Annotated in this window: 53 protein-coding genes and 2 riboswitches (1 of these 55 only partly in view); of the genes, 45 read left to right on the forward strand and 8 right to left on the reverse strand. The window is 35.0% G+C overall.

Annotated features, from left to right (window positions below; translation table 11 throughout):
* Positions 1–274: 274 nt before the first annotated feature.
* The 7 genes from HNQ00_RS14750 to HNQ00_RS14780 all read left to right on the forward strand — a co-directional run bounded on the left by HNQ00_RS14750 (position 275) and on the right by HNQ00_RS14780 (position 8,077).
* Positions 275–469: a hypothetical protein gene (locus tag HNQ00_RS14750; protein ID WP_173839273.1), complete on the forward strand. Its 195-nt coding sequence runs from the start codon at positions 275–277 to the stop codon at positions 467–469.
* A 180-nt stretch (positions 470–649) separates the two neighbouring features.
* Positions 650–758: riboswitch (SAM riboswitch) on the forward strand.
* Positions 759–838: 80 nt separating this feature from the next.
* A complete protein-coding gene (thrA, locus tag HNQ00_RS14755) occupies positions 839–4,225 on the forward strand; it encodes a bifunctional aspartate kinase/homoserine dehydrogenase I (RefSeq protein ID WP_173839274.1) in 3,387 nt (1,128 codons plus the stop codon).
* A 168-nt stretch (positions 4,226–4,393) separates the two neighbouring features.
* Entirely contained in the window at positions 4,394–4,840 is a 447-nt protein-coding gene (locus HNQ00_RS14760) for an OsmC family protein (protein WP_173839275.1), read from the forward strand.
* Positions 4,841–4,940: 100 nt separating this feature from the next.
* A complete protein-coding gene (locus HNQ00_RS14765) occupies positions 4,941–6,113 on the forward strand; it encodes a trans-sulfuration enzyme family protein (RefSeq protein ID WP_173839276.1) in 1,173 nt (390 codons plus the stop codon).
* A 126-nt stretch (positions 6,114–6,239) separates the two neighbouring features.
* A complete protein-coding gene (locus tag HNQ00_RS14770) occupies positions 6,240–7,088 on the forward strand; it encodes a GIY-YIG nuclease family protein (protein WP_173839277.1) in 849 nt (282 codons plus the stop codon).
* 20 nt (positions 7,089–7,108) lie between these two features.
* A complete protein-coding gene (locus tag HNQ00_RS14775) occupies positions 7,109–7,636 on the forward strand; it encodes an alpha/beta hydrolase (protein ID WP_173839278.1) in 528 nt (175 codons plus the stop codon).
* Positions 7,637–7,666: 30 nt separating this feature from the next.
* Complete coding sequence (locus HNQ00_RS14780; protein WP_173839279.1) at positions 7,667–8,077, forward strand: RrF2 family transcriptional regulator; 411 nt, start codon at positions 7,667–7,669, stop codon at positions 8,075–8,077.
* An 83-nt stretch (positions 8,078–8,160) separates the two neighbouring features.
* Here HNQ00_RS14780 and HNQ00_RS14785 read toward each other — a convergent pair whose 3' ends face one another.
* Positions 8,161–8,949 (reverse strand): sulfite exporter TauE/SafE family protein, encoded by a 789-nt coding sequence (locus tag HNQ00_RS14785; RefSeq protein WP_173839280.1) that lies wholly within the window; start codon positions 8,947–8,949, stop codon positions 8,161–8,163.
* A gap of 314 nt (positions 8,950–9,263) precedes the next feature.
* Here HNQ00_RS14785 and HNQ00_RS14790 point away from each other — a divergent pair, with 314 nt between their 5' ends.
* The 14 genes from HNQ00_RS14790 to HNQ00_RS14855 all read left to right on the forward strand — a co-directional run bounded on the left by HNQ00_RS14790 (position 9,264) and on the right by HNQ00_RS14855 (position 26,189).
* Complete coding sequence (locus HNQ00_RS14790) at positions 9,264–9,965, forward strand: phosphoadenylyl-sulfate reductase (protein ID WP_173839281.1); 702 nt, start codon at positions 9,264–9,266, stop codon at positions 9,963–9,965.
* Between the two features lie 106 nt (positions 9,966–10,071).
* Positions 10,072–10,971 (forward strand): sulfate adenylyltransferase subunit CysD, encoded by a 900-nt coding sequence (gene cysD, locus HNQ00_RS14795; RefSeq protein WP_173839282.1) that lies wholly within the window; start codon positions 10,072–10,074, stop codon positions 10,969–10,971.
* A 1-nt stretch (position 10,972) separates the two neighbouring features.
* A complete protein-coding gene (locus HNQ00_RS14800) occupies positions 10,973–11,704 on the forward strand; it encodes a DUF2490 domain-containing protein (RefSeq protein WP_173839283.1) in 732 nt (243 codons plus the stop codon).
* Positions 11,705–11,823: 119 nt separating this feature from the next.
* Positions 11,824–13,068 carry a sulfate adenylyltransferase subunit 1 gene (locus tag HNQ00_RS14805; protein ID WP_173839284.1) on the forward strand — a complete coding sequence of 415 codons (1,245 nt, stop codon included), beginning with the start codon at positions 11,824–11,826 and terminating at the stop codon, positions 13,066–13,068.
* A 139-nt stretch (positions 13,069–13,207) separates the two neighbouring features.
* Entirely contained in the window at positions 13,208–15,298 is a 2,091-nt protein-coding gene (locus tag HNQ00_RS14810) for a HEPN domain-containing protein (RefSeq protein WP_173839327.1), read from the forward strand.
* A complete protein-coding gene (gene cobA / locus HNQ00_RS14815; protein WP_173839285.1) occupies positions 15,291–16,085 on the forward strand; it encodes a uroporphyrinogen-III C-methyltransferase in 795 nt (264 codons plus the stop codon). The genes HNQ00_RS14810 and cobA overlap by 8 nt, the downstream gene beginning before the upstream one ends.
* Positions 16,072–16,650 (forward strand): precorrin-2 dehydrogenase/sirohydrochlorin ferrochelatase family protein, encoded by a 579-nt coding sequence (locus HNQ00_RS14820; RefSeq protein ID WP_173839286.1) that lies wholly within the window; start codon positions 16,072–16,074, stop codon positions 16,648–16,650. Before cobA ends, HNQ00_RS14820 begins: the two co-directional genes overlap by 14 nt.
* A 204-nt stretch (positions 16,651–16,854) precedes the next feature.
* Complete coding sequence (locus tag HNQ00_RS14825; protein ID WP_173839287.1) at positions 16,855–17,907, forward strand: NAD(P)/FAD-dependent oxidoreductase; 1,053 nt, start codon at positions 16,855–16,857, stop codon at positions 17,905–17,907.
* Between the two features lie 92 nt (positions 17,908–17,999).
* Positions 18,000–18,115: riboswitch (SAM riboswitch) on the forward strand.
* Positions 18,116–18,361: 246 nt separating this feature from the next.
* A complete protein-coding gene (locus tag HNQ00_RS14830) occupies positions 18,362–19,363 on the forward strand; it encodes a homocysteine S-methyltransferase family protein (RefSeq protein ID WP_173839288.1) in 1,002 nt (333 codons plus the stop codon).
* Positions 19,364–19,367: 4 nt separating this feature from the next.
* Positions 19,368–20,033 carry a hypothetical protein gene (locus HNQ00_RS14835; protein ID WP_173839289.1) on the forward strand — a complete coding sequence of 222 codons (666 nt, stop codon included), beginning with the start codon at positions 19,368–19,370 and terminating at the stop codon, positions 20,031–20,033.
* Between the two features lie 12 nt (positions 20,034–20,045).
* Entirely contained in the window at positions 20,046–20,825 is a 780-nt protein-coding gene (locus HNQ00_RS14840) for a hypothetical protein (protein ID WP_173839290.1), read from the forward strand.
* A 326-nt stretch (positions 20,826–21,151) separates the two neighbouring features.
* Positions 21,152–24,259 carry a vitamin B12 dependent-methionine synthase activation domain-containing protein gene (locus tag HNQ00_RS14845; protein WP_173839291.1) on the forward strand — a complete coding sequence of 1,036 codons (3,108 nt, stop codon included), beginning with the start codon at positions 21,152–21,154 and terminating at the stop codon, positions 24,257–24,259.
* A gap of 81 nt (positions 24,260–24,340) precedes the next feature.
* Positions 24,341–25,297 carry a methylenetetrahydrofolate reductase [NAD(P)H] gene (metF, locus tag HNQ00_RS14850; protein WP_173839292.1) on the forward strand — a complete coding sequence of 319 codons (957 nt, stop codon included), beginning with the start codon at positions 24,341–24,343 and terminating at the stop codon, positions 25,295–25,297.
* Between the two features lie 88 nt (positions 25,298–25,385).
* Positions 25,386–26,189, forward strand: coding sequence for a hypothetical protein (locus HNQ00_RS14855; protein WP_173839293.1), 804 nt, complete (start codon positions 25,386–25,388; stop codon positions 26,187–26,189).
* An 87-nt stretch (positions 26,190–26,276) separates the two neighbouring features.
* Here HNQ00_RS14855 and gldA read toward each other — a convergent pair whose 3' ends face one another.
* Positions 26,277–27,173, reverse strand: coding sequence for a gliding motility-associated ABC transporter ATP-binding subunit GldA (gene gldA, locus HNQ00_RS14860; protein WP_173839294.1), 897 nt, complete (start codon positions 27,171–27,173; stop codon positions 26,277–26,279).
* A gap of 150 nt (positions 27,174–27,323) precedes the next feature.
* Between gldA and HNQ00_RS14865 the strand changes: the two genes are divergently transcribed.
* The 12 genes from HNQ00_RS14865 to kynU all read left to right on the forward strand — a co-directional run bounded on the left by HNQ00_RS14865 (position 27,324) and on the right by kynU (position 39,682).
* Positions 27,324–28,586, forward strand: a complete 1,263-nt coding sequence (locus tag HNQ00_RS14865; RefSeq protein ID WP_173839295.1) for a dicarboxylate/amino acid:cation symporter — start codon at positions 27,324–27,326, stop codon at positions 28,584–28,586.
* Between the two features lie 327 nt (positions 28,587–28,913).
* Positions 28,914–29,750, forward strand: a complete 837-nt coding sequence (locus HNQ00_RS14870; RefSeq protein ID WP_173839296.1) for a prephenate dehydratase — start codon at positions 28,914–28,916, stop codon at positions 29,748–29,750.
* Positions 29,751–29,783: 33 nt separating this feature from the next.
* The gene (locus HNQ00_RS14875) at positions 29,784–30,932 is read left to right on the forward strand and encodes a pyridoxal phosphate-dependent aminotransferase (RefSeq protein ID WP_173839297.1); all 1,149 of its coding nucleotides are present in this window, start codon (positions 29,784–29,786) and stop codon (positions 30,930–30,932) included.
* Positions 30,933–31,790, forward strand: a complete 858-nt coding sequence (locus HNQ00_RS14880) for a prephenate dehydrogenase (RefSeq protein WP_173839298.1) — start codon at positions 30,933–30,935, stop codon at positions 31,788–31,790. It abuts the gene before it with no gap.
* Between the two features lie 65 nt (positions 31,791–31,855).
* Complete coding sequence (locus HNQ00_RS14885) at positions 31,856–32,938, forward strand: bifunctional 3-deoxy-7-phosphoheptulonate synthase/chorismate mutase type II (protein WP_173839299.1); 1,083 nt, start codon at positions 31,856–31,858, stop codon at positions 32,936–32,938.
* A gap of 106 nt (positions 32,939–33,044) precedes the next feature.
* Positions 33,045–33,677, forward strand: a complete 633-nt coding sequence (locus HNQ00_RS14890) for a hypothetical protein (RefSeq protein ID WP_173839300.1) — start codon at positions 33,045–33,047, stop codon at positions 33,675–33,677.
* 104 nt (positions 33,678–33,781) lie between these two features.
* A complete protein-coding gene (gene rsgA / locus HNQ00_RS14895) occupies positions 33,782–34,762 on the forward strand; it encodes a ribosome small subunit-dependent GTPase A (protein WP_173839301.1) in 981 nt (326 codons plus the stop codon).
* Entirely contained in the window at positions 34,759–35,211 is a 453-nt protein-coding gene (gene dtd / locus HNQ00_RS14900; RefSeq protein WP_173839302.1) for a D-aminoacyl-tRNA deacylase, read from the forward strand. The genes rsgA and dtd overlap by 4 nt, the downstream gene beginning before the upstream one ends.
* 2 nt (positions 35,212–35,213) lie before the next feature.
* Positions 35,214–35,540, forward strand: a complete 327-nt coding sequence (locus HNQ00_RS14905; RefSeq protein ID WP_173839303.1) for a nucleotide pyrophosphohydrolase — start codon at positions 35,214–35,216, stop codon at positions 35,538–35,540.
* Between the two features lie 80 nt (positions 35,541–35,620).
* The gene (locus tag HNQ00_RS14910) at positions 35,621–36,844 is read left to right on the forward strand and encodes a 3-phosphoshikimate 1-carboxyvinyltransferase (RefSeq protein ID WP_173839304.1); all 1,224 of its coding nucleotides are present in this window, start codon (positions 35,621–35,623) and stop codon (positions 36,842–36,844) included.
* 195 nt (positions 36,845–37,039) lie between these two features.
* The gene (queA, locus tag HNQ00_RS14915) at positions 37,040–38,089 is read left to right on the forward strand and encodes a tRNA preQ1(34) S-adenosylmethionine ribosyltransferase-isomerase QueA (RefSeq protein ID WP_173839305.1); all 1,050 of its coding nucleotides are present in this window, start codon (positions 37,040–37,042) and stop codon (positions 38,087–38,089) included.
* Positions 38,090–38,410: 321 nt separating this feature from the next.
* A complete protein-coding gene (gene kynU / locus HNQ00_RS14920) occupies positions 38,411–39,682 on the forward strand; it encodes a kynureninase (protein ID WP_173839306.1) in 1,272 nt (423 codons plus the stop codon).
* 44 nt (positions 39,683–39,726) lie between these two features.
* Here the strand turns inward: kynU and HNQ00_RS14925 are convergent, their stop codons facing one another.
* The gene (locus HNQ00_RS14925) at positions 39,727–41,289 is read right to left on the reverse strand and encodes a hypothetical protein (RefSeq protein ID WP_173839307.1); all 1,563 of its coding nucleotides are present in this window, start codon (positions 41,287–41,289) and stop codon (positions 39,727–39,729) included.
* A gap of 194 nt (positions 41,290–41,483) precedes the next feature.
* On the opposite strand from HNQ00_RS14925, the gene HNQ00_RS14930 reads away from it, so the two are divergent.
* A complete protein-coding gene (locus tag HNQ00_RS14930; RefSeq protein ID WP_173839308.1) occupies positions 41,484–41,918 on the forward strand; it encodes a YMGG-like glycine zipper-containing protein in 435 nt (144 codons plus the stop codon).
* A gap of 71 nt (positions 41,919–41,989) precedes the next feature.
* On the opposite strand, the gene HNQ00_RS14935 is transcribed toward HNQ00_RS14930, so the two are convergent.
* Positions 41,990–42,634: a flavin reductase family protein gene (locus HNQ00_RS14935; protein ID WP_173839309.1), complete on the reverse strand. Its 645-nt coding sequence runs from the start codon at positions 42,632–42,634 to the stop codon at positions 41,990–41,992.
* A 146-nt stretch (positions 42,635–42,780) separates the two neighbouring features.
* Between HNQ00_RS14935 and HNQ00_RS14940 the strand changes: the two genes are divergently transcribed.
* Both HNQ00_RS14940 and HNQ00_RS14945 read left to right on the forward strand, forming a co-directional pair.
* On the forward strand, positions 42,781–45,168 hold the full coding sequence (locus HNQ00_RS14940) for a penicillin acylase family protein (RefSeq protein ID WP_173839310.1): 2,388 nt from the start codon (positions 42,781–42,783) through the stop codon (positions 45,166–45,168).
* Positions 45,169–45,413: 245 nt separating this feature from the next.
* Positions 45,414–46,751 carry an FAD-dependent oxidoreductase gene (locus HNQ00_RS14945; RefSeq protein ID WP_173839311.1) on the forward strand — a complete coding sequence of 446 codons (1,338 nt, stop codon included), beginning with the start codon at positions 45,414–45,416 and terminating at the stop codon, positions 46,749–46,751.
* A 79-nt stretch (positions 46,752–46,830) separates the two neighbouring features.
* On the opposite strand, the gene HNQ00_RS14950 is transcribed toward HNQ00_RS14945, so the two are convergent.
* A complete protein-coding gene (locus HNQ00_RS14950) occupies positions 46,831–47,190 on the reverse strand; it encodes a cupin domain-containing protein (RefSeq protein ID WP_173839312.1) in 360 nt (119 codons plus the stop codon).
* A gap of 28 nt (positions 47,191–47,218) precedes the next feature.
* Entirely contained in the window at positions 47,219–48,763 is a 1,545-nt protein-coding gene (locus tag HNQ00_RS14955; protein ID WP_173839313.1) for a helicase HerA-like domain-containing protein, read from the reverse strand.
* Positions 48,764–49,136: 373 nt separating this feature from the next.
* Between HNQ00_RS14955 and HNQ00_RS14960 the strand changes: the two genes are divergently transcribed.
* The 8 genes from HNQ00_RS14960 (at position 49,137) to HNQ00_RS14995 (ending at position 56,093) form a co-directional block, all read left to right on the forward strand.
* Positions 49,137–49,955, forward strand: a complete 819-nt coding sequence (locus tag HNQ00_RS14960; protein ID WP_173839314.1) for a MotA/TolQ/ExbB proton channel family protein — start codon at positions 49,137–49,139, stop codon at positions 49,953–49,955.
* 41 nt (positions 49,956–49,996) lie between these two features.
* The gene (locus HNQ00_RS14965) at positions 49,997–50,608 is read left to right on the forward strand and encodes an ExbD/TolR family protein (RefSeq protein WP_173839315.1); all 612 of its coding nucleotides are present in this window, start codon (positions 49,997–49,999) and stop codon (positions 50,606–50,608) included.
* Positions 50,609–50,628: 20 nt separating this feature from the next.
* Positions 50,629–51,174: an ExbD/TolR family protein gene (locus tag HNQ00_RS14970; RefSeq protein ID WP_173839316.1), complete on the forward strand. Its 546-nt coding sequence runs from the start codon at positions 50,629–50,631 to the stop codon at positions 51,172–51,174.
* A gap of 40 nt (positions 51,175–51,214) precedes the next feature.
* The gene (locus HNQ00_RS14975; protein ID WP_173839317.1) at positions 51,215–52,015 is read left to right on the forward strand and encodes an energy transducer TonB; all 801 of its coding nucleotides are present in this window, start codon (positions 51,215–51,217) and stop codon (positions 52,013–52,015) included.
* Positions 52,016–52,248: 233 nt separating this feature from the next.
* Positions 52,249–53,178: a PstS family phosphate ABC transporter substrate-binding protein gene (locus tag HNQ00_RS14980; protein WP_173839318.1), complete on the forward strand. Its 930-nt coding sequence runs from the start codon at positions 52,249–52,251 to the stop codon at positions 53,176–53,178.
* Positions 53,179–53,200: 22 nt separating this feature from the next.
* Entirely contained in the window at positions 53,201–54,871 is a 1,671-nt protein-coding gene (locus tag HNQ00_RS14985) for a tetratricopeptide repeat protein (protein ID WP_173839319.1), read from the forward strand.
* 125 nt (positions 54,872–54,996) lie between these two features.
* Complete coding sequence (locus HNQ00_RS14990; protein ID WP_173839320.1) at positions 54,997–55,629, forward strand: 7-carboxy-7-deazaguanine synthase QueE; 633 nt, start codon at positions 54,997–54,999, stop codon at positions 55,627–55,629.
* A gap of 62 nt (positions 55,630–55,691) precedes the next feature.
* Entirely contained in the window at positions 55,692–56,093 is a 402-nt protein-coding gene (locus tag HNQ00_RS14995) for a DUF2059 domain-containing protein (protein WP_173839321.1), read from the forward strand.
* 148 nt (positions 56,094–56,241) lie between these two features.
* Here HNQ00_RS14995 and HNQ00_RS15000 read toward each other — a convergent pair whose 3' ends face one another.
* Positions 56,242–56,949: a class I SAM-dependent methyltransferase gene (locus tag HNQ00_RS15000; RefSeq protein ID WP_173839322.1), complete on the reverse strand. Its 708-nt coding sequence runs from the start codon at positions 56,947–56,949 to the stop codon at positions 56,242–56,244.
* Positions 56,950–57,033: 84 nt separating this feature from the next.
* Here HNQ00_RS15000 and HNQ00_RS15005 point away from each other — a divergent pair, with 84 nt between their 5' ends.
* Entirely contained in the window at positions 57,034–57,528 is a 495-nt protein-coding gene (locus HNQ00_RS15005) for a YkgJ family cysteine cluster protein (RefSeq protein ID WP_173839323.1), read from the forward strand.
* A 2-nt stretch (positions 57,529–57,530) separates the two neighbouring features.
* On the opposite strand, the gene HNQ00_RS15010 is transcribed toward HNQ00_RS15005, so the two are convergent.
* A protein-coding gene (locus HNQ00_RS15010) for an exo-beta-N-acetylmuramidase NamZ family protein (protein WP_173839324.1) crosses the window boundary here: on the reverse strand, positions 57,531–57,671 show its 3' portion. Its footprint extends 1,116 nt past the window's final position; only the last 141 of its 1,257 coding nucleotides appear in the window; its start codon lies off the right edge, out of view; it ends in the stop codon at positions 57,531–57,533.

A 57,671-nucleotide genomic window follows, 5' to 3' on the forward strand; every position in this document is an offset into this window, starting at 1 on the left:
ATACAGGAAAAAAATTTTCAAATTTGCTTCAAGATAAAAAAACAAGAAACAGTTTAGATTTTTAACCGAATATAGATAGTATGAAAAGACATTTTTTTAAAAATATTTATTCTTCAATGAACATTTTATTTATAAAAGTGGGCTGATCATATTCCAAAAGTAAAAGTTATAATAACTTCAACCCTTTTGGTATTTATCAAAAGGGTTTTTTTATACCAGCAAACAAGCATTTTATTAGTAGCGCAAATAATTAACAAACAAAAAAAGAAACATTATGAAAGCATTAAACACAGTTAGCAAAGCAGTAAACTTTTTAAAGAGTTTAAAAACAAGAAAAAACATAATCAACATAACCGTAGATGATTTGGTTCACCCAAGATTTGGTTTTAATGATAAAGAAATAGGAAAAGCGGCAAATTCGTTGCAATTTTTGATGTATTCTAAAGAAAACGACACTCTTTTTATTTAATTGCTAGTGTCTACTTTTAATAGTGTTTTACACGCAGGTAATCTCTGAATTGTTATGTTCAGCGATGTCTTGCGTTTTTTTGTTACAGATCGTTTCTAGTTTGAAAACTAGGCTAATAATATTTGCTCGTTACATAAAATAATAGTTTATTTGCATCATTAAGTTCACACACGTATTGAAATGTTATAAAGAAAGGACGAGGGATTAGACCCGATGAAGCCTTAGCAACCCTTTGAGAAATCGAAGAAGGTGCTGCATTCTACCACTCCCAAAAGTGGAAAGATAACAACAAGAATTTTTCTAGTATTTACCTAGTTTTTTCTTTTTAATATTTCCAAATACAAATCAAATTCAATAAAAGATTTGACATTGGAAAATAAACCAACACACATAGCCATACAAAATTTCACCACACACAATGGTGCTGTTTATGCTGCCTTAAACTTAAGTTATCAGGTTTTTGGAGCGCCCCTGCATACTGCACCTATTATTGTGATAAATCATGCCTTAACAGGGAATTCTCAAGTGATTGGAGAATCGGGTTGGTGGAATGATATTGTAGGCATAGACAAAACAATTGATACTCGAAAATATACCATCGTCTCCTTTGACGTGCCTGGTAATGGTTTCAACTCAGCTACCATTGAGAACTACAGAGATTTTATTGCTAGAGATATTGCTCGAATATTTATCGAAGGACTTCGCGCTTTAAAGATTGATTCTTTATTTGCCCTTATCGGAGGCTCGGTAGGAGGTGGAATTGCCTGGGAAATTTTGGCCTTAGAGCCTAAACTAGCGCAAAACTTTATTCCCATCGCCACAGATTGGAAAGCGACAGACTGGTTGATCGCTAATTGTTATTTGCAAGAGCAAATCTTGAATAATTCTAAAAAACCAATCGAAGATGCGCGCATACATGCCATGTTGTGTTACCGCACGCCAGAGTCATTCAAGGAAAAATTTAATCGTGACATCAATGTACAGCTAGAGACTTTTCAAGTGGAAAGTTGGCTGAATTATCATGGAGAAAAATTAGAGAAAAGATTTCAACTTGCGGCTTACAAAATGATGAATCAGCTTTTAAAAACGATTGATATTACTCGGAATCACGAGTCATTAGAATCAATCATTTCAAGAGTAGAAGCTAATATTTATATCGTAGGAATCAATTCGGATTTGTTTTTTACAGCAAAGGAGAATAGAGAAACCTACATGGAAATCAAGAAATTTAAAAATAATGTATTCTACAGCGAAATTGACTCTGCACATGGTCATGATGCTTTCTTGATGGAATACGAACAATTAGACAATTTATTAGAAGTTGTTTTCAAAAATAAAAAGCAGATGAAAATAGTAAAATTTGGTGGAAAATCTTTAGCTAATGGTGAAGGTATCGATACAGTTGTAAATATAATCGAGAATAAAATTAAGCAAGATGAAAAAATAGCAATTGTTGTTTCGGCACGAGGGAAAGCAACCGATGAATTAGACGATATCTTGACAATTGCTGCCAAAAACGGAAATTATAAGCCATTGCTCGAAAGTTTTAAAACCTACCAAAAGGATGGTTTTAATGCAGTCGATTTTTCGGCAGAGTTTGATAAACTGGACAAACTATTTGAAGGCGTAAGCTTGATTGGTGATTATAGCGACAAAATAAAAGACCAAGTACTAGCGCAAGGAGAAGTGCTTGCAGCAAAACTAGTGGTGTTTTTGTTAAACCAAAAAAACATTCCTGCAAAGCTAGCTGATACAAGAGAACTAATTATTACCGATTCCAACTTTGGTGATGCGCAACCTTTAGATGCGATTTCGAAAAAGAATATTATCCAAGTTTTTAGAGATAATAAAGATTCGGTTTTAGTGCTTACAGGTTTTATTGGTTCGAATGCAAAACAAGAAACCACGACGCTAGGGAGAAACGGAAGTAATTATACGGCTTCTTTGATCGCAAATTATATCAATGCCGAAGAATTGCAAAACTTCACACACGTAGACGGAATATACACGGCCAATCCTGAGTTGGTTCTTGATGCTAAAAAAATCGAATCCTTATCTTATAACGAGGCGAATGAAATGGCCAATTTTGGGGCGAATATTTTGCACGCCAAAACAATCATTCCGTTGCTAGAAAAAAATATTCCACTGCGTATTTTGAATACGTTCAATCATGAAAATAAAGGAACACTAATTACGTCAAACTCTAACGCAAGCGGAATTAAAACCTTGTCTGTTTTAGAGAATGTGTCTTTGGTTAATCTTGAAGGAAGAGGATTGTTAGGGAAAACTGGTGTTGATGCCCGTATTTTTAAAGTAATGGGTGATAATGACATTAGTGTAAGTATCATTTCGCAAGGTTCGTCAGAACGAGGAATAGGCCTTGTAGTAGCGGCTGACAAAGCCACAAAAGCCATGATCGAATTAGAAAAAGAATTCGAAAATGACTTCTATTCTAAGGATGTGAATAAAATTACGGTAGTTGACAATGTATCGGTGATTTCGATAATTGGTCAAGATTTGAGTACGTTTCATAAGCCTTATACCGCTTTGATCAAAAACAAAATCGTTCCTATCTTATTCAATAATACCGTTACAGGCAAAAATGTAAGTTTGGTGGTGAAAAAATCAGAGCTCAACAAAGCGTTAAACGTAATTCATGGAGAGATTTTTGGTGTAGCCAAGAAAATTAATATTGCCATTTTCGGACATGGATTAGTGGGAGGAACATTGATTAACCAAATTCTGGAATCGGCAAAAGCCATCGAAAAAAGAAAAGATATTAAGCTGAATGTTTTTGCTATCGCCAACTCTAAGAAAGTACTTTTAAATAAAAACGGAGTTGCCGCTGATTGGAAAAACCAAATTGATACTAATGGCGCTTCGTACACTATTGATGATGTTATCGCTTATGCAAACGAACATCATTTAGAGAATTTGATCGCAGTTGACAATACTGCGAGTGCTACTTTTGTAGAAAATTATATCCCGTTAGCAGAGCATAGTTTTGATTTGATTTCGTCTAATAAAGTAGCTAACACTTTGAGTTATGGTTTTTATAAAGAATTGCGAAATGTACTAGCCGAAAATCAAAAGAATTATTTGTACGAAACCAATGTTGGTGCCGGTTTACCGCTTATCGATACTATCAAGTTGCTACACCTTTCGGGTGAAAACATTACAAAAATTAAAGGGGTTTTCTCAGGAACTTTGAGTTATTTGTTCAATCATTTTTCTGCTAAGGATGTTCCGTTCAGCGAAATATTAAAAGAAGCAATTGATAGTGGATTCACAGAGCCCGACCCAAGAGAAGATTTGTGTGGGAATGATGTAGGTCGAAAGTTATTAATTTTAGCTAGAGAGTTGGATTTACAAAACGAGTTTGATGAGGTTGCTATCCAAAATTTAATTCCGGAACACTTACGTGAAGGTAGCGCTGCCGATTTCTTGACTAAATTGAAAGAGTTTGATCCTATTTATGATAAAATAAAGAAAGATCAAAAACCAAATCACGTTTTAAGATACATAGGGGAGTTGTCTGGAGATTTACAACATGACAAAGGAATTTTGGAAGTAAAATTAGTTTCCGTACCTTCGGATACTGCTTTGGGTGGACTTAAAGGTTCTGATTCTTTCTTCGAAATTTACACAGAATCATATGGAGATCGTCCAATCGTAATACAAGGAGCCGGAGCCGGTTCTGCAGTTACTGCGAGGGGTGTTTTTGGAGATATTTTGAGATTGTCGGATAAGGGATAAAATCCCCCTAACCCCCGAAGGGGGAATAAAGGATTGTAGATTAGCGACTTATGATTTCTGAATAAATAGGGTTTAAAATGAATATGAAAACTATATACTAATTTAAATAGGGACTTACCTCCAGTCTTGGCTCCCTTCCCTTCGGGGAGGGTTGGGGAGGGGATAAATATGAAAATTACATTAAATAGAGTAAACGACAATTTCCATTTCGAATTAAAAAACGAAAGAGGACATATAGTAAATGTAGACAGCCGTCCAGAATTTGGTGGCGATGATCAAGGACCAAGCCCAATGGAATTAGTATTGATGGGTGTTGCTGGATGTAGCGCCATTGATATGATTTCGATCTTAAAAAAGCAACGTCAAGAAATTACCTCTTTCAAAGCAGAGGTAGAGGGAGAACGTGTACAAGTGGGTGAAGCAAAACCTTTTAAAGACATTTACTTAGTGTTTCATTTGGAAGGAAAAATAGTAGAAGAAAAAGCTGCGAAAGCGGCACAACTTTCTTTTGATAAATATTGCTCGGTTTCTAAAACTTTAGAACCAACGGCGACGATACATTACAAAGTGGTTTTAAATGGAATCCCCCTAACCCCCGAAGGGGGAACGTTATAGATTATGGTGAAAACCACAATCTGAGAGAATTAATAATATTTAGTAACAATTTAAATCACCCCAGTATCAATTCCCCCTTTGGGGGTGAGGGGGCTATTTTATGGAAAATAATAATTTCGGTTTTGAAACCGAAGCCATCCGCACCCAATTAGAACGCACACAATATTTAGAACATTCGGTTCCTTTGTACTTAACTTCAAGTTTTGTATTTGAAGATGCCGAAGACATGCGTGCCTCCTTTGCCGAAGAAAAAGACCGAAATATCTACAGCCGCTACAGCAATCCAAATACTAACGAGTTTGTAGAAAAGGTATGTAAAATGGAAGGTGCAACTGCTGGTTTTGCTTTTGCTTCAGGAATGGCTGCGGTGTATTCAACCATGGCTGCTTTATTGCAATCTGGTGATCATATTGTCTCGTCAAGCAGTGTTTTTGGAGCGACGCATTCTTTGTTTGTGAACTATTTTCCAAAATGGAACATTCAAACATCCTATTTTGACATCAATAAACCAGAAACTATCGAGAGTTTCATCACCCCAGATACAAAGATTCTTTTTGCAGAATCACCAACAAATCCTGCGGTTGATATTATCGATCTAGAATTGCTGGGGAATATTGCCAAAAAGCACAATCTGATTTTAATAATCGATAATTGTTTTGCGACGCCTTATTTGCAGCAACCTATAAAATGGGGAGCACATTTAGTAGTGCATTCGGCTACGAAATTAATGGACGGGCAAGGTCGTGTTTTGGGCGGAGTAACAGTGGGAGATCCTGAGTTGATTCAGAAGATATACTTATTCAGCCGATTAACAGGCCCATCATTATCACCGTTTAATGCTTGGGTATTGTCCAAAAGTTTGGAGACTTTGGCTATTCGATTAGACAGACATTGCGAAAATGCATTGAAAGTTGCTGAGTTCTTAGAGCAGCATCCCAATGTAAATAAAGTGAAATATCCGTTTTTGAGATCGCATCCACAACATGAAATTGCCAAAAAACAAATGAAAGCTGGTGGTAACATTGTCACTTTCGAAATAAAAGGTGGATTAGAAGCAGGTCGAAATTTTTTAGATAAGATAAAACTGTGTTCGCTTTCGCCAAATTTAGGTGACACAAGAACCATTGTTACACATCCTGCCTCTACAACGCATAGTAAATTATCAGTGGAGGAACGCTTAAAAGTTAGTATTACAGATGGTTTGGTACGTGTGTCTGTAGGATTAGAAACAGTCGCTGATGTCATTGCAGATTTAAATCAGGCTTTAAGTTAGATTTTATAGTAGAATACAATCATTTTAAAACCCATAGTTAACAGCTGTGGGTTTTGTGGTTATATTGTGGATTCTCTAATTCTACTTTTAGATTTAAAGTATTACCTTAGTTTTTTTAAATTAAATATGGCACTAGGTAAGACAATTAAAATATTTTTGATAGACGGAGATTCGAATGGACGTATGAGTTGTGAACTTTCTAACTGGACAGGCAAGGCGTATAAAATTCCGAGAATCAATATAAAAGAATGTTCAGATAGAGATGATTTGAATAATACTGGAATCTATTTACTTTTCGGTAAAGATGATGAAGACAATGATTTGGTTTATATAGGTGAAGCCGAATCTGTTTTTAGTAGGTTAAAACAACATTTAAGCGGAAAGGAATTTTGGAATGAAGCTATTATTTTTATATCTAAAGATGACAATCTCAATAAGGCTCATATTAAATATCTAGAAAATAGACTTCACGATATAGCCGTAACTTCTAAACGGTATAAAGTTGAGAATTCAATAATTCCTACTCAATCATCGATTTCAGAATCGGATAGAGCTGAAATGGAAGAATTTATAGGTTATGTCAAAATATTGGTCAATACATTAGGGCATAAAGTTTTTGATGAAAAAAGAATTGTAAGAGTTCAAGTGAAGCAGGATGTTTTTTATATAAAAGCAGCTCGTGGTGCAGAGGGTCAAGGTGAACCAACTCCGGATGGTTTTCTTATTTTTAAAGGGTCAAAGGCAGCGCATTTAATTACGGCTTCATTAAGTCCTAGTCTTGTAAAAAACAGGCAAAAACTTATAGAGAATGGTTTGCTAGTTGATAAAGGAGATTACTATGAATTTGTTGAGGATTATATATTTAGCAGCCCATCTTACGCAGCAGCTACTTTAATGGGGAGGAGTGCTAATGGACAAACGGAGTGGAAACTTACCGATGGTCGATCTCTAAAAGATTTTGAAACAACAATTTAAATCCGACAGCTTATCTTTTTATGAAATCAAGATTAATTATTTTATCGGATTTGTGGGGAAGAGACAAATCGACTTGGGTTTCGGATTATGTAGAATTATTAAGAGATAATTTTGAAATTCAGTACTATGATTGTTGTGAATTGGGTGGGATTGATAAAACTATTTTTACGGAACAAAATCTCCACGATCAATTTGTGAATAGTGGAATTGAAATTGCAGTCCAAAGTTTATTGAATAAAGAAAAAGGAGAAATCAAAATTCTAGCTTTTAGTGTTGGTGGGACTATTGCTTGGAAAGCAGCTTTAAAAGGATTAAAAGTTAGTGACTTGGTTGCAGTATCTTCAACTAGATTGCGGTATGAAACCCAAGTGCCTAATTGCCAAGTGCAATTGTATTTTGGGGAATGGGATGAATACAAACCTGATGGGAGTTGGTTTCTTAATTGTCAAATTGTTCCTGAAATCAATAAAAATAATGACCATTTGATGTATGTCGAAAAAGATTTTATACATTTGGTTTGTGATGCAATTTTAGAACAAAATTTGTAATTTGTTAATCCGGAATTTAAAATCCATTAAATGCTTTCAAAGAAAACTAAATACGGAATCAAAGCTTTGACTTTTTTGGCTCGCCAAGAAGATCAAACACCGGTTGCCATTGCTGATATTGCAAAAAGTGAAAATATTTCTGTTAAGTTTTTAGAAAGTATATTATTGCTATTACGTCATTCGGGTTTTCTAGGTGCTAAAAAAGGAAAAGGCGGAGGTTATTATTTAATCAAAGAGCCAAAGGATATCAATATGGCCAAAGTATACCGAATCCTTGAAGGACCGATTGCCTTACTGCCATGTGCTAGTCATAATTTTTATGAAAAGTGTGACGACTGTCAAGATGAGGTTTCTTGCGCAGTTCGAAAATTAATGACTGAAGTAAGAGACAATACATTGCAAATATTAGAGAATAATACGCTGGCAGATATCGCCTTTTAAATGTGTGAATCTGTTTGTAATTAAAATATAAAAAGCCCCTTGCTATTGTATAGTAAGGGGCTTTTCACATCTTAAATTTTTATTTAAGCCATGAAAACTAATTTGTAACCTACAAAGAATAACATTCCTGCAATTGCATTTCGTAAAAATAAATCAGGAACTTTACCGCTTAACATGCTTCCTATAAATATTCCTGGTAGCGACCCCATTAGTAATTGCGCTAGTAAACCCAAATCTAAATTTCCCATACTAGCATGACCAAGTCCTGCGACTAAAGTTAAGGGAACGGCATGAGCTATTTCGGTACCCACTAATTTAGGTGTTGCTAATAGTGGGTATAAAAAGAACAATGTCACTGTCCCTAAAGCTCCTGCGCCAATAGAAGTTAAAGTCACCGTAGCTCCTAGCAATACTCCAATCGCCACAGTTAACCAATTTTGAGTACGACTTTCAGTGTGAAATTTGTTTCCAGAATGTTTTTGTGAGATAGCCAATAATTTTTTCTTGAACAATACCGCTATTGAAGTAAATAGAAGTGCCCAACCCAAACTATATTTGATTACCGAATTCAATGAGGAGATATCCGCCTTTATACTATGTAAAATCCATAAGGTAATTAATGCCGCTGGTACACTTCCAAGAGAAAGCCATCCAGTTATTTTCCAATTAATGTTGTTCTTTTTATGGTGCACATAGATACCTCCCATTTTTGTGAAAGCGGCATAAAGTAAATCAGTACCTACGGCAGTTGTGGGTGGGATGCCAAACCACAATAATATAGGAGTCATTAATGAGCCACCACCTACACCTGTGAGTCCCACTATAAAGCCTACCGTTAAACCTGCAATGATCAAACCCAACTGAAAATCCATAACAAAATATTTTGGACAAAATTAACTACTATTTTATTATTATCCTATAGGGGAAGTAGACTAATGAATATTTTTATTCAATTTTGCGAATATGTTATTGAAATAGACGTTGTATTTTGAAATAGTAATTTGGAGAGCAGTATTTTTTAGAAATATTTAATAACTGCTGTAAACCGCTATTGTTTAAGACTTCAGCCAAAATTAGAGAGTAAATAAAATACTTGTTTTTATTTTTTTGTTAGGATTTAAGTGTTACTTTTGTAATCTAATCTACTAATCCGATAGGGTAATAGATTTTTTATTAAATTAGACAAATGAGCGCAATAATAGTACAAGCATTAATAGACAAAACAAAAGACTTTTCAATTGAAGAGACTTTTGCTTTTTTGGCAGAGGAATATAAAGATAAGGTGGTTTTTTCTACATCTTTCGGGCAAGAAGATCAAGTTATTACTGCGTTGATTGCAAATAGCAATACTGCCATCACTATTTTTACTTTAGATACGGGTCGGTTGTTTCAAGAGACCTATGATGTTTTTCATAAAACATTGAAGAAGTATAAAAAACATATCGAAGTTTATTTTCCTGAAGCTACAGCTGTGCAAAACTTATTGAATGCAAAAGGTCCAAATAGTTTCTATGAATCTGTGGAAAACAGAAAAGAGTGTTGTTTTATTCGAAAAGTAGAACCATTGACTAAAGCTTTAAAAGGAAATTCAGTTTGGATTACAGGATTAAGAGCAGAGCAATCAGAAAATAGACATGATTTGCATCTTTTCGAATATGATTCTAAATTCGAAATCATCAAGTTCAATCCATTATTAAAATGGACATTGAAAGATGTGGAAGATTATTTAGAAAAAAACAACGTGCCACAAAACGCCTTGCATAAAAAAGGATTTGTAAGTATAGGTTGTGCGCCATGTACCAGAGCAATTGCCGAAGGTGAAGACATTAGAGCCGGAAGATGGTGGTGGGAATCCAGTCACAAAGAATGTGGTTTGCACGGGAAGTAGTAATTAGTGAGAAGTAAAAAGTAATTAGAAAAATATAAATAGTTAAGGGATTTATTTGGGTTGCAATAACTTGAAACTTTAAACCTGAAACTTTTAAACAAAAGACATGAGTTCAATATTAAAAACAAACGCATTAGAAAGCGAAGCAATATACATCTTTAGAGAAGTGATTTCTCAATTTGATAAGCCAGTATTGCTTTTTTCTGGAGGAAAAGATTCAATCACTTTAGTAAGATTGGCGCAAAAAGCATTTTTCCCTGCTAAAATTCCTTTTCCATTATTACACGTGGATACCGGGCATAATTTTCCGGAGACCATTGAATTTAGAGACCGATTAGTTAAAGAATTAGGGCTAGAGTTGATTGTTCGTAATGTACAAGATGCTATCGACGAAGGGAAAGTAGTTGAAGAAACTGGGAAATATTCTAGTAGAAACAGTTTACAAACAACAACTTTACTTGATGCAATCGAAGAGTTTAAATTTGATGCTTGTATTGGTGGAGCTCGTCGTGATGAAGAAAAAGCGAGAGCTAAAGAGCGTATTTTTTCTGTTCGTGATGACTTTGGTCAATGGGATGAAAAAAACCAACGTCCAGAATTGTTTGATTTATTGAATGGTAAAATCGAAAATGGACAAAACGTACGTGTTTTTCCTATTTCAAACTGGACAGAATTAGATGTTTGGAGTTATATCGAACAAGAGCAAATCGAGATTCCATCAATTTACTTCTCACACAAGCGCAAAGTATTCTTGAGAGACGGAATGATTTGGTCACACTCTCCTTATGTGTACCAAGAAGAAAACGAAGAAATTGAAGAGCGCATTGTTCGTTTTAGAACAGTGGGTGATATGAGCTGTACTGCAGCAGTTGATTCGTATGCAGCAACAATCTCAGAAGTAGTAGGCGAAATTAGAGCTTCGACAATCTCTGAAAGAGGTGCTCGAATTGACGATAAACGTTCGGAGGCAGCGATGGAGAAAAGAAAACAACAAGGATACTTTTAGAATGAAGTCCGTGAAATTTCTTTTGGGTGTATTGCTGTTTAGTATTGGAATACAAGCTCAAACTGAGAAAAATGTCGACAAGCAAAGTTTACTATGGTTTAGATATTATAATCAGCTGGAATTAAATAATAAATGGTCTGTTCATACTGAGATTGATAATCGAATTTTTATAAATCCAGTTACTCAAAACACTTTTGTGAGTAGGGTTCAAGTGAGAGATAAGATAACTGACAAGCTAGAGCTGGGTGCAGGTTTTGCCTACTTCTCAGTTGCGACACAAGATCCTGAGGTTAAAACGGGTTTGCATATTCCTGAATATCGTTTTCAGCAAGATGCAACCGTGAAACAGACTTTAGGAAAAGTAAATTTGACACATCGGTATATGATAGAAGAACGGTTTGTTCATAATGCAAGTAAAATAATGCTTGAAGATGGAACCACGTTTTACTTGAGATTTAGATACCGAATCCAAGGAGATTATACTTTTTGGAAGACAGATAAGAAGTATCTAAAAGGCATTTTATCGGATGAAATAATGATTAATGGCGGAAACAAAATTATCAAAAATACATTCGATCAAAACCGAATTTATGCAGCAGTACAAGTGGGAGTTAGTCCAGTCATTGCTTTAGAATTAGGGTACTTAAATAGTTTTCAAGAAAGATCAAATGGAGTAGATTATTTCAATAGAGATATTATACGATTTAGCTTCATTCATAAGGTTAAAATATAATTCAGAGAAAGTTCTGGATATAAGATGTAAATAAAAACATTCAGATTTAAAGATTTGTACAAGGGCAATCAACGAAACTTGAAACCTTAAACTTTAAACCCTGAAACAAAAAATATAAAATGGAAGTTTTAAAAATAGCAACAGCAGGAAGTGTAGATGACGGGAAAAGTACTTTAATCGGAAGATTATTATACGATACACAATCCCTGACTACAGATAAATTAGAAGCAATTGAAAAAAGCAGCAAGCAAAAGGGATATGATTATCTTGATTTTTCGTTGGCTACTGATGGATTAGTGGCTGAGAGAGAACAAGGAATCACGATTGATGTAGCGCACATTTATTTTTCGACTGCTAAGAAAAGTTACATCATTGCTGATACTCCAGGACATGTTGAGTACACGCGCAACATGGTTACAGGAGCTTCGACTTCGCAAGTTTCGATCATTTTGATTGATGCTCGTAAAGGGGTTATTGAGCAAACGTACCGTCACTTTTTTATCAATAATTTATTGAGAGTAAAAGAGGTGATTGTTGCTATAAATAAAATGGATTTAGTTGATTATTCTGAAGAGGTTTTTAATAAAATTAAAGCCGACTTTGAAGCATTAAACGCCAAAAGTACTTTCAAAGAGCAAAACGTAAGTTACATTCCGTTGAGTGCTTTGACGGGTGATAATGTCGTGGAATCTTTAGGCGGAATGCCTTGGTACGAAGGACAAACAATCCTAGAACACTTAGAGGCTTTAGAGCCTGCAGATGTGTATGAAAAAGGGAAAGCACGTTTCCCAGTGCAAACAGTTATCCGACCAAAAACAGAAGAGTACCACGATTTCAGAGGATACGCTGGTAAATTATACGGAAACAATATTAAAGTGGGAGATGCAGTAACGGTATTGCCATCTTTAACAGAATCGAAAGTAACCAACATTCACTTTTTTGATAAGCAATTTGATGAAGCTTCAGTAGGTTCGTCTGTTACTATCGAATTAGAAAATGATATCAATGTAACTAGAGGAGACATGATTGTAAAATCATCTGAACTGCCTAAAGTGGAGAAAGATATCAATACTACGGTATGCTGGATGGACAGTAAAAAGTTGGTTCCAGGTGCGAAATATTTTGTACAACACAACACCAACAGAGTTTTGGCTAAAATTGACAGCGTGAAAAACGTGATCGCAACTGATTTTTCAGGAACAACAGAAGCGTCTCAATTAGCAATTAACGAAATAGGAGAAGTAAATATTAAGTTAAGTAAAGCAATTTATTTTGATGCTTACAACGATAATAAATCAAATGGTGCTTTTATCTTAATCGATGCAGCAACCAATACAACAGCAGGAGTAGGATTTATTCGATAGTTTAGGCTATCGGCTTTGGGCCGTGTGCCTAGAGCTAATAAATTTGAAGAGATTAACATTGCGTTTTTATCAATAGTTAATAATAAAAAATCACCTAGTAGTCTAAAGCCCAAAGCTCATGGCTCAAAGCTCAAAAAATATGGAAAGTTTTAGAACCGAAATAGAAAATCCGATTGTTCAAAAAGAAATAATCGATTTAGAAAGAAAAATTGCGTTATTCAAAGATGGTAAAATTGACGATGAGCGTTTTCGTAGTCTGCGTTTAGCGCGTGGCGTTTATGGTCAGCGTCAGGAAGGTGTGCAAATGATTCGTATTAAATTGCCTTTTGGTAAGGTAACAAGTGAACAGTTAATGCGTATTACTAAAGTTTCTGATGAGTATTCAACAGGGCGTTTGCATATCACCACACGTCAGGATATCCAAATTCACTATGTGAGTTTAGATAGAACACCAGAACTTTGGGCAAACCTTGCCAAAGACGATATTACACTTCGCGAAGCCTGCGGGAATACCGTGCGTAATATCACAGCGAGTGAATTAGCGGGTGTAGATGTAGATGAACCTTTTGATGTTTCGCCTTACGCGCATGCGATGTTTCAGTTTTTCTTGAGAAATCCTATTTCACAAGAAATGGGGCGTAAATTCAAAATGTCATTCTCTTCTTCAGATAAAGATACTGCCTTGAGTTATTTACATGATTTAGGATTTATTCCAAAGATTGTAAATGGCGAACGCGGATTCAAAGTAATGCTAGGTGGAGGATTGGGTTCGCAACCACATCACGCTGAGTTGTTGTCAGAATTTATTCCTGTAAACCAAATCATCCCAACTACGGAAGGAGTTTTGAGAGTTTTTGACCGTCATGGTGAAAGAGCTAAGCGTTTAAAAGCACGTATGAAATTCTTAATCAAAGACATTGGTCGCGATGAATTTTTACGCTTAGTTGACGAAGAGAAAAAAGCGTTATCATACCAGTCATACGAAATTGACACGACCGCTTTTGATGGTGCAATTCCATCAACTTTATTAGAAGTACCTGCAGTAACTATTGATGATACTGCTGCTTACGAAGCTTGGAAAAAGTCGAATGTGATTGCTCAAAAACAAGCAGGTTACGTTGCGATTGGAATCAAAGTGCTGTTAGGAGATTTTTATACAGACAAAGCAAGAGCTTTAGCCGAATTAATTAAAAATTATGGAGCCAATGAATTGCGTTTTTCACTAAAGCAGAACATTGTACTTCGAAATATAAAAGAAGAGAATTTACCTTTCTTTTACCAAGAATTAGCCAAACTAGATTTTGTTACTTTAGGTTACGATACAATTAATGACATTACCGCTTGTCCAGGAACAGATACCTGTAACCTTGGAATTGCAAGTAGTACCGGAATTGCCGAAGAATTAGAACGAGTTTTAAAATTAGAATTCCCACAATACAAAGAGAACCGCGAAATCACCATTAAAATTAGTGGTTGTATGAATGCTTGTGGACAACACAACATGTCGTCAATAGGTTTTCAAGGAATGTCGATCAACTCTGGTAAATTAGTTGCGCCGGCTTTACAAGTATTGCTTGGTGGTGGAATTCTAGGTGATGGAAAAGGACGTTTTTCTGATAAAGTAATTAAGATTCCAAGTCGTAGAGGACCAGATGCTTTACGTTTTATATTAAACGATTTTGAAGCCAATGCAAACGGGAAATCTTTCTTAGATTATTACGATGCACAAGGAGAAAAGTATTTTTACGAATTCTTAAAACCCTTGGCAGATGTTACTAATCTTACTGACGAAGATTTTATCGATTGGGGAAATGCAGATAATTATGTAAAAGCAGTTGGTGTAGGAGAATGTGCGGGTGTAGTAATTGACTTGGTTGCCACGTTACTTTTAGAAGCCAAAGATAAATTGACGTTTGCTCAAGAAGCTTTCGAAGATAAAAATTGGGCTGATGCTATTTACTTGGCTTATGCTGGTTTTGTAAACGGTGCTAAAGCATTGTTATTGGCTGAAAACCAAAAAACAAATCACCATGCAGGAATCATTAATCTGTTTGATACAGTTTTTGTTGAAACTAACAAAATCACTTTAGATACTAACTTTAAAGATTTAGTATACCAAATTAATCAAAACGAACCTTCTGAGGCTTTCGCCAAAAAATACATCCAACAAGCAATTACTTTTTTCAGCGATTTAGAAACATATAGAAATAACGATTTAGCAAATGCCTAATACCATAAAACCAATAGTAACTTTAGTAGGAGCAGGTCCGGGAGATCCCGATTTGTTAACCGTAAAAGGAGCAAAAGCTTTGGCGAAAGCCAATGTGGTTTTATATGATGCTTTGGCAAATGAGGAATTATTAAGTTATGCGCCTAAAAAAGCATTGCGAATATTTGTTGGAAAAAGGATAGGATGTCATGCCTATACGCAAGACGAAATCAACCAACTAATTGTAGATAATGCCTTGACTTATGGTCATGTCGTTCGTCTTAAAGGTGGTGATCCTTTTATTTTTGGACGAGGAAGTGAAGAAATTGACTATGTAGAAAGTTTTGGAATTCCTACCTTTGTTGTTCCTGGGATTTCATCGGCTATTGCAGTTGCTGCTTATCAAGGTATTCCGTTGACAAAAAGAGGGGTTTCAGAGAGTTTCTGGGTAATAACAGGGACTACTTCGAGCCGTCAATTGTCAGCAGATATTCATCTTGCGGCACAATCATCAGCTACTGTAGTCGTGTTGATGGGAATGAGTAAATTACAAGAAATTGTTGCTATTTTTCAATCGGAATCCAAAGGAGAAACCGCCGTTGCGATTATTCAAAACGGAACAACTCCTGAAGAAAAAATCGGAATAGGAACGATAAATACTATTGAAAAGGTAGTCGCTGAGCAGCAATTAAGTTCGCCAGCAATTATCGTGATTGGAGCGGTAGTTAGCGATAGTCAAACTAGAAAAGGATTTTGTAAAGAGTTGAAATCTAATCACAGCAAACTTTTGATTTATGGAAAGGAATGAATTATACCCCGTTTTTTTAAAGCTGCACAATATGCAAGTATTGATTGTAGGTGGAGGAAATGTAGGTCTAGAAAAACTAAGCTTTTTATTAAAATCAAGTCCGAATGCAAATGTTGAGGTGGTAGCACCTCGGTTTTTACCAGAATTAGTCACATTAGCAAATAATCACAGTTCGGTAACTTTGACTGAGAAGAAATTCAATCGCTGGATGCTGCGCAAACGCCACATGGTTATTGCCTGTACCGACGATTTAAAAGTCAATAAAAGAGTGTACGACTTGTCTAGAAAGCGCTTTCTAATTTGTAATATTGCAGACACACCGCCTTTATGTGATTATTATTTGGGCGGAATTGTTACCAAAGGAAATGTAAAAATTGCCATTTCGACTAATGGTAAATCACCTACCACAGCAAAAAGATTGCGAGAGTTTTTCGAAGAAATTATTCCCGAAGACATCAATAAAATGGTGGAAAACTTGAATGAATACCGCAAAACCTTAAAAGGTGATTTTGAAGAGAAAGTTCAAAAAATGAACGAGATCACCGAAAGTTTGAAGAATAAATAGAATATTGGTTAGATTTAAGAAGCAAGAGGTATCAGCCAAGAGCCAAGATTCAAGAATTAATAGTAAACAAAATCAAGAGCAAAGTATTCGAATGATATTTATCATTTATATGTGAGATGTTCAATCGTTACTTTGTGAATAATATATAAATACAACTTTCCTTTAATTCCCCCTTCGGGGGTTAGGGGGCTAATTAATACGAACATGATTGAAACAGATATCCTAATAATAGGAGCAGGCCCAACCGGTCTTTTTGCAGTTTTTGAAGCAGGATTATTAAAATTAAAATGCCATATTTTAGATGCTTTGCCACAAGCAGGTGGACAGTTATCTGAGTTATATCCTAAAAAACCGATTTATGATATTCCAGGTTTTCCTGATGTATTAGCTGGAGATTTAGTAGATAACTTGATGGAACAAATCAAGCAATTCGAACCAGGTTTTACACTTGGAGAACGCGCTGAGACTATCGATAAACAAGAAGACGGAAGTTTTATTGTGACTTCAAATGAAGGAACTAAATTCCACGCCAAAGTAATTGCTATTGCTGGAGGTTTAGGAAGTTTTGAACCTAGAAAACCATTAATCGACGGAATCAATTTCTACGAAAATAAAGGAATCAAATATTTTATCAAAGACCCAGAAGAGTTCAGAGATAAAAGAGTGGTTATTGCAGGTGGAGGAGATTCAGCATTAGACTGGAGTATTTTCTTGACGGATGTCGCTTCAGAGGTGACTTTGATTCACCGTCGTAATGAATTCCGTGGAGCTTTAGATTCTGTAGAGAAAGTACAAGAATTAAAAGATGCTGGAAAAATTCGCATGATCACACCAGCTGAAGTGGTGGGATTAAACGGAGCAGAGCACATCGAGTCGATTGTTATCGACGAGAATGGAGCAAACCGTACTATTGATACTGATTATTTTATCCCACTTTTTGGTCTTACGCCAAAATTAGGTCCTATTGGAAATTGGGGACTTGAAATCGAGAAAAACGCTATCAAAGTAAACAACGCTTTAGACTACCAAACGAACATTCCAGGAATTTTCGCAATTGGAGATGTCAATACTTACCCGGGTAAATTAAAGTTGATCCTATGTGGTTTCCACGAGGCGACATTAATGTGTCAAGCGGCCTACCAGATCATCAATCCAGGAAAACGTTATGTGTTGAAATACACAACAGTTGCCGGAGTAGACGGATTTGATGGAACTCGTAAAGAAGCGCCAAAAGCTGTTGTTAAAGCAATAGTTTAACAAAATTACCTATACAAGTTAAAAAATTAAGCGCTAATACTTGCGAGTATTAGCGCTTTGTCTTTTCTTTGCAGTGTTCCTATATTTATTGAAAGTTATCACGAAAGGCGGAGGGAAAGACCCGATGAAACCTTAGCAACCCTTTATCTTATAAAGAAGGTGCTACATTCTACTTAATGCTGAACACAGTATCTAAGATAGATAACACAAGAATACGTCTCACGTATTTCTCAACAATTTTCTTGACAACATATCGATATTTTCTTTAGAGCAGATCAACGGTGCATTTTAACCACGATCCTTCCTGCTGTACGCTATATCTATTGCGCCGAACACCGGCACAATAGGATGTCGCTTCCATCAGGGCTAAAGACAAACAATATTGAACTTTAAGAGCTATTAATCAAAAGTATTTATCTCAATTCATATTGTGATTTACAAGAAATAAAAAGTTATGTCAAGCATTCACGAAGCCATTAAAAAAAACATACTCATCCTCGATGGAGCCATGGGAACCATGTTGCAACGTTACAATTTCTCTGAAGAAGATTTTAGAGGAGAACGTTTTAAAGATTTTCCACATTCTCTTAAAGGGAACAACGATTTATTATCACTAACACAGCCACAAGCTATAAAAGCGGTGCATGCTGCGTATTTTGAAGCCGGAGCTGATATTGTTGAAACCAATACGTTCTCAGGAACCACCATCGGAATGGCTGATTATTTCTTGGAAGAATACGTGTACGAATTAAATTATGAGTCGGCTAAACTAGCCCGCGAAGTAGCTGATGAATTCACCGCCAAAAATCCAGATAAACCTCGTTTTGTAGCGGGATCTATAGGGCCAACAAATAGAACAGCGAGTATGTCACCAGATGTAAATGATCCAGGATACAGAGCGGTAACTTTTGATGATTTGCGAATTGCTTACAAGCAACAAGTAGAAGCTTTAATTGACGGTGGAAGTGATATTTTATTAGTCGAAACTATTTTTGACACACTAAATGCCAAAGCCGCACTTTTTGCCATCGAAGAAGTAAAAGACGATCGCAATATCGATATTCCAATCATGGTTTCGGGAACGATTACCGATGCTTCAGGAAGAACACTTTCTGGACAAACGGTGGAAGCTTTCTTGGTTTCTGTTTCGCATATTCCATTGTTGAGTGTTGGTTTCAATTGCGCCCTTGGAGCGGATTTATTGAAACCATACTTACAAACATTGTCACAAAACACCGCCTTCAATGTATCAGCGCATCCTAATGCAGGATTGCCAAACGCTTTTGGAGAATACGACGAAACCCCAGCAGAAATGCAAGCCCAAATAAAAACGTATCTCGACGATAATTTAGTAAATATCATAGGTGGTTGTTGCGGTACAACCCCAGAACACATCAGATTAATTGCTGATATTGCTAAGGATTACAAACCAAGAGTTTCGGTAGCGGTTATGTAAAGTTATGAAAGAAGAAAAATTCGATATTGTAAGTATAGATAGTGAGAGGTTTGTGTATAGTTTTGAGAGTATAGTAGCTTTTAGAACTGCATTTAAATTAAAGTTTAAATACATAGTAGCATTTCACGCAACTAACTTAAGTAATGAAGAATTAATTTGTATTCAAAAAAAAGGACTTAAAATAGCTTCTAAAGAATTGTTGGAGAGTAAAGCTATACATCGGTTCATAGTAAATGAATCTGAATCAAAATCGAAAGAGATTGAGAAGGATATAAAAGAATGGTTTTCTAATGAGAGGCTATATGATAATAAGTTTTATACTAAGAATGAAATAAATTTTGGCTTAGTAAAAGATGATTTGTTTGAGAATTATCATTATTTATTATTTGGATCAGAATCACTGTTACAAGTAGCTGATTATTTAAAGAAAAAGCACCATAAATCATTCAGACAGATATTAGTTAATTCAGGGTTTCACTATATTATTGAAGTCTTAATTCCTGTTGCTAAAATAGATGACGAATGGATTGACAGTATTTATGATTTTTTTAAGGGAGAATATTCGTTTCCGATCTCTTTGGTGTATTATACTGACTTATCTCATGGATTTATTGTGAAAATAGAAAAAGTTACAAGACCAAATGATAAACAAAATTTGATTTTAATTTAGAATTTAAAACTCATGGGAATAAAAAAAAGGTTTCTAGTATCAAGTTATTTGATGATTTTATGTTTGCTTTCCTGTGGTAAAGAAAAAACAGAAGTAGTAGCTCCTCCACAAGTAGTAGTCGGAAATGAAGAACAAGAAATTATTAAAGTTGATTTGCCTGAATATTCGTTATTAAAAAAATCCGACATAAGTATTAAAACATCTATGGATGCTAATGCTCCTTTAAATAAAAGATTTACGTACAAATATTTGGTTTCTAAAGCAGTAAGAAGAGAGCAATTACCTCCCTTACTGACTAAATTAATTGAGGATATTGTTCGAAATGATAAAGATATAGATGATATTACAGTTTGGCTGTATAGTGATAAAAAATATATAGATGGTTCTTATGATGTTGCTATGGCAACTTTTGCACCATCAAATGGTGAAGTAACTAAAGAAATCGCTTTAAGTAATGATAAAACATCCTATGTTGCAAATTTTCAAATTGCCGACAATTTTGAAGAACATTTAAATAATGAATTAGAAAAAGTTGCTATTTCAGGTTTAAGTTTTGATTTAAGGAAGAAGATATATTCAGAATTAGCAGAAACTGAGACTAGAGCAAGAGAAAAGTTAGATAAAATTTATCCTTATACTGAAAATTTTGACACTGAAAATTTTGCTAACAAATTAGATGAATTGACTAAAAAGTATGAAAAAGTTATTTGTATAAAGTATAAGATAGATAATAAAATGATGGAAGATATTTATGCTGAAGGAGATAAAAACGAATGGTATAAATACTGGTAAAATACTGGGTTCAGCTAACGAGAGCGCAACTAAGGTGTCCGTAAAGATTTTTTTTGTGAATACGATGCGTGATTACTTCGTTCCTGGGAACGAAATAGAATTTACAAAATTGCGTGAGGGATAGCAGTGGAGCTCCTTTTTCTTGAATTACCTCGGCTTGAAATCCGAGGTAATTCAAGAAAAAGAGCGGGAACGAATAGCCCGACCCTTTTGGGTCACGCCCAAATAATAATGAAAAAATAGCTTTCTAAAAAAAGCATACAGTATAAACTTAGAGACTAACTCCCGATAGCTATTGGGATAGTAACTCAGGAATTTAAGAAAAAATGGCAGAACAAGAAACTAGAAGAAACCTTGTATTAGCGGGATTAGAGCCTTTGATCATTACGCCTGAAAGCGTATTTGTGAATATTGGGGAGCGTACCAATGTGACAGGTTCTAGAAAATTCCTTCGGTTAATTAAGGAAGAAAAATACGAAGAAGCACTAAGTATTGCTAAGGAGCAAGTGGAAGGTGGTGCGCAAATCATCGATATTAATATGGATGAGGGAATGCTGGATGGTGAATATGCCATGACCAAATTCTTGAATTTAATTGCTGCCGAACCGGATATTTCACGTGTGCCTATTATGATTGATAGTTCGAAATGGCACATTATTGAGGCCGGACTAAAAGTTGTACAAGGAAAAAGTGTGGTAAATTCTATTTCGTTAAAAGAAGGCGAAGAACAGTTTATTCATCATGCTAAATTGATTAAGCGTTACGGTGCTGCGGCGATTATCATGGCTTTTGACGAAACAGGTCAGGCTGATAATTACGATCGTAGAGTAGAAATATGTCAACGTTCGTATGATATTTTGGTTGATAAAGTGGGTTTTCCGCCGCAGGATATAATTTTTGATTTGAATATATTTCCGGTTGCCACAGGAATGGAAGAGCACCGATTGAACGCTTTGGATTTCTTTAGAGGAACCAAATGGGTTCGTGAAAATTTACCACACGCGCATATTAGTGGTGGGGTGAGTAATGTGTCGTTTTCGTTTAGAGGGAATGATACGGTTAGGGAAGCGATGCACTCGGTTTTCTTGTATCACGCGATCAAAAACGGAATGACAATGGGGATTGTAAACCCAGAGATGTTGACGATTTATGATGATATCCCAAAAGATTTATTAGAGCATGTTGAAGACGTGATCTTAAACAGACGCGATGACGCTACGGAGCGTTTACTAGACTTTGCTGAGAATGTAAAAGGCGATGTAAAGAGCAATGAAAAGGCAATTCAGGAATGGCGCTCAGGTACGGTGCAAGAAAGAATTACGCACTCGCTTGTAAAAGGAGTAGATGCTTTTATAGAATTAGACGTTGAAGAAGCGCGACAGGCTGCCACAAAACCTATCGAGGTAATCGAAATCAATTTGATGACGGGAATGAACGTGGTGGGAGATTTATTTGGTTCGGGTAAAATGTTTTTGCCGCAAGTGGTAAAATCGGCGCGTGTAATGAAAAAAGCGGTAGCGTATTTATTACCATACATCGAAGCGAGTAAACAAGCGGGAGACAAACAAGGGAATGGGAAAATATTAATGGCAACTGTAAAAGGAGATGTCCATGATATTGGTAAAAATATTGTTTCGGTGGTGTTGGCTTGTAATAATTATGAGATTGTGGATCTTGGTGTGATGGTGCCTCCTGAAAAAATTATTGCTGCAGCGATCGAACACGAAGTGGATATTATTGGACTGAGTGGTTTGATTACACCTTCGCTTGACGAGATGGTATATCTAGCCAAAGAATTAGACAAACGCGGAATGAAAATCCCCGTGATGATAGGTGGAGCAACAACTTCGCGTGCGCATACCGCCGTAAAAATTGCACCGCAGTATAGAGAAACAGTCATTCATGTTAACGATGCTTCGAGAGCGGTAACTGTAGCTGGAAGCTTGTTGAATAAAGATAAAAAAATATATGCTAGTGATATAAGAGCGGAATATGATGCGTTTAGAGAAACGTTTTTAAACCGTTCTCGTGACAAAAACTTCTTGACAATTGAACAAGCTCGAAAAAATAAATTGCAATTAGATTGGGATAATTTTACTCCTGTGAAACCAAATATTATTGGTGAACAAGTTATCGAAGTAGAATTGGATGTATTGGTTCCTTATATTGACTGGACACCATTTTTTAGAACGTGGGAATTGTTTGGTAAATATCCAGCGATTTTAACGGATGAAGTAGTTGGGGAACAAGCAACTTCGGTTTTTGCGGATGCACAAGAAATGTTGGCTGTGATTTTGAAAGAAAAGAAATTGACAGCCAAAGGAATCTACGGAATCTTTCCTGCGAATCAAATTAATGATGATGATATTGAATTATACCACGCCCCCCCCGCCCCCGAAGGGGGAGCTATTCAGATTGAGGAAAAGCAAACTTGGGAAACATCAAGTCCCGCTTTATACGACGTATTAAAAGAGCGAGCTAAGGAAATGAGAAATAAACCAACGGAAGCTGAAAAAATGCTTTGGAATGTGTTATCGAATAAAGGAATTGAGAACTTAAAATTCAGAAGGCAGCATGTAATTGGGGAGTATATAGTGGATTTTGTGTGTTTAGAACGAAGGCTGGTTATAGAAGTTGATGGTGGTATTCATGATACTGCCGAACAGAAAGAACATGACGAGTATCGAACTGATTGGTTGGAATCAAAAGGTTTTAAGGTTGTAAGATATACCAATACACAAGTTTTAAGTGATATTAATAACACTATTGAAAGTATCAGAAAAGAATTAAATACAAACTTGGAAGTTCCCCCTTCGGGGGTTAGGGGGCTCTTTTTAACTTTAAGGCAACAATCACAAAAAACAAAAGGAGCTCCAAACATTGCTTTGGCAGATTTTATTGCTCCAAAAGATTCGGGTAAAATAGATTACATGGGTGCTTTTTGTGTGACTACCGGTTTTGGAGTTGATGAATGGGCAGCTGAATTCGAAAAAGATTTAGATGATTACAATTCGATTATGGTAAAAGCACTAGCAGACCGTTTTGCAGAAGCCTTCGCCGAATATTTACACGAAAAAGTTCGTAAAGAAGTTTGGGGTTACTCGGCTGATGAAGCATTGAGCACCGAAGATATGATTGCAGAAACCTATAAAGGAATTCGACCTGCACCAGGATATCCTGCATGTCCAGACCATTTAGAAAAACCCACGATTTGGAAATTACTGAATGTCGAAAAAGAAATAGGAGTAACCTTAACTGAGAGTATGGCAATGTGGCCAGCATCATCTGTTTCGGGATATTATTTTGGGAATCCTGAAAGTAAGTATTTCGGACTTGGGAAAATAAAAGAAGACCAAGTAATCGATTACGCCAAACGAAGAAGTATCTCTACAGATATGGCTACTAAATGGTTGAACCCGAATATAGCAGACTAGAAAAGTTGTTTAAAGTTTAAAGTTTCAAGTTGCTCAAGAGAACTTTAAACTTTAAACTTTAAACCTGAAACAAAAAATAAAATGAAAGTAACACAACATATAGAAGAATCAAAAGGGAAAACTTTATTCTCATTTGAAATTATACCGCCTCAAAAAGGAAAAGGGATTCAGGAACTGTACGATAATATTGATCCGTTAATGGATTTTAAACCACCATTTATCGATGTGACTACTTCTCGTGAGGAATTTATTTATGTGGATAAAGGCAACGGATTATTAGATAAAAAACTAACAAGAATGCGCCCTGGAACATTAGGTATTTGTGCGTCTATTAAGCACAAATACAATGTAGATACCGTTCCCCATGTATTGTGTGGTGGTTTTACCAAAGAGGAAACCGAATATTTGTTAGTAGATTGTCATTATTTAGGAATTAATAATGTAATGGCTTTGCGTGGTGATGCGATGAAAGATGAACAATCTTTTGTGCCAAAACCAGGTGGGAATAATTACGCTGTTGACTTAGTGCAGCAAATAAAATTGCTTAATGAAGGGCAATATTTGCATGATGTAATGCATGTAGACAATAAAGCTAATTTTTGTATTGGTGTGGCAGGTTACCCAGAGAAGCATTTAGAGTCTCCTTCTTTGATTTCGGATTTAAAAAGATTGAAAGAAAAAGTAGATGGTGGCGCAGACTATGTGGTTACGCAAATGTTTTTTGACAATGCTAAATATTTCGAATTTGTAGCTAAGGCGAGAGAAATGGGAATTATGGTGCCTATTATTCCGGGTATTAAACCATTGGCCGTACAAAGGCATTTACATGTTTTACCACAAATTTTCAGGATAGATTTGCCAGAAGATTTAATTGATGCAGTAGATAAATGTAAGACAAATGCCGATGTGAAACAAGTGGGAATCGAATGGGCAATTCAGCAGTCATTAGAGCTGAAAGCGGCTGGTGTTCCTGTTTTGCATTATTATTCTATGGGAAAATCAGAGAATATTAGACAAATTGCGAGTGCATTATTTTAAAATAGTTATTGGGTTGCTGCATTTACTAAAGTTGGGTAGAGTGACAATTTAATCTTATATTGCAATCTCTTACTAAATTGATTCAGATATGAAATATTTTTATGGTGCTTGTTTGTTAATTGCTGTAACTGCAACTTCTTGTAAAGACCAAACAACAGCAGCAAACCAAGGAGATCCTAGATTATTAGTTCCTTTTACACAACAAACAGCTTTGCAAAATAATAATGCAGCTGTTCCTAGTGCTTCCTCTGGGGATCATAATTTATTTCATGGCGAGACCACTTCTGGAAGCACTACAGTTTTAAGTGGAATAAATCCTGCACATGGGCAACCTAACCATCGCTGTGATATAGCAGTAGGTGCTCCTTTAAATTCAGTGGCTAACGGTAGCCAAACGTCAGAAACTGTAACAATGAATGGAAGCCAGCAAGTAGTTGCTACTTCTCAAGCTGTTTCACAACCCTCTGTTGTGAAAACAGAAACTGCCAAAGGTATGAATCCGCCGCATGGAGCAAAAAACCATCGCTGTGATATTGCCGTTGGAGCACCATTGAATTCAAAAGCTGCAGCGCCAGTTCAAACCGCTAATTATGTAGTCAACCAAGCAGGTACTGCTACTACTACAACTGCTCAAGGTTTAAATCCTGCGCATGGTGAAAAAAATCACCGATGTGATATTGCGGTAGGAGCTCCTTTGAATTCAAAACCAGCTGAGAAAGTTATTTCGAGTAAAGGAGAAGTTTCTAAACAAGTAAATGTACAAGCACAATTACCTGCGTTACTGTCAACTAATGCTAGTGATGTTGTAACTGCCGATGGTATAAATCCAGCACATGGTAAAGAGGGACACAGATGCGACATAGCAGTTGGAGCAAAGTTGCCAAAAACATAGCTTTTAAACTTATTTATAAAAAAAACACGCTCATTAAAATTAATTTTAATGAGCGTGTTTTCTATTTAGCCAAAAACGTAAAATTATTTATTGGGTAATTTCTCTAAATATCGCTTCTAAGTTTTTATTTTTTTGGTTGAGTTGTAGTGTTTTTAAACCATTTGCAGTAGCAAAATCAAACACAACTGAACGCATGTCTTTTTCCGTTTTGAATGTCAGTTCCCAAATCATGTCATGTGTATTCTTATAACCGATGAGATTTTCCATTTTTGCTATAGCTTGCTCTTCAATTTGGTAATCAAATTCTACTTCAATAACTTGCTTTGCTTCTTCAGAGATGAGGTTGTCTAATTTTTTATCAGCGACGATTTTACCTTTATTAATGATAATAACTCGATCGCAAATTGCTTCTACCTCCTGCATGATATGCGTAGAAAGAAACACGGTTTTGTCTTTACCTACATTTTTTATCACATTCCTAATCTCCATAAGTTGGTTTGGATCTAAACCCGTTGTAGGTTCGTCTAGAATCAAAACATCGGGATTGTGCAATAAAGCATTTGCAAGACCTACGCGCTGACGGTATCCCTTTGATAATTGTCCAATTTTCTTGTGACTTTCGGCTGATAGACCGGTTAAATTAATTACTTCTTCGACTCTGCTCTTTGAAACTTTATGAATTTGAGCGTTGAAAGACAAATATTCTCTCACATACAGTTCAAGATATAGCGGGTTGTGCTCTGGTAAATAACCTATAGATTGTTGTACTGCTTTTTGCTGGGTAGTAATGTCATGATTATTCACTGTAGCAGTACCATCGTCTGCGCTGAGGTAGGTTGTTAAAATCTTCATCAATGTAGATTTTCCAGCACCATTAGGACCTAAAAAGCCTACGATTTCGCCTCTATTTATAGCAAAAGAAATACTATCAAGTGCTTTTTGATTTCCGTAGCTCTTAGAAATATTTGTAACAATTATTGACATGATAAATTATTTGAAGCAAAAGTATGAAGAAAATAATTGAGAAGGTATTTTCGATAAAGATTATGTAAAACTCTTTTATAAAACTGCTTAAATTAGCTGTTGTAGTAATTTCTAGCAATTAGATTTCTATATTTATAAAAAATATATCATATGTCTAAAGAGGTATCAGCATCAAAAAGTTTGTTTAAAACATACAGTAGTATTATTTGGTTGTTATGCGGAATTATTGCCGGGAGCATTTTAGGTCTCGCTTTTGGTGAAGGAGTTTCCATTATCAAACCGTTAGGGGATATCTTTTTGAATTTGTTGTTCACAGCTATTATTCCTTTAATCTTTTTTACGATCGCTTCATCAATTGGGAGCCTAGAAAAATCAGAGAAGTTAGGGAGACTATTTTTTGTTATTGTCGTTGTTTTTTTAGGAACCGTTTTGGTTTCAGCTATTGTTATGATTACAGGAGTTTTTCTATTTCCTATTCATCAAGATATTATCATTTCAAAAATTCCATTAGAAGAAATGCAAACGATGAGTGGGGGTTCACAGATTACTCAGTTGCTAACTGCAGGAGATTTTTATGAATTGCTTTCACGTAAGAGTATGTTAGCGCTAATTATATTTTCGTTTTTAATCGGGTTTGCGAGTTTACGTTCTGGTGAAAAAGGTGAAAGCTTTAGGAATTTTTTAAACTCAGGTAATGAGGTGATGAAGGAGTTGCTTAATATTATTATGAAAACAGCACCCGTAGGTCTAGGAGCATACTTTGCGTACCAAGTTGGAATTTTTGGGCCTCAATTATTTGGTGCTTATGCAAAACCATTAGGATTGTATTATGCATTTTGCAGTTTTTATTTTATTGTATTTTTCAGTATTTACGCTTTTATAGCGGCAGGAAAATTAGGATTTATGACCTTTTGGAAAAACAATATCACGCCAGCATTAACCGCATTAGGTACCTGCAGTAGTATCGCGACGATTCCTGCAAACCTGGCTGCTAGCGAAAAAATGGGTGTGCCTAAGTATATTCGAAATGTGGCTATTCCGTTAGGAGCACCTTTACACAAGGATGGCTCTAGTATGTCCTCGATTATAAAGATTGCAGTAATTTTTGCCATGTTTGGTAAAGATTTCACAGATCCAATGACTTTAGTAACTGCGCTAGGAATTACGGTGATTGTTTCTATTGTTGAAGGTGGTATTCCTAATGGAGGATACATAGGTGAGATTCTAGCAATTACCATTTATGGCTTTCCTATGGAGCAAGCCTTACCAGCAGCAATGATTATAGGAACATTGGTCGATCCTATTGCTACTTTGTTAAATGCAAATGGAGATGTGATATCGTCAATGCTAATTGCAAGAATTTCAGAGGGTAAAAACTGGCTTTCTAACGCCATGCAAGAAAAACTAGCTTAATAATAAGAGTGGCTCTTTTTTTAATACGGTGCATTTAAGCGGTTTTTTTAATTAATATGTAATTTAAAACTAGTTTTTTAGAGAATTCTTTTTTAGTTTGCCAAAATGCATTTTTTTTTTTGGTGCAGGTAAAATAATGTATACATTCGCAATGTAATCAATACACAAAAACAAAGATCATGTTGAACAACCGATTTTATTTTAGCAATACTTATTATTTCTTCTGGAAAGAGGATAGGGATTGTCGTATGGTTATTTAATTACAAAATTAAATTATAATTATAAATATACAATCCCGATGAAAATCGGGATTTTTTTTTGGAATAAATGGAAATAAAAGTCGCAATACAGGGAATTAAAGGTTCGTTTCATCATCAAGTTGCTCAAGAATACTTTGGGGAAAATGTGCAAATCGATCCTTGTTTATCATTTGAAGAATTGGTAGATAGCTTATTATCAGGTAAGACTGATCAGGCTGTTATGGCAATTGAAAATTCTATTGCTGGTCCTATTATTCCAAATTATGCGTTGATTGATAAGAATAATTTACACATTATAGGAGAGCATTACCTGCGCATTCATCAAAATTTAATGGTGCTTCCAGGTCAAAAAATGGAAGATATTGCTGAGGTTCATTCACACCCTATGGCTCTTTTACAATGTATGGATTTCTTGAAAAAATATCCAAATATTAAGAGAGTAGAGGATAAAGATACTGCAGAAACTGCGCGTAGAATCAAGGAGAATTCGATAAAGGGTATTGCTGCAATCGCTAGTAAAACGGCTGCTAAAATGTACGATTTAGATATCATCGCTCCAGAAATTCAAACAATCAATGATAATATGACTCGTTTTGTCATTTTAAAAAAAGAGAATTCATTTGTTCCACAGAGCGATATTAATCGCGCTTCACTTAAGTTTGAATTAGACCATAAACGAGGAAGCCTAGCAGCGGTGCTTAATGTAATGAGTGATTGCAAAATGAATTTGACAAAAATACAGTCACTACCAAAAATTGAAACGCCATGGAAATATTCGTTTTTTGTTGATGTGACATTTGATCATTACAGCGATTACGCTAAGACAAAATCGCTACTAGAGATTATGGCAGAATATTTTAAAGTTTTAGGAGAGTATAAAAATACCAAACCATTGACGGAATAAGAACGGAATTAGGAGTAAAGTAATATAGAGATCATGATTAAATTAGCAAAGCGATTAGATGTTGTAGAAGAATACTATTTCTCTTCTAAATTAAGGGAAGTTAGACAACTTGCTTCAGAGGGAAATTCGATCATCAACATGGGTATAGGTAGCCCTGATATGAATCCATCAAAAGCAGTTATTGAAGCAATTCAAACTGCCGTTACTGATGAGAATGCACATCAATATCAAAGTTATCAAGGCTTGCCAGAGTTACGCCAAGCGATGTCAGATTTTTATAAAAATAACTATAATACTACTGTAAATCCAGCTACTGAGATATTACCTTTAATGGGGTCTAAGGAAGGAATCATGCATATTTCACTTGCTTTTTTAAATGAAGGTGATCATGTGCTAATTCCTAATCCGGGTTATCCTACCTATACATCAGTTACTAATCTAGTGGGAGCAGTGCCAGTTTATTATGATTTAAAAGCTAGTACTAACTGGGAACCAGATTTTGACGCTTTAGAAAAATTAGATTTGTCGAAAGTAAAAATCATGTGGATTGGTTATCCTCATATGCCTACAGGAGCGAGAGGAAGTCTTGCTTTATTTGAGAAGTTAGTGGCTTTTGCCAAAAAGTATCAAATACTGTTAATCAATGACAATCCATATAGTTTTGTTTTGAATGATAAACCAATGAGTTTGTTGCAAGTTGAAGGAGCAAAAGAGGTAGCGCTAGAACTTAATTCATTGAGTAAAACTTTTAACATGGCAGGGTGGAGAGTTGGAATGGTTTTAGGGAATGCAGTAGCTATAGATGCCGTTTTAAAGGTAAAAAGCAACATGGACAGCGGTATGTTTTACGGTGTTCAAAAAGGAGCAATCGCCGCATTGAATTGTGGGAAATCATGGTTTGACGAGCAAAATGCAGTGTATAAAAAGCGAAGAGTGCTAACAGAACAGTTAGCCGAAAAATTAAACTGTGAGGTTTACAAAGAAGGTGTTGGGCTATTTGTTTGGGCAAAGTTGCCAGCAGGAGTAGCATCTGCGGAAGCGTTTATAGATGCCATTTTATATGACAAACATATTTTTATCACACCAGGAACAATTTTTGGTAGTAATGGAGAAGGATATATTCGGTTTTCACTATGTGTCACTGAAGATAAAGTACAAGAAGCAATAGATAGATTTAATTAGATGAAAGTTTACATAATAGGAATAGGTTTAATAGGTGGTTCAATGGGTTTAGATATAAAAGCCTTGTATCCAGAAGCTACAATCTACGGAATCGATACTAATGCAAAACATATCGAGGAAGCAATTGCCTTAAACGTAATAAATTTTGAAGGTGTTATTACAGATTTAGATACTGCTGATTTTGTCATTGTTTCTGTACCGGTGGATACAGCTTTGCAAGTGTTGCCTGCAGTGTTAGACAATATAGGAGAGCATACCATTGTTTTTGAAGTAGGTTCTACTAAGAATCCTATTTGTGAAGCGGTTGCGAATCATTCGAAAAGAAGAAATTTTATTGCCACGCATCCTATCGCAGGAACAGAATTTTCAGGACCTTCAGCAGCGATTACTAATTTGTTTGATGGTAAAACAAATATTATTTGTGAGGTAGAGCGCACTGCTTTTAAATTGCAAGAGAAAGCATTAGATTTATTTAAAAATATGGGAATGCGCATACGATATATGGATCCAAAATCGCATGATAAACACATTGCTTATGTGTCGCATTTATCGCATATAAGTTCGTTTATGTTAGGTAAAACGGTAATTAATAAAGAGAAGGACGAACAAGATATCTTTGATATGGCAGGTTCAGGGTTTGAAAGTACGGTACGATTAGCAAAAAGTTCACCAGCCATGTGGACACCTATTTTTAAACAAAACAAGTTAGAAGTAGTAGAAGCTTTAGAAGGGTATATCGCTAACCTAACGCAGTTCAAGGATTTGTTAATAAATGAGGAATACAATGCCATCTTTGAAGAGATGGAAAGTGTCAATAAAATAAAAGAAATATTAAACGGAATGCAGGTTAAAAAGTAACAGCCAGTAGAAAAGGCTTACTATTATAAAAGAAACAACTCAAAAAAAAATAAATAATTAGAAAGATGGAAAACAAGAAAGAAATGAGAAATTGGTTGAATGAATTTAATTTAAATCATCCATTTGTGATAGCAGGACCTTGTAGTGCTGAAACAGAAGATCAAGTATTAAAAATTGCTCATGAATTAAAAGATTCTGATGTAAGTGTTTTTAGAGCAGGTATCTGGAAACCAAGAACACGTCCAGGAGGATTTGAAGGTGTTGGAGAAATAGGATTAAAATGGTTACAAAAAGCTAAAGCAGAAACAGGTTTATTAATGGGGACAGAAGTTGCGACTGCTGCACATTGTAAATTAGCTTTAGAGCATGATATCGATGTTTTATGGGTTGGTGCTCGTACAACAGCAAATCCATTTGCAGTGCAAGAAATTGCAGATAGCTTGAAAGGAACAGATAAGATTGTATTGATAAAAAACCCAGTAAATCCAGATATGGCTTTATGGTTAGGTGGCGTAGAGCGTTTATATAATGCAGGAATTAAAAATTTAGGAGTTATTCATAGAGGTTTTTCTACTTACGAAAAAACGAAATATAGAAACATACCAGAATGGCAGATTGCTATTGAGTTACAAAATAAATTTCCTGATTTACCTTTAATTATTGATCCATCGCATATCACTGGAAACCGCGATATGATTCTTGAAGTAACTCAGGAAGCATTAGATCTTAATTATGATGGTATGATCATTGAAACTCATACTGATCCAGATAATGCGTGGAGTGATGCTGCACAGCAAGTAACACCAGATACTTTGAAACAAATTTTCAAAGACTTAAGAGTTAGAAAAGTAAGTGGTGATACGGATGAGTACGCTAATAAAATGACAAAATTGAGAGCTACTATTGATGTTCTTGATGCTAATTTATTAGAGTTACTAGGAAAAAGAATGAAAGTTGCTGACGAAATTGGTCAAGTTAAAAAAGAATCAAATGTAGCAGTGTTGCAAAACCAACGTTGGAATGAAATCTTAGGGAATATGATTCTTGAAGGAGAGAAAAAAGGGCTTTCAGAAGAGTTTGTTCTTAGAATGTTTAAGGCAATTCACCAAGAAAGTATTGGTCACCAAGACAAGGTGATTAACGCTTAAGATATTTATTTTTTAGAATAATTAAAAACCTACCTGTGTGTAGGTTTTTTTTGTACTATTGCGTAAGCTAAAACCAAACCATTTTAACCTTAATCTTCAATTTTAGATGAAAAAATTACTAGCTACAATGTTGTTATTGTTTACTTTAATGGGATATTCTCAAGAAAAGCAAATATTCGAAAGTCCTAAGATGGCAGCAATTATTGCGACACACAAAGTAGTTGCTATACTTCCCTTTAAAGCCACAATTGCTTATAAAAAACTACCAAAAGGATATAGCGAAGATTCTAGAATTGCCGAAGAGCATAGTATGAGCACGCAAATGCAAAGCGGACTGTACACGTACCTCTTGAGAAAATTAGATGATTATACTGTGCAAGTGCAAGATGTTGACAAGACAAATACCTTGTTGAAAAAAGCTGGTTTATATGATAAATTAGACGAAACATCGGCAGAAGAAATTTCGAAAATTTTAGGAGTAGATGCCGTGATAAAATGCTCCTATGTTTATGAGAAAACGGGGAGTGAAGGTGCGGCACTAGTGAAAACCTTATTAATTGGTTTTGGAACGGGTAAAGTTGCAACTGGAGGTCTTACAATGCAAGTGAATAATGGAGCAGACGGTGAACTAGTATGGAGGTTTTATAAACAAATGGCTGAGGATGTTTTAAGTTCGCCTTCGGCAATGATGGAAAGAATGATGCGTAAAGTAGGAAGGAACTTTCCTTATGAAAAATAAAGGCTTTTTATAGCATATTTAAAACCCTTCCTCTCGTGTGAGTTGAAGGGTTTTTTTATGCAAATAAAAACTTTAAACTTAAAACAAAATTTTACCTTTGCAGCATGACAGGACTCGTTTATAAATCTACAGGAAGTTGGTACACAGTAAAATCTACAGCAGGTGATTTTATTGAATGCCGTATAAAAGGAAAATTCCGTATTAAGGGAATTAAAAGCACTAATCCAATTGCGGTAGGCGATGTAGTAGATTATGAGGTAGACGAGACATCAGATGTGAGCACTGGAACCGTGTACAACATTCATGAACGAAAAAACTATATCGTACGTAAATCGGTTAATTTATCGCATCAAATGCACATTATCGCTTCTAATATTGATCGTGTATTTTTATTAATTACGGTAAATAACCCTCCAACAACTTTTAATTTTATTGATCGTTTTCTTGTTACTGCTGAGGCATACGGAATCGAAACTGTTCTAGTGTTTAATAAAATTGACACTCTTGACGAGCCCACACTTGATGAACAATTGTATATGCAATATGTGTATGAACAAATTGGATATAAGTGCTTGCGTGTTTCTTCGACAGAAATGAAAGGTATTGAAGCCTTGAAGGAATTAATGATAGGTAAGGTGAGTATGTTTTCAGGACATTCAGGTGTTGGGAAATCAACATTGGTAAACGCTATGGAGCCTTCATTACATTTGAAAACAAAAACAATTTCAGATGCTAGTAAACAAGGACAGCATACTACCACATTTGCTGAGATGTATGATTTGTCTTTTGGTGCAAGCATAATAGATACCCCTGGTATTAAAGGTTTTGGTATGGTTGATATGGAACCGGCCGAAATAAGTGGTTATTTCCCTGAGTTTTTTAAATTAAAAGACCAGTGTAAGTTTAATAACTGCTTGCATAAAGAAGAACCAAAATGTGCTGTGAAAGAAGCACTCGAAAGAGACGAAATTGCGTGGTCCCGTTACAATAGTTATCTTAAAATTCTAGAAGGCGATGAAGAACATTATCGTACTGATATTTATAATGAAGATAGGGCCGAAAGTGATAAGACGAGAGGATTATGAGAGTAGTAATTCAAAGAGTATCATCAGCATCGGTAGTGGTCGATAACGCTACTGTCGCTAATATTGCTGCTGGTTTATTGATTTTAGTAGGAATAGAAACAGCAGATAGTCACGAAGATGTTGACTGGTTAGTATCTAAAATTATCAAGATGCGCATCTTTGAAGATGAGAATCATGTTATGAACAAATCAGTTCAAGATATTGATGGAGATATTATTGTAGTGAGTCAATTTACACTACATGCCGCTACTAAAAAAGGCAATCGTCCATCCTATATAAAAGCAGCGAGACCTGAAATTGCTATTCCGCTTTATGAAACTTTTAATCAAAAATTAGCGTTGGAATTTGGAAAGAAAATCCAAACCGGAATATTTGGTGCTGATATGAAAGTTAGCTTATTAAATGATGGTCCTGTGACCATAATTATTGATAGTAAAAATAGAGAGTAAACATGAACTTAAAAGATTCCCAACTAGACGTAGACAATTGGATTAAAGAACACGGTGTTCGTTATTTTAACGAACTTACAAATATGGCACAACTTACTGAAGAAGTAGGAGAGGTTGCTCGTATTATTGCCCGTCGTTACGGAGAACAGTCTGAGAAAGAAAGTGATAAAAACAAAGATTTAGGCGAAGAATTAGCCGATGTTGTCTTTGTAGTATTGTGTTTAGCTAATCAAACCGGGATTGATTTGCAAGCGGCCTTTGATAAAAAGATGGATTTTAAGTCGGTTCGTGATAAAGACCGTCATAAAAACAACGATAAACTAAAATAATGTTATAAGTAGAGGCAAAGCTTTGGCGACAACTTTATTTAAAATAAATTTGTAGCTATAGATCAATCAATATTTTTACAATGAATTTACTACTAGAAACAGATCACTCCAATTTAAATGCTACTATTGCTGTAACAGGATCAAAAAGCGAAACAAATAGATTGCTACTGTTGCAAGCATTATTCCCATCAATAACATTAGAGAACACATCAAACTCTGATGATAGTGAGGTAATGCAAAAAGCATTGAATGGAAAAGATGCTGTGGTAGATATTCATCATGCCGGTACTGCTATGCGCTTTTTGATTGCATATTTTTCTGCACAAGAGGGGCGCGAAGTTATTTTAACGGGTTCTTCAAGAATGAAGGAACGTCCTGTGCTAGTATTGGTTGACGCTTTACAACAATTAGGTGCAGAGATTACTTATGAAAATGAGATGGGATACCCGCCAATTAAAATTATCGGGAAGAAAATCACCACTTCAAAAGTGCGTATGAATGCCAATGTAAGTAGTCAATATATTTCGGCTTTACTACTTATTGCTCCTACGTTAGAAAACGGATTAGAGCTTACTTTAGAAGGCGAAATCACCTCGGTTCCATATATTAAAATGACGCTGGGATTATTGAATGACTTAGAAATTGAAAATAAATTTGAAGGAAATGTGATTACTGTTTTTCCTAAAAACCAGGTTGCTGCTAAGGTAATGACTGTAGAGTCTGACTGGAGTTCGGCATCTTATTTTTATAGTTTGGTAGCCCTTGCAGATACTGCTTCGATTAGTTTAAGTAGTTATAAACAGAACAGCTTACAAGGAGACTCAGCTCTAGCTACTTTATATAAAAAGCTTGGGGTACATTCTACATTCGAAAACAACACTTTAACCTTAACAAAAATTACTGGTTTTGATCCTGAAATAGTAGAATTTGAACTTAATAATACACCAGATATCGCACAAACTATTGTAGTAACTTGCTTGGGATTAGGAATAGGTTGTCACTTGACTGGTTTGCATACTTTAAAAATAAAAGAAACAGATCGATTAGAAGCGCTGAGAATAGAGTTAACAAAGTTAGGAGCAACTATTACTGTCACTAATGATAGCTTGACACTAGATCCTACTCGAGTAATTAATCATAATGTGAAAATTTCAACCTACAACGATCATAGAATGGCGATGGCTTTTGCACCATTAGCATTAAAAGTACCTGTTATTATCGAAAATGCCGAAGTTGTATCAAAATCTTATCCTGATTTTTGGGATGATATGAAGAAATTAAATTTTAAAGTATCTAATATTTAATTAAAAATAGCTTTATCATAGTGAATTTTGCTATTGTATAGTGATTTTTGAATAATAAAACTAAATTAAATACTAAAATACTTGACAACGCCTATTTCACAGTCGTATATTTGCATTTGCTTAGTTATTTGATTTTCAATTAACTTTTTGCCACCCTGCGCATCGTCAAAGGGTTAACTTTAATAAAATATATAAATGAAATTATCACATTTTCAATTTGATTTACCAAAAGAGCTTCTTGCTGAATTCCCTTCAGAAAACAGAGATGAAGCGCGCCTTATGGTAATTGATCGTAAAGCACAAACTATCGAACATAAAATGTTCAAAGATGTTATTGATTATTTTGATGATGGGGATGTTTTAATCTTAAATAACACTAAAGTTTTTCCTGCTCGTTTGTATGGAAATAAAGAAAAGACTGGTGCTAGAATTGAAGTTTTCTTATTGAGAGAGCTTAATGCTGAGCAACGCCTATGGGATGTTTTAGTAGATCCAGCTCGTAAAATCAGAATTGGAAATAAATTATATTTTGGTGATGACGATTCATTAGTTGCTGAGGTAATTGATAATACAACTTCTCGTGGTAGAACATTGCGTTTTCTTTACGACGGTTCTTATGAAGAATTCAGAAACAAATTAACAGAACTGGGAGAAACTCCTATTCCTAAATATATCTCTAGAGATGTTACTCCTGAGGATGCAGAGCGTTACCAAACGATCTATGCAAAAGAAGAAGGTGCTGTAGCAGCTCCTACTGCGGGTTTACACTTTTCTAAACACTTACTTAAGAAATTAGAAATCAAAGGAATTAAATTTGCTGAGGTAACGCTTCACGTAGGTTTAGGGACTTTTAACCCAGTTGAGGTTGAAGATTTATCTAAACATAAAATGGACTCTGAAGAGTTGAAAATTAATCAAGAAGCTTGTGATATTGTAAACGATGCAAAAGCTAAGAAAAAACGTATTTGTACGGTAGGAACTACTTCAATGCGTGCCGTTGAAAGCTCAGTGTCGTCACATGGAACATTAAATCCATTTGATGGATGGACAAACAAATTTGTTTTTCCTCCTCACGAATTTACAATCCCTACTTGTATGATCACTAATTTTCATACACCAAAATCTACTTTGTTAATGATGGTTTCTGCTTTTTGTGGTCACGATTTAATGAAGAGAGCATATGAGGAAGCAATCAAAGAAGAGTATAAATTCTATTCTTACGGTGATGCCATGCTTATCATCTAATACTCCTTAAAAGGTTAATTCAATAAAAAATCTCACTAACTATTAGTGGGATTTTTTTTTGGCATATTCTAAAAAACGAACCGGGCTATACGCTACAATCTTTTTTAATGTACGCTAGCGCTCCTATTAAAAAAGGATTTTCACTGCTATCCCTTATGCAGTCTCTGCAATAATTTCACGATTGGTTTACTCAAGTGGGTCTTTGCAATCATTGCGGAAACTAACTACTCTACATAAAAAATCAAAGCATTTTGTTAAAGACAAATCAGAGTAGGTTTAGCCCATTTAAAATTCTTATTTTTACAAGACAAATTGACTATTATGACTTTCGAAAACACACTAGACTTTGCAAAAAAACTTGATTCTCAAGATCAATTGCATAAATATAGATCCCAATTTATTTTTCCTAAAGTAGATGGGAAACAAGTAATTTATTTTACGGGTAATTCACTAGGATTGCAACCCACACGTACAAAAGCCTACGTGGACGAAGTAATGGATGATTGGGCAAATTTAGCTGTCGAAGGACATTTTCAAGCCGAAAAACCTTGGTGGGATTATCATGAGCGTTTTGCAACTCCTTTAAGTAAAATTGTAGGTTGTTTGCCATCAGAGGTTTCTGTGATGAATACCTTAACTATAAATTTGCATTTGCTAATGGTGTCTTTCTATAGACCTACTGCCAGCAGATATAAAATTATATGTGAGGAGAAAGCTTTCCCATCAGATCAATATATGTTTCAAAGTCAAGTTGATTTTCATGGATACGCTGTAGAGGATGCTATTGTTGAAATTAAACGTCGCGAAGGCGAACACAATATTAGATTAGAAGATGTTTTAGCAAAAATTGAAGAGGTAGGCGATGAGCTTGCTTTAGTTTTAATAGGTGGCGTTAATTATTATACGGGTCAGGTATTCGATATTAAAACAATCACCGCTGCCGGTCATAAGGGTGGGGCTAATGTTGGTTGGGATTTAGCACATGCTGCGGGTAACATAAAGTTAGAGCTACACGACTGGAATGTTGATTTTGCTGCCTGGTGTAGCTATAAGTACATGAATTCAGGACCAGGAAACGCTTCGGGTATTTTTGTCCATGAGAAACATCATAATGCTAATTTGCCTAGGTTTGCAGGTTGGTGGGGGCATAATAAAGAACGCCGTTTTAAAATGGAGCCTACCTTTGATGCGGTTGAAGGAGCAGATGGATGGCAAATTAGTAACCTTCCTGTGCTTTCATTAGCGCCATATTTAGCATCAGTAGACATGATTGACGAGATAGGGATGGACGCTATAATCCAAAAAAGAAATAAGATTACGTCATATTTAGAATTTATTTTAGTCGAAATAGGTAAGGAGGTTGGTAGTAGTTTTGAAATTATAACTCCTAGTAATCCTGAAGAAAGGGCAAGTCAATTATCTGTGTTTCTACACGGTGAGGGTAGAAGCTTGTTTGACTATTTAATGAAAAATGGTGTCATTACAGATTGGCGCGAACCAAACGTTATTCGATTAGCGCCCGTTCCATTGTATTGTTCATTTGAAGATATGTACCATTTTGGTCAGATTTTAAAAAACGGTATTTTAGCATAAATAAAAAAGTCCCATTTTCTAATTCATTGAAAACGGGACTTTTTTTAAATTAATATGTGCTTTAATATTCCGGCTACGTTTAGCCATAGGAAGTTAAAAAAGGACTTTTCTGGGGTTCGCTCTGTTGCTACTTTAGCATTTTTGATTTCGCCATTAGTGTCGTTTTTTACTACCAGGTTTGCTATGATACTTTTAAACTTGCTTTCCTTTGTACGGTCATTTTTTTGGAATAATTTTACTTTTAAATTATGGTATTTTAGTGCAGCATTTTCTGTAGAACTAAAATCGTTTCCATTGATTGTAAAATCTAGATAATCAAATGTTCCTGTTGTTGTTGCGTTTATATAGGGTTTGGTAAAGCGGGACAAGTCAGCTGTGTTTAAATTAGTGATTTTACCGTGAAATTTGAATCCGTCAGTTTTGTCCATTACATTAAAGGTCCAGTTCACTTTAAAAGGAGAGTTATTCATGAACTTACAACTTATGTCAATATTTACATCTTTTAGCTTAGTTTGTTTGTAGCCACTTTGTAAATGTGTTGCGGTTAAATTAAACGCGTCAAAAGTGAGCATTCCTGGTCCTTTTGCAAAATTTATTTCTTCTTCATAAACTAATTGTGAGTTGGTTATAGCAAGTGTATCCACCTTCATAGGGAATTTTAAATCGCGTAGTAATTTGTTGTACAACGGTTTTTTACTTAAATCATCTGTAGGTAACTTATTGCGATAAATATTCGCCGAGAGTTTATTTAGGGAGATTTTATTGGCTTCAATAAATGGGATACTATCCTTAAAACCCCAATTTAGATTTTGTATTGCGATAGTGTTCGCTTGTAGTGTAAATAAGTCTTTTTCTTTTTTTAACTTAGAAACAAATTCTCTACGCGAGTACTCTGGAATTAATTCAAATTTATCAATTTTTAATGCCTTATCGGTGGTTTCTATATGAGCCATCCCAATATGATAAAAATCGTTGGCGCGGTAGTATATGCTGTCACCACTAAAACTGTATTTGTCATACTGAAAAGGAATTGGTTGAGCTAATGTTTCTTCGTTAATAATTATTCCACTCACTTCTAAGTGCATATTATTCACATTTAGAATTGGCTTCTTTGTTTTTATGTGGACTATTTTGACCGTTCCTTTATTCATTATAATTTTTGAAACTGCAATAATTTGCTGGAATGGAGCAACCACATCCGAACTCAATTTTTTTGAATCCTGGATTCCTTTGTTGTCATCTTTATATAGCACCACTTCTGGATTGTTGATGGTGATGCTATTGGCTTTGATTTTATTGTTAAATAGAATCTCCCATATTTTAAAATCGCGAATTTCTATTGATTTTATATTTGAATAAATTCCTAATTTACCTTCACTTTTTTTTGTATTCTTTTTGGGAATAACAGCTACTCCTTGTGCAGAAATATTCTTGTCTACCATATCGATAGTCAAGGTTTGATAAGTAATTGAGTAATCAGTTTTATTTTTATCGGCAATGATTTTAGGGAGTTGCTTGTTTACAAAGTAATTAATAGCCAAGTTAAATGCTACAACTATTGATAGTACTACTGCGATAGCAATAATGATTTTTTTTGCCTTACTCATGTGATTTGTGTTTGGACCATAAAAGTAGTCATCATCAAGGGCTAAACAGTCATCATATTATAGCTAAGAGTTATAACTTTATGAAATTGAGCATAAAATTATACTGTAATTGTATAATGTTTTGTTGTAACTACATAAGTGTTATGGTTGCAAATAGTGCGTTATTTGTATCTTACTAAATTTAAAACTAAGTTATGAAAGTATTATATATTGTATTGGTAGCTTTGACTATTGCATCATGTAGAAATCAAGGAGCAGAAGCCAATATGGAAGATGCAAGACAGGTAAGTATCGATTCTATGAAAACAAAAATCGAGAAAGACCGTATTATTGATTCAGTACAAACGGCTGTTGCTCAAGAGCAAGAGGCGAAACAAGTTCAGAAAGAAGTGGTTGTAGTAAATCAGCCAGCTGCAACGACAACCGCTGCGACAACAACTACCACTACAACAACTGAGAAAAAAGGATGGAGTAGTACTGCAAAAGGTGCTGTGATTGGTGCTGGTGTAGGTGCTGCGACTGGTGCAATTATCAGTAAGAAGAAAGGCACAGGAGCAATTATTGGTGGTCTAGCGGGAGCAGGTGTAGGTGCAGGTACTGGAGCTATAATTGACGGTAAAAAGAAATAATAAACTATAGAGTTTATATCTAATTAAAACGCTTAGAGCTAACTAGTTCTAAGCGTTTTTTTTATGCTTTTTTATTTTCTTGATTTACTTAAGGTAGTTGGTATTCCTTTTCTAGCATATTCAAACCGCTCTACAAGTTTAGGAACACAATAGCCGTCCAGTCCATTTATGCTTACTACATTAGCTTGGTCTAGTTGTAGCCATCCATCCGCCTGAGCTAAATTTTCGTTATAGAATATTTTTTCGATACTTGCTATGATATGGACTGTACCGTTCTCCTTGATGTGGTATTCGTTCACGTATTTGCAATAAAGCTGCACAGGGCAATTTTTTACAAATGGCGTGATTAGGGAATCTTTAAACTCAAGTTCTAAATTGGTTTTGTCAAATTCTGATTCTTCTGGATTATAGTTAGCCGAAGTATGGTGGGCATCAGCAATGATTGAAGCGGTTACGTGATTTACGGTAAAATAACCAGTTTCTTTAATATTCTTATAGGTGTCGCGAACCACAATTGTAGGACGCATTATAAAGCCCAAAATTGCAGGGTCACTACCTAAGTGTGTAATACTGCTAAAAATAGCGACATTATTTATTCCATCGAGCGATTGCGTAGCGATAAGATTAGCTGATTTATATCCAGTGCAAGAATTAACTAAGTTCAATCGCTCTACTTTTTCCATTTGTAATAAATCTGCGGTAGTGACTTCTTTCATGAGTAATATTTTGTACAAATATAGTTTTGTTTAATTAAAAAATCAAAACTTTAAACAAAAATACTATCGTTAAAGTAAATTGTGATCTAAATCAATTTGGTATAGACTAAAGTAATTTATATTTGTTACTCTTAAACACAATGAATATGAAGGTAGTAAGGAAGTTGGTTTTAATTCTAGTAAGTTTGTTTCTCGTTTTGGGCGTGTTTTGTGCAGCTTACGCCTATTACCAAAAACCCAAATACGAGGGCGAGATAGCACTTGAAAATGTAAAGGAGCAAACAACAGTGTACTTTGATGATTTTGGAATTCCTCATATCTATGCCGCTAATACTAATGACGCTATGATCGCATTAGGTTATGTACATGCACAAGACAGACTGTGGCAAATGGAACTAATGCGCAGAATTGTTCCTGGTAAATTATCAGCTATTTTTGGTCGTGTGGCGCTTGAAAATGATCGCTTTTTTGTGGGATTAGGTATCGAGGAAGCTTCGGAAAAGGCTATTGCAGATTTGGATAAAAACAGCCCAAGTTACAAATTAAGTATGGCATATTTAAATGGCATAAATCAGTACATAACAGAAGGGAAAACGCCGGTTGAGTTCACACTTTTAGGTATTACGCCTGAGAAGTTCACAATTAAAGATATTTATAATGTTTTTGGATACATGGCTTTCAGTTTTGCAATGGCTCAAAAATCAGATCCTTTAATGACTGACATTCGTAATCAGTATGGTAGTGAATATTTAAAAGATCTGGGTCTTGATGGAATTAGTACTACAGTACAAATACAAAATACAAATGCATTCAAAGATAAGTATGCTGCTATTTCTAAGTCAGTTGCAGGAATTCTAGATAAATCAGTTGTGCCTCCTTTTATAGGTTCAAATAGTTGGGTTATAGGTGGAGCAAAAACTAAGAGTGGTAAAGTGATTTTTGCAAATGATCCACATATTGGATTTTCACAGCCGGGAACTTGGTATGAGGCGCACATACAGACTCCAGAATTTGAATTATACGGTTGTTATCTCGCTGGTACACCTTTTCCGCTCCTTGCGCATAATAGGGATTACGCCTATGGATTAACGATGTTTGAAAATGACGATATTGATTTGTATCAAGAAACAAATAATCCAGAAAACGAAAATCAATACAAAACAGCTACAGGCTTTGCAGAATACCAAGTAAGAGAAAAGCGTATCGAGGTAAAAGACAGTTCGACAGTTGTATTAAAGGTAAAAGTTAGTCGCCACGGACCTATTATGAATGATATTCTATCAGGATTAAATAGTAAAAAGCCGGTAGCGATGTCTTGGATTTATACGCAGCAACCCATTCAGATTTTGGATGCTATTTACACAATGTCTCATGCTAAAGATATCGTCGATTTTCAACGTGGCGTGTCTTTGATTGCGGCACCAGGACTTAATATTATGTATGGAGACGCCAATGGAAATATTGCTTGGTGGGCTAGTGGTAAGTTGTACAAGCACAATAAAGGGGTGAATCCTAACTTTATTCTGGATGGAAGCAGTGGCAAGGATGATATTCAAGAATACTTAGATTATTCTAAAAATCCCAGAGCGATCAATCCTGAGTGGAATTATGTGTACTCTGCAAACAATCAGCCTGCAGCGGTAGATGGCTATTTATACCCTGGTTACTACCTGCCTGAAGATCGCGCTAAGAGAATAAAAAGCTTACTAGAAGGCCGTGATTTATGGGATAAGCAGGCGGTTGCAAAAATGATCACTGATAATACTTCGGCAGTAGCTCCCAGTATTGTAGCTAACTTAATTCATAATTTGGATGTAAATACATTGTCTAAAGAGGAAGGTGATGCTTTAGAATTTTTGAAAACTTGGGATGGTAATAGTGAGGTAGATGCCGTAGCACCTACAATTTATAATAAGTGGATTTATTTTTATTTAAAAAATACGTTTGAGGACGAATTAGGCCCCGAAGGCTTTGAGCAATTTTTAAGTACGCACATTATGAAAAAAGTGATTGCAACTCAAATTGAGAATGAAAATTCAGTCTGGTGGGATAATATTAATAGTAAGGGTAAAAAAGAAACATGTAACCAAATTGTTTCTCAGTCGTTTAAACAAGCCATCGCGACCATCGACCAGCAGTTAAGTGGTACTGTGGCATCTTGGAGTTGGGGAAAAGTACATCAAGTTACCTTTGAACATCCTTTAGGGAAAGTGAAATTGCTTAGTAAGCTATTTAATGTTGGTCCTATTGCTGTTGCAGGTTCAAACGAAGTGATTAACAATCAGATGTATCACTATACGAGTGATCAAAATTACAAAATTACTGCAGGTCCATCTACCAGAAGAATTGTTGATTTTGGGGATGTAGAAAACAGTTGGAGTATCTTGCCTACTGGCCAATCTGGAAATCCTTTTAGCAAACATTATGACGACCAAACTACCTTGTACAATCAAGGGAAATTTAGAAAAATGAAAATGAACAAAAAGGAGATAATAGCTACTAGTTCGAAGTTGGTTTTTAATCCAATAAAATGATTTGGCCACTTGGTTCTATAAAGATTCCTACTCGATTATTGCAGATCGCGTGAGGGGTTGTAGTGTAAATCCTTTTTTGAGGAACGATAAAAAGATTGTAACGGAAGACCCGACCGAAGCCTTTTAAGCGGAGGGCACGCCCAAACTCTCATTTATATGCTGCTTCTTGAAAATATTCCTTATTTATAATGGCTTCTTTGTAATATATACTTATTTTTACGGACTTATAATTAGATTTATTTTTGATGCAAACTCCACTTAAAATTGCTGTTGTAGGTTCGGGATTAGTTGGCTCACTGCTGGCAATTTACCTTAGAAAGGCAGGCCACACGGTTCATATTTATGATCGTAGTCCTGATATTCGTAAAATCGTATTCTCTGGCCGTTCCATAAACTTGGCTATGTCTAACCGAGGCTGGAAGGCCCTTGATAAAGTAGGTGTGGGTGATGCTGTTAGAGAAATCGCGATTCCTATGGATAAACGTGCGATACACTTAGTCGATAAGCTTAACTTTCAAACCTACGGACAAGAAGGGGAAGCAATTTATTCTATTTCAAGAGGAATTTTGAATAGAAAGATGATTGATCTAGCTGAAGCTGCAGGAGCCGAATTCTTTTTTGATGAAAAGATTTGGGATGTAACTTTAAAAGAGGCGACTTTACACACTGGGGAAACCGAAAGAGGGGTTTGGGAAGAGAAGCATTACGATATGGTTTTTGGTGCAGATGGTGCTTTTTCTCGAATAAGACACCGCATGCAAAGACAAAGTATGTTTAATTATTCTCAGGAATTTTTGAATATAGGATATAAGGAGCTTAATATTCCAGCTAATGCTGATGGAACGCATAAATTAGATAAAAACTCTTTTCATATTTGGCCACGAGGCGAATACATGTTAATTGCACTCCCTAATCTTGATGGAAGTTTTACTTGTACGTTGTTTATGCCATTTGAGGGTGAAAATTCTTTTGACTCTTTGAAAGATGTAAGTGATGTGACTGCTTTTTTTGAAAAAAACTTCCCTGATTCAATTGATGTAATTCCTATGTTAGCAGAAGATTTTTTTAAGAATCCTACGAGTACACTTGTTACTATGAAATGTTTTCCATGGACTTATGATGATAAAGTTGCTTTAATAGGGGATGCTTGTCACGCAATTGTACCTTTCTATGGACAAGGAATGAATGCTGGTTTTGAAGATATTTCTGTGCTTTATGAGATGATCGAAAAATATGGTGATGACTGGAAAAAGATTTTCTCAGAGTATCAAGATTCTCGCAAACCTAATGCAGATGCTATTGCTGAGTTGTCCTATCGAAATTTTATGGAGATGAGTAGTAAGACAGCTGACGATAAATTCTTGCTACAAAAGAAAATTGAGAAATTATTTTCTGAGAGGCATCCTGAAAAATGGATACCGCTGTATAGTAGAGTAACTTTTAGTGATCGTCCTTATTCTGAAGCACTTGCAATAGGCGACTTGCAAAACGAAATAATGCAGAAGGTGCTTAAAACTGAAAATATTGAAAACATTTGGGACAGTAAAGAAGTCGAAGACAAAATTATCGAACTCTTAGGGTAGCTTTGTCTTACTATAATTAAAATAAAAAAAACCAACATGCTATTTAAGTATGTTGGTTTTTTTATTTTCGAACAAAATATTACTCACGATTTACCTTTGTGAAATCAAAAGCAGGGGTGCAAATGGCAATATATTCGCAACTCTCTTCAAACGGATTTGAATATTGAACTCGAGTATTTTTCTCAATTTTGATTGATTGACCAGCTTTTAAAATAATGGTTTCACCTTCGATTATAAATTGTTTCTTTCCTTTGATGATATAGGTGTATTCATCAAATTCAGGAGTTTGATATGGTTCAGACCAGTTAGGAGGTGCAACCATGTGAGCGATTGATATTTCAGGATTGTTAGTCGAAGCTAAGCCGTGATGTTCTTCAATCAGTTTTCCATCAGTGGTAGGAACAACAAACGGATTGTTTTGAATTAAATATTTTTTCATGTCGCGTCTTTAAATAGTAATTCTAGCGTTATTTCTTAAAAATCTTAGTAAGTACACCAAAAACGCCTCGTATAAATGTAGCACTCGTAAGTACTTTTATAACAGATTTACTAACATCGCTTGAAGCGGTGGTCGTTCTAGAAGTTGTTTTTCGAGTGGTTTTACTAGCTTCTTTTTCATCTGCGGCTTTTTGCTCAGCGATTGCTTCCTCTTTTTCAATAACGGCAATCTTTTTATTAAGCATTTCGTAAGCGCTTTCGCGATCGATTAGTTCGCTGTATTTTTTTACTAATCTTGACTTATTATTAATGTCGTGAATTTCGCTATCAGATAATATGTCCATTCTACTCATAGGCGCTCGCAGCATTGTGGCGACTAATGGCGTTGGGATTCCCTTTTCGTTTAAGGCGGTCACTAGTGCTTCTCCTATACCTAAGCTAGTAAGTACTTCGCTTGTATTATAATAATCAGAAGTAGGGTAGTTGTCAGCAGTTTGTTTAATAGACTTTCTATCATTGGCCGTAAAAGCTCTTAAAGCATGCTGAATTTTTAAACCTAGCTGTGCGAGTACTCCACTAGGAACGTCCATAGGGTTTTGTGTTACAAAATAGATACCAATTCCCTTAGATCTAATTAACTTAACTATAGATTCAATTTGTTCTAATAATGCCTTACTCGCTTCGTTAAAGATCAAGTGGGCTTCATCTATGAAAATTACTAATTCTGGTTTTTCAGAATCACCTTTTTCGGGCATTTGCTGGTAAATCTCTGCAAGGAGACTTAACATAAATGTAGAAAAAAGCTTCGGTTTATCCTGAATGTCTGTTAACCTCATAATGTTGATATACCCCTTTCCATTCTCATCTATTCGCATCAGATCATCGATGTCAAAAGACATTTCTCCAAAAAAGAGATCACCACCTTGTTGTTCAAGTTCGATAATCTTACGCAATATTGTTCCAGTGGTCGATGTTGAAATTTTACCATAATGTTTGGTAATTTCTTCTTTACCTTCTTCGGTAATATAATTGATGACCTTTTTAATATCTTTTAAATCTAGTAAGGGCATTTTGTTATCGTCACAATATTTAAAAATAATGGATATTACTCCTGATTGTGTATCGTTTAAGTCTAAGATTCTAGAAAAAAGCACGGGGCCAAACTCAGAGACAGTTGCGCGAAGGCGTACACCATTTTGCTCGCTTATTGTCAAAAGTTCTACCGGGAATTTACTCGTTTTATAGGGCAATCCTATTTTAGCATGGCGTTCTGTAATAAAAGCTTTTTCCTCGCCTTCGGCAGCGATACCACTAAAGTCACCTTTGATGTCCATCATTAAAACGGGGATACCAAAAGAAGAGAGCTGTTCAGAGAAAACTTGAATCGTTTTAGTTTTACCAGTTCCAGTTGCTCCTGCAATTAAGCCGTGACGGTTTAAAGTCTTCAAGGGAATCTTCACAAAAGTGTCTGAAATTGCTTCTCCATTTAAGATAGGTCCACCTAGTATAAGGCTTTCTCCTTTAGATGAATAGCCTTTATTTATTAGTTCTATAAAATCTTCTTTACTTTGCATAATAAGGGTTGTGTTGTTCAAGTTGCAATATATTATTATTTTTCTAATTGAGATTATTTTAATGTTAAGTGTAAATTAAATCGCTATTTGCTGACAATAATTCAAAATTTTAAAATTAACTTTTATTGAGGAATCTTTAGTTATTCTGTCAATTTATTCCTAAATTATTGCTTTATTTTTTTAAAAAACCCTCTTTTAGCTACTGATATTACTGATAATTCAATTATTAATTTCTGATATTTAATTTTTAACTAAAATTAATTCGAATAAAATTAAAAAAAGTTTTTTTATTTCAACTAAACATATAAATTTGCGGGACTACAAGTTTATTATAACTAAAATAAATTATTTAAAACTATTAAAATTTAAGAAAATGGCAAACGTTAAAAAGGAAAGCACTTCAAACGGTGGAGGAATGGTTTCAGGAATGATTATTGTTGCGTGTATTATTGTTGGTGTATTGATTTGGAAATTCATCATGGGTAATCCATCGAATTTTGAAGGAGGAAATGTTGAGACAGGACACCCATTAAACACTTTAGGTCAAGTTTACCATGGTGGAGCGATTGTACCAATATTATTAGGAATGTTATTAATGGTATTAGTTTTCTCTATCGAAAGATATGCAGTTATTTCTAAAGCTGCAGGAAAAGGAAAATTAGATACTTTTATGACAAAAGTACAAGCAGATATTAAAGGTGGAAACATTGAAGAAGCTATCGCTGCTTGTGACAAACAACAAGGTTCAGTTGCAAATGCAATTAAATCAGCGTTAATTAAATATCAAGACGTTAAGAAAGAAGGATTCAACAGTGAAGAAGCTTCTGAAACAATACACAAAGAGATCGAAGAAGCTACTTCTTTAGAGATGCCAATGTTACAAAAGAACATGACTATTATCTCTTCTCTAGTATCATTAGGGACACTTATTGGTTTATTAGGAACGGTATCAGGTATGATTAAAGCGTTTGGTGCTTTGGCTTCTGCTGGAACTCCTGACCAAGCTGCGCTTGCAAGTGGTATTTCTGAGGCACTTATTAATACTGCAACTGGTATTGGTACTTCTGCTGTAGCGATTATCTCTTACAACTTCTTTACATCTAAAATTGATGATTTAACTTACTCAATTGATGAGGCTGCTGTATCTATTGTAAATACTTACAGAAGATTCAGAGGAAGTTTGAAGCAATAATTATATTGATATTTATTTATATCAATTAAAAAACAAAAAGAATGGCTAAAATAAAAATAAAAAAAAATCCGGGGTCTACGGATATGACAGCGATGTGTGATGTCGCTTTCCTTTTGCTTACCTTCTTTGTAATGACTTCTACAGCTAAATTGCCTGAAGCATTGCCTGTTGATACTCCTGCTTCTACTGTTAAAATTAAATTACCAGAAACTGATTTCGCTACAATGACTGTAGGTAAAGGAATGGTTTTCTTTGACTTAAAAGGTAGAGAAGTTCGTAAAAAAGCTCTTGAGCTTATGGGTGAAAAGTATGGTGTTGAATTTACAGATGATGAAAAAACTAAATTTTCTCTAATGGATGGTTTTGGTGTTCCAATTGCTAACCTAAAGGAAATTATCGCGATGAAATCTTCTGATAGAAACAAAGCTGGTCAAACTGGAATTCCAATGGATTCAACTGACAATCAATTAAAGGAATGGATTTACAATTCTAGAATTGCGAATATTGAAGTTAATGACAAGGAATTGCAAATCGCTATTAAGGGAGATGCAAAAGAGGAGTATGACGAAATTCGTAAAGTGATGGATATCTGTCAAGAGCAAAAAATCAATAGCTTTAGCTTGATTACTGGCTTGAGAGGAGATGAATTTTAATTAAAAAAAAAGACACTAAAATGGCTGAATTAAATACCGGCGACGGTGGAGGCGGAAAAGGTGGAAAAGTAAGGAGTAAAAAACAAAACTCAAAGGTAGATTTAACTGCCATGGTAGATTTGGCCTTCTTATTAATTACATTCTTTATGCTTACCACTACGTTGTCTAAGCCTCAAGCGATGAGTTTGGGTTTGCCAGATAAAGATCCTAAGGAAGATAGTAAAGACATGAAAGTTGATGAGAATCGTACAATGACTTTAATGTTAGGAAAAGATAATAAGCTTGTATATTATATGGGATTATTAGAAACTCCAATCGCTGGTCCTAAAGATATGGAGTATGGTAGAGATGGTATTCGTAAAGAGATACTTAAAAGAAAAGAGTCAGTATTAAGTTATACTGGTGATAAAGAAAAAGGTATGATAGTAATTATCAAACCAAGTAAAAAATCAAGTTATAAAAACATGATTGATATTCTTGATGAGATGGTTATTTCTGATGTACCTACCTATACAATCGTTAACGATTTTACGCCTGAGGAACAAAAATTGTTAGAGGGAAAATAAGAGTAATCTTGTTTTCTTAATAACCTAATAATTAAGAAAAATGAAATTAGATATATTAAAAAACCAATGGCTTGATATAGTTTTTGAGGGGCGTAATAAAAGTTACGGTGCTTATGAACTTAGAAAGACTAACAGAGGTACGACTATCAAGGCGCTTGTGTTGGGAGCTATAATTTTTTCTGTAGCATTAGCTGCACCGCTTATCGCAGATCTTTTACCTGAGTCTAAAACGGATGATGTAGTAAAAGATGTTAAAATTACTGCTATCAAATTGCCGCCTAAGAAAGTTGAGCCGCCAAAGTTAAACACGCCACCACCGCCACCACCGCCACCAAAAGTGGATCAGGTGAAGTTTGTTAAGCCTGTTGTAGCTAAAGCTGCGGAGGTTACTGAAGAGCCACCAAAGATTGTAGAGATCAAAGAGAAAAAAATTGGTGCTGAAACAATTAAAGGGGATCCAGATGCAATTTTAACTGTAGCTCCAGTAGGAAAAGGTCCAGCTCAAGTTGTTGAAGCAGATGATAACCAAATCTACAATACTGCAGGTATTGAGGTTAAACCAGAATTCCCTGGTGGTATGGCTAAATTCTACAAATTTGTAGGAGATAATTACCGCGCACCAGAGGAGGAAGGATTAAAAGGAAAAGTTTATGTAACTTTTGTAGTTGAAAAAGATGGTTCATTAACAGATATCAAGGTATTAAGAGATATAGGTTATGGAACAGGAAAAGAAGCGATTAGAGTTCTAAACAAATGTCCAAGATGGAATCCTGGAGTACAAAATGGAAAGCCGGTAAGGGTTTTATATTCATTACCAATTACTATTCAAACTGCAGATTAATGTTGGATAATATCATAAAAAATATTCAGAAGAAATCGCCTAAAGAGCGATTTCTTCTCGTTATAGGGATTTTGTTTTTTGTCTTTTATTTTATTTTAGGATTATTTATTATCTTTATGAAGAAATTTCCTTTAGATATGCCTAGAATGTATAGGGTCGCTTTTGGAGTTTTATTAATCGTATATTCTTTTATTAGATTTGTACGAATTATTTATGCAAATAAAGATTAATAGATGAAAAATCGCTTTAAAATACCTGCTTTAATAGTAGTCGCTACAGTTGTCACTCTTTCCTTTAATTCATGTAAAGATGACAAAGTAAACAAAGAGACGATACTCAAAGGGACAGCAACGATATTAGTAGATGAATCTTTCAAACCAGTTATAGAGGATGAGATAACCATTTTTGAAAGTAAGTATGATGCTAAGATAAATATGATGGCAAAATCTGAAGGGGAGGTTATTCAAAGCTTTTTGAATGATACTTCAGCGATTGCTATCTTGTCACGTACGCTCACTGAAAACGAAATAAATAATTTTAAGGCAAGAAAAATACTTCCTAAGATTACAAAGATTGGAAAAGATGCAATTGCTTTAATTGCTAACAAATCATCTAATGATACTTTAGTAGCGCTACAAGATGTTATTTCATTTATGAACGGTAAGAAAGTGGAAAATATTAAAGGGTTAGTATTTGATAATCCTAATTCAAGCTCAGTTAGAATGATAAATGAACTGTCTGGTTTAAAGGAGTTACCGCAAGAAAATGTGTTCTCTTTTAAAACTACAGAAGAAGTCGTTAAGTTTGTAGCTGAAAATGATGGAATGATTGGTGTTATAGGTATCAACTGGTTGTATCAGCCAACTGCTGCTGGTAAACAATTTGTTGAAAAAATAAAAGCAATTAGCGTAAAAGGATTGAAAGGAGATGCTTATATTGCACCTACACAAAATAATATCGCCGAAGAAACTTACCCTTTGGCACGTGATTTGTATATTATCAACTGTCAAGGTTTCACAGGACTTGGAATGGGCTTTGCATCATTCGTAGCTGGTGACATAGGACAAAGGATAATTTTGAAGTCAGGTTTGTACCCAGAACGTACACCAGGACGCAAACTTATATTTAAGAACAAATCCCAAAATGATAAAGAAAATGAATAACAGTAAATCAAATAAAGTTAAAATGAACAAATTTAAAATTCTAGGAGTTGCTTTCTTAGCCGGAATGACGGCTAGTTATGCTCAAACTATTGACCAAGCTAAAAAAGAAATCGACGCCGAAAAATACCAAGATGCTAAGGTAACTTTGAAGTCAATTGTAAAATCAGATCCTTCTGAAGGAAAAGCTTTTTTCTTATTAGGAAATGTTTATTTATATCAAAATGTAAGTGACTCTGCAAAGATGAGCTACCAGTCAGGATTGACTGCTAAAAATGATGCGCATTTCAATAATATCGGTTTAGGTCAAATCGACTTAAATTCTGGAAATGTAGCGGCTGCTAAAACTAATTTTAGCGCTGCAATTAAAGAAATGAGAAGAAAAGATTTTGAAGAATATCAATATGTAGCTAGAGCTTATATGAATTCTACAAATCCTGATTTTAAAAGTGCATTAGCTACTTTAGAATTAGCGAAAGAGAAAAACGGTCAGGAGCCTCAAATTCTTTTAGCTTTTGGAGATGCTTACTATGGTGATAAAAACCAAAACCAAGCATACTCTAATTATAGAAATGCTTTTCAAGCAGATAATAGTCTTATTAGAGCAAAAGTTCAATTAGGAGTATTGTTGAAAGGTGCAAAAGCGTATACTGAAGCGGTAGCTGCATACAACGAGGTATTGGCAACAAATCCTAATTATGGTCCACTTTACCGTGAGCTAGCTGAAACATATTACTTATGGGGATTAAATGTTCCTGGTAGACAAGATGAATATTTGAAAAAAGCGCTTGGATACTATGAGAAATACATGACTTTAACAGATTATTCATTGGCTTCTCGTATGCGTCATGCTGATTTCTTGATTCTTGCTAAAGATTACAAAGCTTTAGAAGTTGAGGCTAATAAAATGAAAGAGTTAGATAAAGTTAATCCACGTATCTTACGTTACCTAGGGTATGCTGCATACCAAAATGGTAATGTTGATGTAGCAATTAAATCTTTACAAGATTATACTGCTAATCCGGATAACAAGATTATCAATTTAGATTATATGTATTTAGGTTTAGCTAAAATCAAAAAAGGTACTAACGCTGATGGAAGTGCTATTGATCCAACTGCATTTCAATCAGGTGTTGCTGACATTAAAAAAGCTGCTGATATTGAAATCTCAGTAACAAACGAATTAGGAGAAATAGGTAAGGATCTTTACGAAAAGAAACTTTATAAAGAAGCAGCTGCAATCTTAGAGATCGCTACTTCTAATCCTAAAACAACTACTTTCTTGTATGATAATTATTATTTAGGTAATGCAATTTATTTTGATAACGCTGGTGCAGATGCTGTTAAAGATACAGTAGCATTGAAAAAAGCTGATATTGCTTATGGAAATGTAATTACAGCTTCTCCAGATACGCAAGATGTGTACTTGTCTCGTGCAAGAACAAATAGTTTATTAGGTGATGATAAAGCAATGATCATGTACTACCAACAGTATATTGATATTGTAACTAAAAAAGGTCCAGAAGAATTAGCTAAGCCAGCGGTAAAAGCTAAATTGATCGAATGTTACAATACAATGGCTGCAGGATACGCTAACTTTGATAAACCTAAAGCTAAAGAGTTTTTCCAAAAAACATTAGCGCTTGACCCAACAAACGGTTACGCTACACAATCTTTAGGGATTTTGAACAAATAAAAAATAGTAAATTACTTAAAACCCGATAGCGCTGCTATCGGGTTTTTTGTTTTAACAGTAAGTCTGTTCGGGATTTTTATTCTCTCGATTTTTATTTAGTTATCTTTGCACTTTAAATTGAAAAAATGTTATCAAAAGAAATACAGTTAGAAGTTAATAAAGGGGCAATGTTGCCATTAATGGAAGAATTCTATACCATTCAAGGTGAGGGCTATCATACAGGTACGGCCGCTTACTTTATTAGAATAGGGGGATGCGATGTTGGATGCCATTGGTGTGATGTAAAGGAGAGCTGGAATGCAGAATTACACCCGCCTACAGCATTAGATTTGATAGTTGCTAATGCGAGTAAGTATGCAGAAACGGTTGTTGTAACAGGCGGAGAGCCTTTGATGTGGGACATGACGTTGCTTACCAAAAAATTAAAAGAGAATAATAGAAAGGTTCATATTGAAACTTCTGGAGCATATGCCTTATCAGGAACATGGGACTGGATTTGCCTTTCACCTAAAAAAAATAAACTACCCACAGAGACCGTTTATGCGAGTGCGCACGAACTAAAAGTTATTATTCATAATAAACATGATTTTATTTTTGCTGAGGAGCAAGCTGCTTTAGTAAATTCTAATGCGATATTGTTTCTTCAACCTGAATGGAGTAAAAAAGAAGAGATGACTCCTTTAATTGTGGACTATGTTATGAATAATCCCAAGTGGAGAGTATCTCTACAAACGCATAAATATTTGAATATTCCATAGGTAAAAACTTATAATTATATTGTATATTCGCTTAACTAAATCAAACTATAAATAAACTTATTATGAAAAAAGTATTTTTAATGACCTTTGTGGTTTTTGCAATTAATCTTGGTTTCGCACAATCTGCACCAACAAAAGCTCAGGTTATGAAATTGATTACCTTAAGTGGTAGTGATTTATCTATTAAAGTGGCTCAAGAACAAGTTCTTCAAATGATCCCTACTGCAAAGCAAGCAGATTTTATCAAAGAATTTGATGCTACGTTGCCAGCATTATATGATTCTATGGCTGATGTATACATTAACATGTACACTGAGAAAGATATCAATGATATGATAGCGTTTTATGAAAGTCCTGTAGGAAAAAAAATGAGCGGTAACATGGGAGTATTTACACAAAAAATAATGTCAGTTTCTCAAACTTGGGGAGCTGGATTGCAGACATTAATGTCTAAATATATGTAAAATTAATAGTTACAATATAACTAAAAAAGCCAAGTAGATATTTTCTACTTGGCTTTTTCAATTTACTTACATGTAAACTATTCGGTGCTATTTATAGCTTAGTTTTGATTGATGTCTATTTCATTGATTTGTACATTATAGATAAAACTTAAATAGACAGCTTAGCTAAGTAATCATAATTTTCTCCTTCCGTTACTAGTTCGGATTTTAATCCATTGTCAAAAGCTGCATTTTGTAGTGTATTGTAGTCCAGATAAAGCCAGTCTAACGATTCTTCCGTTTCGCCTTTATATGAGATTTTAAAGCTAAGTTCACCATAGTATTCATTTTTAGAAGGTATCCATTTACCACCGTCTTCATCTTCATCAAACATATATATTAGGTCAGAGCTATCGATAAGGATTTGTCCGTCGGGGTTTAGAAGTGATTTTAATTGCTGTAAGAATTGAGGTAGTTTCTTTAACTGTCCGCATATTCCAGTGCCATTCATCAGTAATAAGATAGTGTCAAATTTCTCATCTTTAATAGTCATGAAATCTTGTACTCGGGCTTTTTGGATGCCTCTTAAGGTGCATGCGGTAATAGCATTTGTCGAAATATCAACTGCGGTAACATCAAGTTTTGCTTCATTTTGTAAGTACAGGCTATGACTTCCTGCTCCACAACCTATATCGAGAACTTTTCCTCGTGCGAGACTAAGTGCTCTTTGCTCTATTTGTGGCATGTCGCTGTACTTTCGAAAAAGATAACTAACATCCATCTCGTCCTCTTCAGATATAGTTGTTTCTGTTAGTAGGTTTTCTGGTTGATTATTGGTTTGGTAATCGAGAATGGCTTTGCCAAAAAGGTCTTTCATAATTAGAGTGTCAAATTCAAAATAGATTATTCGTAGAACATAGTTTTAAATTAAGTAATTTTGCTCAAAACAAAAACACAACATTTGAAACCTTCATTGAACGAACTCGGAAAACTAGCCAAAGATACACATATCGAAAACAAAAAGTATTTTGACAAGCTTAAAAAGAAAACTCCTAAGAATTTAGATTACGTTATGCAAGATATTCATGACGCCGAGTTTAAAAAAACTGATTGTTTAAAGTGTGCCAATTGCTGCAAAACAACAGGTCCACTATTTACACTTGCAGATATTGAGCGTATATCTAAATATTTGCGTCAAAAACCACAGCAGTTTATTGAACAGCATTTACGCATTGATGAGGATAAGGATTATGTGTTGCAATCTGTACCTTGTACTTTTCTAGATCATGAAAATGAATGCATGATTTATGATGTTAGGCCTAAGGCTTGTCGCGAATTTCCACACACAGATAGAAAAAAGTTTCAGCAAATCACAGATCTTACCTTAATAAATGTTGCTATTTGTCCTGCTGCATTCAATATTGTTGAAGAGATGAAGAAAAAATTACCGTTATAGTATTACTTGTATAGTAGGTATTTTGCTCTCTTGATTTTAAAGTTTGTTAGTCCTTCTTGCCAGCTCAATCTTATTGATTCTTCTGAGGTATTGCTTTCAATTTGTTGTTGTAACTTTCTAGTTCCAGCTAATTTTGTGAAAAA

Source organism: Flavobacterium aeripolare, from assembly GCF_013294025.1.
Taxonomy (GTDB): Bacteria; Bacteroidota; Bacteroidia; order Flavobacteriales; family Flavobacteriaceae; genus Flavobacterium.

Coding starts and splice junctions, on each gene's coding strand:
- HNQ00_RS14750 (WP_173839273.1), top strand. CDS start 275: ATGAAAGCATTAAACACAGTTAGCAAAGCAGTAAACTTTTTAAAGAGT.
- HNQ00_RS14760 (WP_173839275.1), top strand. CDS start 4,394: ATGAAAATTACATTAAATAGAGTAAACGACAATTTCCATTTCGAATTA.
- HNQ00_RS14765 (WP_173839276.1), top strand. CDS start 4,941: ATGGAAAATAATAATTTCGGTTTTGAAACCGAAGCCATCCGCACCCAA.
- HNQ00_RS14770 (WP_173839277.1), top strand. CDS start 6,240: ATGGCACTAGGTAAGACAATTAAAATATTTTTGATAGACGGAGATTCG.
- HNQ00_RS14775 (WP_173839278.1), top strand. CDS start 7,109: ATGAAATCAAGATTAATTATTTTATCGGATTTGTGGGGAAGAGACAAA.
- HNQ00_RS14780 (WP_173839279.1), top strand. CDS start 7,667: ATGCTTTCAAAGAAAACTAAATACGGAATCAAAGCTTTGACTTTTTTG.
- HNQ00_RS14785 (WP_173839280.1), bottom strand. CDS start 8,949: ATGGATTTTCAGTTGGGTTTGATCATTGCAGGTTTAACGGTAGGCTTT.
- HNQ00_RS14790 (WP_173839281.1), top strand. CDS start 9,264: ATGAGCGCAATAATAGTACAAGCATTAATAGACAAAACAAAAGACTTT.
- cysD (WP_173839282.1), top strand. CDS start 10,072: ATGAGTTCAATATTAAAAACAAACGCATTAGAAAGCGAAGCAATATAC.
- HNQ00_RS14800 (WP_173839283.1), top strand. CDS start 10,973: ATGAAGTCCGTGAAATTTCTTTTGGGTGTATTGCTGTTTAGTATTGGA.
- HNQ00_RS14805 (WP_173839284.1), top strand. CDS start 11,824: ATGGAAGTTTTAAAAATAGCAACAGCAGGAAGTGTAGATGACGGGAAA.
- HNQ00_RS14810 (WP_173839327.1), top strand. CDS start 13,208: ATGGAAAGTTTTAGAACCGAAATAGAAAATCCGATTGTTCAAAAAGAA.
- cobA (WP_173839285.1), top strand. CDS start 15,291: ATGCCTAATACCATAAAACCAATAGTAACTTTAGTAGGAGCAGGTCCG.
- HNQ00_RS14820 (WP_173839286.1), top strand. CDS start 16,072: ATGGAAAGGAATGAATTATACCCCGTTTTTTTAAAGCTGCACAATATG.
- HNQ00_RS14825 (WP_173839287.1), top strand. CDS start 16,855: ATGATTGAAACAGATATCCTAATAATAGGAGCAGGCCCAACCGGTCTT.
- HNQ00_RS14830 (WP_173839288.1), top strand. CDS start 18,362: ATGTCAAGCATTCACGAAGCCATTAAAAAAAACATACTCATCCTCGAT.
- HNQ00_RS14835 (WP_173839289.1), top strand. CDS start 19,368: ATGAAAGAAGAAAAATTCGATATTGTAAGTATAGATAGTGAGAGGTTT.
- HNQ00_RS14840 (WP_173839290.1), top strand. CDS start 20,046: ATGGGAATAAAAAAAAGGTTTCTAGTATCAAGTTATTTGATGATTTTA.
- HNQ00_RS14845 (WP_173839291.1), top strand. CDS start 21,152: ATGGCAGAACAAGAAACTAGAAGAAACCTTGTATTAGCGGGATTAGAG.
- metF (WP_173839292.1), top strand. CDS start 24,341: ATGAAAGTAACACAACATATAGAAGAATCAAAAGGGAAAACTTTATTC.
- HNQ00_RS14855 (WP_173839293.1), top strand. CDS start 25,386: ATGAAATATTTTTATGGTGCTTGTTTGTTAATTGCTGTAACTGCAACT.
- gldA (WP_173839294.1), bottom strand. CDS start 27,173: ATGTCAATAATTGTTACAAATATTTCTAAGAGCTACGGAAATCAAAAA.
- HNQ00_RS14865 (WP_173839295.1), top strand. CDS start 27,324: ATGTCTAAAGAGGTATCAGCATCAAAAAGTTTGTTTAAAACATACAGT.
- HNQ00_RS14870 (WP_173839296.1), top strand. CDS start 28,914: ATGGAAATAAAAGTCGCAATACAGGGAATTAAAGGTTCGTTTCATCAT.
- HNQ00_RS14875 (WP_173839297.1), top strand. CDS start 29,784: ATGATTAAATTAGCAAAGCGATTAGATGTTGTAGAAGAATACTATTTC.
- HNQ00_RS14880 (WP_173839298.1), top strand. CDS start 30,933: ATGAAAGTTTACATAATAGGAATAGGTTTAATAGGTGGTTCAATGGGT.
- HNQ00_RS14885 (WP_173839299.1), top strand. CDS start 31,856: ATGGAAAACAAGAAAGAAATGAGAAATTGGTTGAATGAATTTAATTTA.
- HNQ00_RS14890 (WP_173839300.1), top strand. CDS start 33,045: ATGAAAAAATTACTAGCTACAATGTTGTTATTGTTTACTTTAATGGGA.
- rsgA (WP_173839301.1), top strand. CDS start 33,782: ATGACAGGACTCGTTTATAAATCTACAGGAAGTTGGTACACAGTAAAA.
- dtd (WP_173839302.1), top strand. CDS start 34,759: ATGAGAGTAGTAATTCAAAGAGTATCATCAGCATCGGTAGTGGTCGAT.
- HNQ00_RS14905 (WP_173839303.1), top strand. CDS start 35,214: ATGAACTTAAAAGATTCCCAACTAGACGTAGACAATTGGATTAAAGAA.
- HNQ00_RS14910 (WP_173839304.1), top strand. CDS start 35,621: ATGAATTTACTACTAGAAACAGATCACTCCAATTTAAATGCTACTATT.
- queA (WP_173839305.1), top strand. CDS start 37,040: ATGAAATTATCACATTTTCAATTTGATTTACCAAAAGAGCTTCTTGCT.
- kynU (WP_173839306.1), top strand. CDS start 38,411: ATGACTTTCGAAAACACACTAGACTTTGCAAAAAAACTTGATTCTCAA.
- HNQ00_RS14925 (WP_173839307.1), bottom strand. CDS start 41,289: ATGAGTAAGGCAAAAAAAATCATTATTGCTATCGCAGTAGTACTATCA.
- HNQ00_RS14930 (WP_173839308.1), top strand. CDS start 41,484: ATGAAAGTATTATATATTGTATTGGTAGCTTTGACTATTGCATCATGT.
- HNQ00_RS14935 (WP_173839309.1), bottom strand. CDS start 42,634: ATGAAAGAAGTCACTACCGCAGATTTATTACAAATGGAAAAAGTAGAG.
- HNQ00_RS14940 (WP_173839310.1), top strand. CDS start 42,781: ATGAAGGTAGTAAGGAAGTTGGTTTTAATTCTAGTAAGTTTGTTTCTC.
- HNQ00_RS14945 (WP_173839311.1), top strand. CDS start 45,414: ATGCAAACTCCACTTAAAATTGCTGTTGTAGGTTCGGGATTAGTTGGC.
- HNQ00_RS14950 (WP_173839312.1), bottom strand. CDS start 47,190: ATGAAAAAATATTTAATTCAAAACAATCCGTTTGTTGTTCCTACCACT.
- HNQ00_RS14955 (WP_173839313.1), bottom strand. CDS start 48,763: ATGCAAAGTAAAGAAGATTTTATAGAACTAATAAATAAAGGCTATTCA.
- HNQ00_RS14960 (WP_173839314.1), top strand. CDS start 49,137: ATGGCAAACGTTAAAAAGGAAAGCACTTCAAACGGTGGAGGAATGGTT.
- HNQ00_RS14965 (WP_173839315.1), top strand. CDS start 49,997: ATGGCTAAAATAAAAATAAAAAAAAATCCGGGGTCTACGGATATGACA.
- HNQ00_RS14970 (WP_173839316.1), top strand. CDS start 50,629: ATGGCTGAATTAAATACCGGCGACGGTGGAGGCGGAAAAGGTGGAAAA.
- HNQ00_RS14975 (WP_173839317.1), top strand. CDS start 51,215: ATGAAATTAGATATATTAAAAAACCAATGGCTTGATATAGTTTTTGAG.
- HNQ00_RS14980 (WP_173839318.1), top strand. CDS start 52,249: ATGAAAAATCGCTTTAAAATACCTGCTTTAATAGTAGTCGCTACAGTT.
- HNQ00_RS14985 (WP_173839319.1), top strand. CDS start 53,201: ATGAACAAATTTAAAATTCTAGGAGTTGCTTTCTTAGCCGGAATGACG.
- HNQ00_RS14990 (WP_173839320.1), top strand. CDS start 54,997: ATGTTATCAAAAGAAATACAGTTAGAAGTTAATAAAGGGGCAATGTTG.
- HNQ00_RS14995 (WP_173839321.1), top strand. CDS start 55,692: ATGAAAAAAGTATTTTTAATGACCTTTGTGGTTTTTGCAATTAATCTT.
- HNQ00_RS15000 (WP_173839322.1), bottom strand. CDS start 56,949: ATGAAAGACCTTTTTGGCAAAGCCATTCTCGATTACCAAACCAATAAT.